The organism is Klenkia soli (assembly GCF_900103975.1).
Lineage (GTDB): Bacteria > Actinomycetota > Actinomycetes > Mycobacteriales > Geodermatophilaceae > Klenkia > Klenkia soli.
The window spans coordinates 1-57008 of sequence record NZ_FNIR01000012.1 but is presented as its reverse complement, the minus strand read 5'-3'; the positions used below and the strand labels follow the sequence as shown (position 1 = coordinate 57008).

Sequence of the window (57008 nt, the reverse complement as noted above, 5' to 3'; positions counted from 1 at the left end):
CGGTCGGCGCCGGCACCGACGCCGGGTCGAGGACGGGGGTGAGGGCAGAGGTGGGGACGGCGGTCGCCGGTCCCGGGGAGGGGGTCGCGGCGGACGACGGAGGTGGTGCGGCCGCGGGCTCCGCCGTCCCCGCGCAGGCCGACAGCGCCAGCACGGCCCCGACGGCCAGCACGAGGGGGCGGAACCCGCGGGTGGTCACTGCTGCTGCACCCGGCGGCGGAGGGCCACCGCGCCACCGGCGGCCAGCAGCGCCGTGCCGCCCAGCGCAGCCACGAGCGGCGTCGAGGTGCTCGACCCCGCCGCGGCGGTGCCACCGGCGCCGGTCTCGACGCCGCCGACCGGGATCTCGACCAGCTGCCCGCGCACGGCGCCGGCGGCGTAGGCCGAGGTGTGGGTGTCGGTGAAGAACGACGACGGGTCGGCCTCGATCTGGTCGAGGGTGAAGCCCTGCCCGGTGTCGGTGCCGTCGGGTGCGACCCCGGTGGTGAAGGGGCCCTGGAGGCAGCCGGAGCTCACCAGCCGACCGCTGCCGTCGTCCTCGGGGTTCGGGAACGCGATCCGCGGCGGGCCGGCCTGGCCGGCGTCGCCCTGGTGGATGTGCGTCGCGGTCTTCGCCGGCGACTGGTAGGGCGGGGTGACCCCGGTCAGGGAGATGTCGTAGCAGATCACCTCGGTGTCGGAGTTGATCCGGTAGGTGAAGGTGCCGCTGGCGCCCGGTTCGCCCGGCGTGGCCACCCCGTCGTTGTTGATCACCATGTCCGGGGTGGCCATCGCGGTGAACGCGCTGGTGAAGGTGGCCGGCTCGGCGACCTCGGTCTCGGCGGACGCGGGGCCGACGGCGGTGAGGGCCAGGGCGCCGGCCGCGCCGGTGACGACGGCGGTGCGGAGGAGTGCGGTGCGGGTGCGGGACATCGTCGGGCTCCAGTGCTCGGTGGTCGCTGTCCCCGGGGCATACGGCGCCCACCCGCTCCGCGTTCACCGCCTACAGCGACGAGCTGAGCACCACCGCGCCCGAGCTGTCCAGGACGGCGAAGGACGCCGCGTCCTCCCGCAGCACCGAGCTGTTCAGGTTGCACACCATCTCCGCCGGCCCGGTGCCGAGGAACTCACCGGCCGACACGACGCGGCCGTCGTCCTCGGTCACCTGGGCGCGGTACACCTCGCCCGCGGTGAAGCCTTCGCCGTGCAGCTGCACCTCCATGCCCCAGGTGTGCGGGACGACGTCGGCGGTGGCCTGCACCTGCGGCGCGGCGACCTGCACCGCGACCGGCTCCAGCGGCAACGGGTCGGGCACCGGGCGGACCAGCCACCCCACCCCGAAGGCGGCCGCCGCGATCCCCGCCGCGGCGGCCGCCGGCACCCGGCGACGCCGGTGCGGGCGGGTCGGGACGGCCACGCGTTCGGCGGCGATCCCGGCCAGCACCCGGTCACCCAGCCCGACCGGGGGGACGGGGAGCTCGTCGAGCCGATCGGGGTCGACCCCGGCCAGCCGGTCGCGGAGCGGGGCGATGGTCGCGAGCTCGGCCCGGCAGTCGGTGCACCCGTCGAGGTGCGCGCGCAGCGCGGCCCGCTCGGCCGGCTCGCCGTGCCCCAGGGCGTAGACGCCGAGCTGCTCGCGGAGCTCCCGGTGCGTGCTCACAGCTCGACCCCCATCTCGTCCATCGCCAACCGCAGTGCCTTCAACCCGTAGAACACCCGGCTGCGCAGTGTGCCCACCGGGATGCCGAGCTCGGCGGCCACCTCGGCGTGCGGCCGGCCGCGCAGGTGGGTCTGCACGATCGCCACCCGGTGGTCGACGCCCAGCCGGCCGAGCGCCTCCTCGACCACCCAGGTGTCGACGACCCGCTCGTCGAGCCCGCCGCCCACCGGCACGTCGGTGCCGACGTCGTCGGCGAGGTCCCGCTGCCAGGGGCGGACGGCGAACCGACGGGCCTCGTCCACCACCACGTTGCGGGCGATCGTGAACAGCCAGGTGCGCAGGCTCGCCAGCTGCGGGTCGTAGGAGCCGGCGGCCCGCCAGGCGCGCAGGAACACCTCCTGGACGACGTCCTGCGCAGCACCGTCGTCACCGAGCTGGCGCAGGGCGAAGCGGTACAGCTCGGGCCCGTGGGCGGCGTAGGCAGCCCGGGCGTCGAACACCTCGGCCGGTGCCGGGACCGACCTCAGGCGTCGCGTGCGCACCCCACCGACCATGCCGCACCCTCCCGTCCCCGTCGTCCGCGGGGTGTACGGCGGCCGGTGCGCCCGCGTTCACCGCCACCGGGTCACAGGGTGGTCACGATCTGGCTGTGCGCTACCGATAAGTCGGGCATGAGCGCTCACGCAGCCTCCGTCGGACACCCCGGGCGATGCCCGCACTGGTCCGACCCCGCGCACCAGGCCGCGATCACGGCGGCGTACGACTCCCTGTGCGAGGCCCTCACCGGGCCGGTCGCCACCCTCCGCCTCGTCGGTGCCCGGTCGGCGCTGACCAGCCCGGCGCACCGGGTCCGCGAGCTGGGCCGGCTGGCCAGGGCCAGTCAGCTGCCCGCCCGCGCGGCCCTGCTGCGCTGGGGCGCGCTGCCCCCGGCCGTGCGCCACGACCTCCTCGACACCTGGTACGGCCGCGCCGCCTGAAGGCCCCCTCGCAGGGCCCCGCGGCGTGCGTCGTGGGGGGCGAGGGGGTCCTTCCTCAGGCGTCGATGACGACGGGGATGATCATCGGGCTGCGTCGGCCGTTGCGGTGCGCCCAGGTCGCGACCGCCCGGGTGATGAGCTGCTCGAGCTGGAGCGCGCCGCCCACGCCCTCCTCGGCCGCCTTGGCCAGCGCCTTCTCGATCAGGGGCACGACGCCGTCGAAGGTGTCCTCGTCGTGCACGAACCCGCGGGCCAGGAAGTCGGGCGCCTCGGCCAGCAGGCCGGTGTCGGCGTCGACGATCGCGACCACGGTGATCACGCCCTCCTCGGCCAGGTTGCGCCGGTCCTTCAGCGAGGCCTCGGTCGCCCCGCCCACGGTGGCGCCGTCGACGTAGACGTTGCCGGCGCTGACCTTGCCGGTGATGCGGACCTTGCCGCCCACCAGGTCGACCACGTTGCCGTCCTCGGCGAGCACGACCCCGCGGGGGTGCACACCGGTCTTGATCGCCAGCTCGCCGTTGGCCTTGAGGTGGCGCCACTCGCCGTGCACCGGCATGACGTTGCGGGGCTTGACGATGTTGTAGCAGTAGACGAGCTCGCCGGCGCTGGCGTGGCCGGAGACGTGCACCTTCGCGTTGCCCTTGTGCACGACGTTCGCGCCCCAGCGGGTGAGCTCGTTGATGATGCGGTAGATCGCGTTCTCGTTGCCCGGGATCAGCGAGCTGGCCATCAGGACGGTGTCGCCCTCGGAGATGCGGATGACGTGGTCGCGGTTGGCCATGCGGGACAGCGCGGCCATCGGCTCGCCCTGCGACCCCGTGCAGACCACGCAGACCTGGTCGGCCGGCAGCTTGTCCATCTGCTTGAGGTCGACCACGAGGCCCTGCGGCACGTCGAGGTAGCCCAGCTCGCGGGCGATGCCCATGTTGCGGACCATCGACCGGCCGACGAAGGCCACCTTGCGCCCGTGCGCGTGCGCGGCGTTGAGCACCTGCTGGATGCGGTGCACGTGGCTGGCGAAGCTGGAGACGATGACCCGCTTGGGGGCGGTGCGGAACACGGTGTCGATGGCGGGGATGAGGTCGCCCTCGCTCATCGTGAAGCCGGGCACCTCGGCGTTGGTGGAGTCGGTGAGGAAGAGGTCGACGCCCTCCTCGCCCAGCCGGGCGAACCCGCGCAGGTCGGTGATGCGGCGGTCGAGCGGGAACTGGTCCATCTTGAAGTCGCCGGTGTGCAGCACCAGGCCGGCCGGCGTGCGGATGGCCACGGCCAGGGCATCGGGGATGGAGTGGTTGACCGCGAGGAACTCGGTCTCGAAGGGGCCCAGCTGCAGCGTCTCGCCCTCGCCGACCTGGCGGAGCACGGGCTTGATCTTGTGCTCCTCGAGCTTGGCCGAGATGAAGGCCAGCGTCAGCTTGGAGCCGACCAGCGGGATGTCGCGGCGCTCGCGGAGCAGGTAGGGCACGCCGCCGATGTGGTCCTCGTGGCCGTGGGTGAGGACGATCGCCTCGATGTCGTCCAGCCGGTCACGGATGGAGGTGAAGTCGGGCAGGATGACGTCGACCCCGGGCTGGTGCTCCTCGGGGAACAGCACGCCGCAGTCGACGACCAGCAGCTTGCCGGCGTACTCGAAGACCGTCATGTTGCGGCCGATCTCGCCCAGCCCACCCAGCGCGACGATCCGCAGGCCCCCCTCCGGGAGGGGCGGCGGGGTCTTCAGCTCGGGGTGCGTGCGGCTCATGGGTGTCACGCTACGGGCACCCACCGACAGGACCGGGCGACGGCCCCGGGGGGTCAGCTCCGGGCGCGGCCCGCGACGAGCAGCGACGCGCAGCGCCGCCACCGGGCGCGGCCGGCGGCGACCGCCTCGTCCGCGCCGGCCAGCAGCGCCATGGCCACGTCGGGGTTGCGCGCGGCCACCGGCCCCAGCAGCACGGTCACCACCTGCCACCCGGCGTCGTCCCAGGGAACCGTCCGGTCGGTGCGGGCAGCTGGCGCGGGTGGTCGGCGGACGAGGACGGGAACCGTGGCGGTCACGGGGAATGGTGTGACCGGCGGGGCCAGCGGCGGACCAGCACCGGGTGTGCGCACGGTGAAGAACGCACGACGATCCGTCGCCGGTGGGCGGGGCGCCTCACCCGTGCGGGGCAGGCCGGCCCCGGCCCGCGACCCGGGTCGCTACCGTTCCTCCCGATGACCAGCGGCCCCGACCCGGACACCCCGGGCGGCCCCGGCGCCGCACCCGCCCCCGGCCCGGTGGCGCGGTGGTGGCGCCCCGCCCTCGGGATCGTGCTGGCCGTGGGCACCGTGGTGCTCGTCGTCGTCTTCTGGCAGTCCGTCGTCGGGTGGTTCCGCACGCTGTCGGGCACCGACCTGCGCTGGGCGTTCGCCGCGGCCGCCGTCCAGCTGCTGTCGATGCAGTGCCTGGTGTGGCAGCAGCAGCTGCTGCTGCGCTCGGGCGGCGGCACCGCACCGCAGGGCAGCCTCACGGCCACGGTCTACGGCGGCAACGCGATCGCGGTCGGCCTGCCGCTGGCGGGGTCGGCGGCCAGCGTCGCCTACGCGTTCCGCCGCATGCGCGACCTCGGCAACAGCGCGGTGCTGGTCAGCTGGACCCTCGCCGTCTCCGGGGTGTGCTCGACGGTCGCCCTGGCCGGCGTCGTCGCGGTCAGCTCGGCGGCCACCGGCAGCACGGCCGGGGCGGTCGTGGCCTCCGTCGCGTCGGTCGCGGCCGTCGTCCCGGTCCTGACCCTGCTGGCGGTCACCCGCAGCCCCGAGGCCAAGCACCTGGTGGTCACGGTGCTGATGGCCGTGCTGGCGCCGCTGTCGCGGTGGTTCAAGGTGCTGCGCCCGGCGGTCGTCGGCCCGGCCGTCGAGGACGCGCTGACCTCGCTGGGTGCCATCCGCCCCGGTGTGCGCAACGCCTGCGCGGCGGGGGTGCTGGCGCTGATGAACTGGGTGCTGGACGCCGTCGCCCTGGGCCTCGCCGCGCTGGCCGTGGGCTCCGGGCTGCCGTGGCAGGGGGTGGTGCTGGCCTGGGCGGCCGGCGCGCTGGTGTCCTCCACGCGGTTGACCCCCGGGGGCATCGGCGTCGTCGAGGCGGCGCTGGCCTCCGCGCTGGTCGCCGCGGGCATGCCGGCCGCCCAGGCCGTGCCCACCGTGGTCGTCTACCGGTTGGTCAGCCTGTGGCTGCTGGCCGCGATCGGGGCGCTGTGCCTGGTGCTGGCGCCGCGACCGGTGCACCCTGCGGAGGGGTGATCGCGTCGGGTGGGACGCTGGTGCCGGACAGACGCAGGTTTCGCAGAGCAGTCGAGTGCAGGAGCAGGGCATGCCGCAGGGGTTCGTGAAGTGGTTCAACGCCGAGAAGGGGTTCGGTTTCATCGGGCCCGACGACGGCGGTGAGGACGTCTTCGTGCACTTCTCGGCCATCGAGGAGTCCGGTGGGTTCCGCAGCCTGGACGAGGGTGCGCGGGTCGAGTACGAGGCCAGCCCGGGCCAGCGCGGCCTGCAGGCCGACCGGGTGAGCCCCCTGGGTGGCCCGCCGGTGCAGGTCGACCGCTCGCAGTCGCGCGAGGTCCGCCGCGACGACCGGGCGCCCCGGCGTGAGGCGCCCCGTCGCGAGGCACCCCGGCGGGAGGCCCCGCGACGCGAGGAGCCGCGGTCGGCCGGTGGCGGCGCCGAGGGCACGGTGCGGTTCTTCAACGGCGAGAAGGGGTTCGGCTTCATCACCCCCGACGACGGCGGCGACGACGTCTTCGTGCACTTCTCGGCGATCGTGGACGACGGCGGCTACCGCTCGCTGGACGAGGGCCAGCGCGTGCTCTTCGAGGCAGCGCAGGGCGACCGCGGTCTGCAGGCGACCCACGTCGAGCCCCTCGCCGGCGGCGGTGGGTACGACTCCGGGTACGACGCCCCGGCCACCGGTTCGGGTCTGCCGCAGGCCACCGTGCGGTTCTTCAACGCCGAGAAGGGCTTCGGCTTCCTGCAGCCCGACGACGGCGGCGACGACGTCTTCGTGCACTTCTCCGCGATCGTGGACGACGGCGGCTACCGCTCGCTGGACGAGGGCCAGCGCGTGGAGTTCGAGGCAGCGCAGGGCGACCGCGGTCTGCAGGCCACCCACGTGCAGCCCCTGGGCTCCGCGGGCGGTGGGCGTGCGCCGGCCGGCGGCTACGGCGGCGGCTCGGGCCTGGCGCAGGGCACGGTGCGGTTCTTCAACGCCGACAAGGGCTTCGGGTTCGTCGAGCCCGACGACGGCTCGCGCGACGTCTTCGTGCACTTCTCGGCCATCGAGGACGACGGCGGCTACGGCGACCTCGAGGAGGGCCAGCGGGTGGAGTTCGCCGCCAGCCAGGGCGACCGCGGGCCGCAGGCCGACGTCGTCCGGCCGCTGGACTCCGCCGGCCCCCCGCCGCGCCGCGACCCGGCCCGCCGCGAGGCGCGCCGCGACCCCGGTCGGTCCACCCCGCGCGAGCGCTCCCGCAGTGCCGCCCGGTCGGTGCCGGTGCCCATCGAGGGTGGGCAGGAGGGCACCGTGAAGTGGTTCCACGGCGAGAAGGGCTTCGGCTTCATCGCCCCCGACGACGGCAGCGACGACGTCTTCGTGCACTTCTCGGCGATCGCCGACCGCGGCGGCTACCGCGACCTCGAGGAGGGCCAGCGGGTGCAGTTCACCGCCAGCCCCGGCCAGAAGGGCCCGCAGGCCGACGCCGTCGAGCCCCTCTGACGCCTGCACGACCAGCACCACCGACGCCCCCGGGACCCGGTCCCGGGGGCGTCGTGCGTCCTGCCGGGCCGGTCAGCCGAGCAGGGCGTCGTTCGAGGGACCGGCCACCGGGAACACGACGCCGCCGTCGGTCGCGGTGGCGAGGTCCTGGGCGGCGACGTAGGTGGCCCAGCCGAACCCGTCCACCAGCTCGGGGGTGATCGTGCTGCCGTCGGGGCCGGTCAGCACGACGGCGTGCCCGGGGACGGCGGTGACCAGCGCGGCCCGTTCGCCGGTGGCCGCGCTGGACGGCGTCGGGCAGGTGGCCGCCACGACCAGCGACGCCGGGTCGGTGCCGGCGGGGTAGCTGCTGCTGCCGCAGGTGGTCCAGGAGCTCCAGGTGCTGGTCGCGGTGGAGGAGGTGGCCCCCATGCCGGTGGTGGTCACCACGCCCCCGCCGGGCAGGACGACGGCGAGGCTCACGACGTCCTCCGCGCCCCCTCCGCGGTCGGGGGCCGGCCCCGCGCCGAGCACGACGACGTCCAGGTCCTCGGCGGTCCAGCCGGTCGCCGCGGTGATGTCGGCCAGGGCCCTCCCGTAGGCGTACGGGGAGGCGGTCGGGGTGCCGGAGCGGCTCGGTGGGCCCGGTCCGTCGTCGGGGGCGGGGAACCAGTCGGGCCCGATGACCAGGGGCGACCGGCCGTCGCCGAGCGCGCGGCCGGCGTCGACCCGGAGGCGGACACCCCGACCGCTCGGCCGGTCGAGGGTCAGGGCGACGACGCCGTCGGTCGCGGTGGCGGGTGCGTAGGAGCGTCCGGCGAGGCCGGTGACCGGGTCGACGTCGATGCCCGTGGACACGCTGACGTCGGTGCCCGCGTCGGTCACGACGACCAGGCGGGCCGGCCCTCCGGCGGGGTCCTCGACCCAGACGGCCACCGCGGTGTCGGCCGCGGGGAAGGAGCCGTCGAACCGGCTGACGTCGAGGTCGGCAGGGTCCGCGCCGGCGGGTCCGGTCAACCACGCGAGGTCGACCCGGGGGCCGACCGGGTCCATCATCAGCACCACCCGCACGCCCTCGACGTCGTCGCCGTAGAGGACCCGGTAGCCCTCGCCGGCCACCCCGTCGGCGGTGATCCGCCGCTGGAGCCCCGCCAGCAGCTCGTCGTCGTCGACCAGCGACCCGCGAGGGGGCAGGGCGAAGAGGCCGGTGAGGGGTGGGGTCACCGGTGTCCGCACGGCGGTGCTCGTGCCGGCGGCTCCGCCGCGGCCGGCCGTGGTGGGGACGGTCGGTGCCCACACGCCGAGGGCGACGACGGCCACCAGCGAGGCGGCGGCGAGCGCCGTGCGGCGGATGCGTCGGCCGGTGACCCGGCGGACGGCGGCGACGACCTCGTCGTCGTCCAGCCCGGCCGGGTCGGCGAGGGCGGCCAGGGCGTCGAGCCGGCGGGGGAGGTCGGCCGGGTCGACGGTGAGCCGGCGGACCACGGCGTCGGGGTCGACGTCGGGCAGCAGCGCGGCGACGCGGTCGGGTGGCCAGTCCTCGGACCACCGGAGGACGACGGCGGTGCGCTCGTCGCGGTCGAGGGCGGCCAGCTCGTCGGCCAGGCGGTGCGCGGCTGCGACGTCCTCCGGCGCGGCCCACCAGGGGGTCGGGGTGTCGCCCTGGATCGTCGTGCGGCCGGTGGTCCGCCAGCGGCTGCGGTGCGTGGCGACCAGCGCCGCGAGTGCGGCGTCCCGGTCGCCCGGGTCGGCCCGTCGGGTGCGGGCCAGGGTGCGGACGACGAGACCCCGCGCGGTGGCCTGGTCGCCGGTGAGGAGGTACGCGGTGGGCAGCAGGTCACGCCACTGCGCTCGTGCGACGTCCCCCGTGGTGACCATCGCCGCCAGTGAACTCGACCCCGCCCCGGTGGTCGAGACCCCCGCGACCCGGAACGCCCGTGTCGCGGCGGGGACGGCCCGTGCGCGAGGTCCTGAGCTCAGGGCGTGCGGTCGGTGAGGTCAGAAGGGCGGTGGGTCGTCGGCGGGGTCGTAGCGCGGTGGGGGTCCGGTCTCGAGGTCGAGGACCTCGCCCATGGCTGGTGGTCGGGTGGTGCGGGTGGTGCCGCCGGGTGTGGTGACGTGCAGGGTGCCGTCGGCGTCCACGGCGAACCGCCAGCCGCGGGCGTGGGTCTTCAGCCGGTGGTGCCGGCGGCAGAGCATGGCCAGGTTGCGGACGCAGGTGGGCCCGCCGGCAGCGGGGTTGTGGCGGTCGTAGCGGGTGACGTGGTCGGCGTCGCAGGCTCGGGCGACCTGGCGGCAGCCGGGGAACCGGCAATGCCGGTCGCGGGCGCGCAGGTACCGGTACTGGGCGGCTGTGGGGGTGTAGCCCGGTGCTGCTGGTGGTGGTCCGATCCCGCGGCCGGCGTTGGCGGCGGCGGCGAGTTCCTCGGGGGTGGCGACGGCGAGCAGCCGACCGCCGTGGCCGGTGATGGTGAAGGCGAGCTCTCCGCCGCCGTCGGGGTGGGTCAGGCCCAGGGCGTCGATCCAGGTCAGCAGGGACCGGACCGCGGCCGGGGTGACCGGCAGCCCATCCACGTGCCCCACCTGCGCACCCCTGCAGGCTCCTGGACCCGCGGCGAGCAGACTTGCCCGGTCACCGTGCGGACCTGCCGCTGGCAGACTCGTCCCTCCCGTGGACACACCGGTCCCGTCCGGTGGACCTGCACCGGGCACCGCGGTCCCGGCTCCGGACACACCGGTCCATGCGACGGGCACACCTGTCCCGTCATCGGGTTCATCGGGGTCGGTCGGCCGCGCGCCCCCGTCCCCGGTCGGGGCAGCGGCGGTCCCAGCCGTGGCTCCGGCGTCGTCTGCGGGCGCGGCGTAGGCCTCGACGTCGCCGTCGTCGACATCCCCACCGTCGGCATCGGCGGTTTCGTCGGGGTCGGCGGTCGGTCCGAAGCCAGGATGGACGTCGACGTCCGTGTCGCTGTCGCTGTCGGCGTCGCTCTCAGCGGCTCTGTCGGCGTCGGCGATGAGGTCGCTCAGGTCGGGGACCAGCAGGTCGGCCAGGTCGGCGTTGATGGTCAGGTGTGCGATCACCGGGTCCAGCTGCTCCCACGGCCGGGTCAGCAACGTGACCACCAGCTCGATCTCGATCTCCCCGGACGGGCGGGTGTCCCCATCGGCCTTCAGCTTGCGCACGAAGGCGCCCAGCTGCGCCTTCACCAACTTCGCGTCGGCGGCCTCCAGGTCCGTGGCCCGCAGATCGGCCAACCCGTCACCAGTGCCGGTCACCCGCACCCCGGCCTCCCGCTTGCGCAGCGCCTTCCGCCGATCCGCCGCCTCGGGATCAGCCGCGATCAACGCAGCGTCGATCCGCTCCCGCAACGTCGTCGGCGGGCACCCGGCCGCCGCCCACTCCACCCCGCGGGCGGCGATCGCATCGATCACCGTGTCGTCCACCGGCCCACCCCACGAGGCGGCCTGGTAGCGCAACGCCTTCACGATCACCCTCGCCCGGGCCTCGTCGATCCGGCCATCGGCCAACGCATGCCACACCACCGGCAGCTGCCGCACCAGCGCCAGGTCGTCGTCCACGAGGTACCGGGCCGAGGCGACCGACATGTTCAGCAGGACCGCGACCTCCTCGGGCAGGAAGTCATCGGCCGCCTGCAGGGACGGGTCATCGGCGTCGGGGCGGGTGTCGGTGCGGGCACCGGGCGCGAACGGCAACGGGTGCTGAGCCCCCTGGGTGGCCTTGCGCTCCACCAGACCGGCCTGGTACGCCGCCAGCGCCGACATCTGCCGGTGCACCGACGCCAACTCCGCATCCAGCTCGGCACCCTCCAGACCAGCCGCCGCAGCCAGCCCGGTCAACCGCGGCAGCACCACCGGGCCATCGGTGCGGACGGCAGCACGGCGCGGGGTGACCTCCACCCAGAACCGCTCCGCCGTCGCCGTCATGGACCCAGTCCACCAGAGGGGTAGGACAGTTCCGGGCCCCCCGAGCGCACCGCTGACCAGCACACTTCCTGCTGGAGCGGGGCTGCTCGCGGTGACGAGATGGTTGCATCTGTCCTCCCGCCCCGTGGTCCGTCCTCCCGCACCAGATCTGCCCGGGGAGGCGGGAGTTCCGTGCACCCCCCTGATCAACGCTGTACCGAGGCGGCGTCGATCAGCTCCCGTGCAGCCGGGCGTGCAGCTGGCGCACCCGGGCGGACAGCTCCTCGTCGGGTCCGTCGACCGGGATGCCGGGCGCCACGGCTCGCACCGGCAGGGTGGCCACCGGGCCGGGCGCCACCCCGAGCTCGGCCAACCAGCCGGCCAGCTGGGCGGACGAGCTGGCGTAGACGATGCGACCGAGCCCCACCCAGGCGTGCGCGGCCGAGCACATCGGGCAGTGCTCGCCGGAGGTGTAGACCGTCGCCGCCGGGCGTTCGGCCGCGGGCACGTTCTCGGCGGCCCAGCGGGCCAGCTCGAACTCTGGGTGCCGGGTGGCGTCGCCGCCGGCGACGCGGTTGCGGTCCTCGGCCAGCACGGTGCCGTCGGCGCCCACCAGCAGCGACCCGAACGGCTCGTCGCCGGCGTCGAGCGCCTCCTCGGCCAGCTCGACGCAGCGGGCCAGGTGCCGGCGGTCGACCTCGGTCAGGCTCACAGCGACACCACGCCGCCCTCGGTGGCGCTGCGCCGCGCGGCGTCCAGCACCCGGGCGGTCGCGACGGCGTCCCGCGGGTCGACCGGCACCGGGCCGGTGCCCCGGACCGCGGCGGCGAACGCGGGGTAGAAGGTGTCCCACCGCCCGCGCTCGCTGGGCACCACGGACGACGACGCCCCGCGCTGCAGCCGGCCCCACGCCGACTCCGGCTCGGTGCCCCAGTCCTCGACCGCGGGGGAGGTACCCGCGATCAGCGCGAACTCCTGGCCGTCCATCGCGCCCATGCCGTTCTCGAGCACGGCGTCGCCCACCACGTAGGACCCCGCCGTCCCCGTCACGCGGAACCGCGGGCCCGGTGCCCCCGAGCGCCAGCTGCCGCCCAGCACCGACCGCGCACCGCCCACGTGGTCCAGCACGACCAGGACGTCGTCGTCCAGGCCCGTCGAGCGCAGCGACCAGCGCGCGAACACCGTCGCCACCGGGCCGAGCAGAACCAGCGCCTGGTCGACCAGGTGGCTGCCGAAGTCGCGCAGCGTGCCACCGCCGGCGGCGCCGGGACCGTCGCCGTCCGAGTGCCGCTCGAACCGGGACTCGAACGTGCGCACCTCGCCCAGCGACCCGTCGGCCACCAGCCGGCGCAGGGTCAGGAAGTCGGAGTCCCAGCGGCGGTTCTGGTACGGCGACAGCGCCAGCCCGGCCGCCGCGGCGCGGTCGACCGACGCCTGCGCCGCACCGGCGTCCAGGGCGAACGGCTTGTCGCAGACGACTGCCAGCCCCAGGTCCAGCGCCTGGTCGGTCAGCGGGCTGTGGGTGTCGGCCGGGGTCGAGATCGCGACCGCCTCGGCACCGGCGTCCACCAGGGCCTGCAGCGAGTCGAAGCACGCCGCCGACGGGTGCTCGGCGGCCACCAGGGCGCGCCGCTCCGCCGACGTCGTCACCACGCCCAGGAAGTCCACCCCGGACGCCGCCGCCAGCAGGGGCGCGTGGAAGTACCGCCCGCCGAACCCGTAGCCCACCAAGCCGCACCGCACCGCACCGTCGTCCATGCCGGCAGTCTTGCTCAGCAGGGCAGGTCGTGGTCCAGCGGGCGGCCGTCGAGCTCGGTGACGAACTGGGCGAGCACGACCTCACCACCCCCGACGAGGGCGGGGAGCCCGCAGAGCTCGGCGGCACCGAGGGGGTCCAGGGCGCCGGCCAGCCAGCTGTCCAGCTCGTGCAGGGGCGAGCCCGGCGGCACCCAGCCGACGATCTCGCGCCACTGCTGGCCGGTCGAGTACAGGCCCACCTCCGCGCCGGAGGCGGTCAGGTGGTCGACCATGCCCTCGAGCGCGGCCCGGTTGTTCGCCTGGGCCCGGGCGGACCCGGTCTGCCAGGTGTTGGACGTCTCGACGTCCAGCCACCAGACGACGTCGGCGGCCACCACGGGGACGCCGGCCCGCGCGGCGGCGGGCAGCAGGAACCCCTGGACGTCGACGACGGCGCGGGCCTGCCCGTAGACCCAGGAGCACGCCGGTCCGGCGTCGCCGTGGCAGCTGCCGTAGGGGCTGTCGCCCGTGTCGGGCCAGGTGCCGGGCAGCGGATCAAGTCGACCGGGGTTGGCGGTGTTGACGTAGACCTGCAGCCCCGGCGACCCGGGCAGCCCCGCGGCCCAGGCCAGCTGCTCGGCCAGGCACGGGTTGCCGGTCGTGGCCACCCCGCCGTTGACGCCGACCACGCCGAAGGCCGCGACGGCCGGCAGCGGCTCGCCGCACTGGGGGTGGGAGACGTCGTAGCCCACCCCGGTGTCGGCCGTGGCCACGCCGGGCGCGCCGAGGGCACCCAGCACCAGCCCCGCCAGCACGGCGAGGACACCCCGTCGAGCCCCCATGGGCGCCGACGGTACCTGCGTCAGGCGGGTCGGGCGTCGGCCTCCAGCACGTCGTGCGCCGACACGACCACCAGCGGGTCGGGCGTGCCGACGACCGCCTCGTCCCGGTCGGTGTAGGGCATCACCGACAGCACGTGCCGCATGGCCTCCAGCCGGGCGCGCTTCTTGTCGTTGCTGCGGACGACGGTCCACGGCGCGTGGTCGGTGTCGGTGGCGGCGAACACCGCCTCCTTGGCCCGGGTGTAGTCCGCCCACCGGTCGAGCGAGGCCAGGTCGGTGGGGGAGAGCTTCCACTGCCGCACCGGGTCGATCTGCCGCACGACGAACCGGGTGCGCTGCTCGCCGCGGGAGACCGAGAACCACAGCTTGACCAGCCGGATGCCGCTGTCGACCAGCATCCGCTCGAACTCCGGCGCCTGCCGCTGGAAGAGCTGGTACTCGTCGTCGGTGCAGTAGCCCATGACCCGCTCGACGCCGCCGCGGTTGTACCAGGAGCGGTCGAGGAGCACGATCTCGCCGGCCGCGGGCAGGTGGGCCACGTAGCGCTGGAAGTACCACTGGCCGCGCTCGCGCTCGGTCGGCTTGTCCAGCGCCACGACCCGGGCGCCGCGGGGGTTCAGGTGCTCGGCGAAGCGCTTGATCGTGCCGCCCTTGCCGGCGGCGTCGCGGCCCTCGAACACGACCACCACCCGATGCCCGGTCTCCTTGACCCAGCCCTGCAGCTTGAGCAGCTCGATCTGCAGGCGGCGCTTCTCGATCTCGTACTCGCGGCGACCCAGGCGGGTGTCGTAGGGGTAGTCCTCGCGCCAGGTCTGCACCAGGGTGCCGTCGGGGGCCAGCAGCTCTCGGTCGTCGTCCCAGTCCTCGTCGGAGTTCTCGTCCGGGAGCGGGGCCAACCGCCAGCCGGCCAGGTCGTCCAGCTGCTCCTGCTGGTCGGGGTCGGCGACGTAGTGGGGAGCGGAGGGCACGTCCAGAGGGGGCACCGCCGCATGCTCCACGGAGCCGGCGTCCGCCAGCCGATCCCCGGGTGAACGGGGGATGAAGGGTGCCGTGGCCCGCCGGCCGGCCACGCGCTGTTCGCCGACCGGTCAGCGGCCGACCCCCACCCGTCGACCCGGGCCGTGCAGCGTCGCCTGTCGTGGAGCCCCGACCACCGAGGAGACGATCGTGCGCCGTGTCCTGGCCCCCCCGCCCCCGACCGGCCCCCGCGTGCTCGTCGTGTCCGCCGGTGTCGGCGCCGGCCACGACGCCGCTGCAGCCGAGCTGGCCCTACGGCTGCGGCTGGCCGGTGCCGCGGTGCAGGTGCAGGACCTGCTGACCGCGCTGCCCGGGCCGCTGCGCCGCGTGGTCGGCGATGCCTACGGCCCGTGCGTCAACCGCGTCCCCGCCGCGTTCGACCTGCTGGTCCGCGGCCTGGAACGCGACGGCCTGCTCCGCCGCGCGGCCCGCCGGACGGCGACCGCGGCCCGCCCGGCCGTCGAGGCGTGGGTGCGTGCGGCCGGACCCGACGTCGTCGTCTCCACCCACCCGCTGGCCTCGCAGACCCTCGGCGACCTGCGGGCCGCGGGCACGCTCGCCGTCCCCGTGCTGACCTACCTCACCGACCCGGCCGTGCACCGCACCTGGCTGCACCCGGCCGTGGACGACCACCTGACCGTCACCGCGGCGACCGCCCGGCACGGTCTGGTGCGCTACGGGGTGCCGATGACCGTGGCCGGTCCGCTGGTGCCGGCCCGCTTCGCCCGGCCGGTCCCGGCGACGACGAGGACCCGGTTGCGTGCCGGGCTGGGGCTGGGGCTGGGGCTGGCCGGCGGGCACCCGGTCGCGCTGGTCGTCGCCGGGTCCCTGGGCCTGGGCGACGTCGCGACCACGGTGGCCGACCTGTGCGCGGTCGGTGCCGCACCGGTCGTGCTGTGCGGGCGCAACGCGGCCCGGCGGGACCGGCTGGCCGCGCTGCCCGGCGTGGTCGCGCTCGGGTGGCGGGACGACGTGCCCGAGCTGATGGCCGCCGCCGACGTGCTGGTGCACAACGCCGGCGGGATGTCCTGCACCGAGGCGCTGGTCGCCGGGCTGCCGATGATCACCCACCGGCCGATCCCCGGGCACGGCCGGGCCAACGCCGCGGTCCTCGCCGACGCCGGCCTCGCCCCCTGGACGACCACCCGCGCCGAGCTGGCCGCCGCCGTGGTCGCGGCGGCCGCCCGTCCCCGGCCGCGCCGGCGGCACCCCGACCCGGCCACGCTGGTGATGGACCGGCTGACCGGGGCGCGGGTGCCGGCCGCGGCCTGAACCGGGCTCAGCGTCGGCGGGGTGCGGTCGCCGTCCCCGCGACGACGCCGAGCAGCAGGAGGCCGACGACGGGGGCGCCGGCCACCCACGGGGCGCGCTCGAGGTAGGGCAGGCCCTCGGCGAGCATCGCGCCCCACTCCGGGGAGTCGGTGGCCGCCCCCAGGCCCAGGAAGCTCAGCGACGCCAGGGCCAGCGACGCCGAGGGCACCCGGGCCAGCGCGTGCCGCACCAGGGGGCCGACGACGCCGGGCAGCACGTGCGACCGCAGCACCCGGCCCCGCCCGGCCCCGGCCAGCACCGCGGCCCGCACCGGCGCCCCGGCCAGGCCCAGCACCACCAGCGACCGGCCGTGCACCGCCAGCGGCACCCACGCCACGACCAGCACGCCCAGCGCCGCCGGCAGCAGGCCCGGCCCGGTGACGGCCGCCAGCACCACGCCGACCAGCACCCCGGGCAGCGCGTTGAGCACGTCGGGCACCCCCGGCCGAGTGTCCCGGGCGGTCGCCGCGACCAGCAGGGCCAGCACCGTGGCCAGCGCGGTGACCGCGACGCCGACCCCGACGGTCAGCAGCGCCCCCGCACCGAAGCGGGCCAGCACGTCCCGCCCGACGGCGTCGGCCCCCAGCGGGTGCGACCAGGAAGGCGGGGCCAACCGGTCGCCGAGCACCACCGCCCCGTCCCGCAGCACCCCCGCGGCGACCCCGACCAGCAGCACCCCGGCGGCGACCAGCGGGACGGCGGTGCCGCGCGCCGCCACCGGCACGGGCGCCACGAGGTCCCCGGCGCCCAGGGCCGGGCGCAGCAGCCACCGGTGGGCGGCACCGCCGGCGAGCCCGACGAGCAGGCCCAGCAGCACGAGCGCCAGCACGCAGCCCTGCAGCAGCGGCAGGTCCAGGGCGAGCACCGCCCGCAACGCCGTCCGGCCCGCGCCGGGCACCGCGAACAGCTGCTCGACGGCGACCGACGACCCGAGCACCCCCACCCCGACCAGCGCCAGCTGGGGTGCCGCGACGGCGACCGCCCGGCGCAGCACCGACCGGGCGACCGCGCTGGTGCCCGCGCCGTTGACCCGGGCGGTGCGCACCCAGGGCTCGGCCACCGCGGCGGCGACCGTGCTCCCCAGCACCCGGGCCAGCAACCCACCGCCGGGCAGCCCGAGCGCCAGCGCGGGGAGCACGACCTGGGCCGGGGTGCCCCACCCCGAGGTCGGGAACCAGCCCAGCCCGACCGCGGCCCCGGTCAGCAGCAGCACGCCGAGCACCACCTCGGGGACGGCGGCCAGCGCGGTGGGCGCCCACCCGCCCGGTGGCCGGCCTCGGCGCACCGCGCGCACCGTCGCCGGCACCAGCAGGAGCGCGGCGACGAGGACGGCGACCCCGACCGCGGCCCCGGCCAGCCCGGCGGAGACCCCGACCGCCCGCAGCACCTCGGGGGCCACCGGCTCGCGGTCCACCCAGCTCACGCCCAGGTCGCCGCGCAGGGCCCGGGACAGCCACTGCCACGCCCCCGACACCGGCCCGGCGGGCAGGTCGAGGTCGACCCGCAGCGCCTCGACGACGGCGGGGTCCCGGGTCCGCTCGGCGTAGAGGGCCCGGAAGACGGTGACCGCCGGGTCCTCCCCGCGCAGCCACGGCAGCGCCGCCAGGAGCAGGACGACGGCCAGTGCGGTGCCGACCACCGCCAGCCCGCTGCGCAGCCCCCTCATGCCGGCAACCGCAGCACCGCGTCGCGCAGCAGCCGGGTCTCGGCGGCGACCGGAGCGCGCAGGACGTCGACCGCGGGACCGTGCTCGACCACCCGGCCGGCCGCGAGGACGGCGACGTCGCCGGCCAGCGCGCCGGCCAGCGCGAGGTCGTGGGTGACCAGCAGCAGCTGGGTCCCGAGCCCCGTCAGCAGCGCCAGCAGGTGGCCGCGGAGGACGGCGTCCGCCCCCGAGAGCAGCTCGTCGGCGACCAGCAGCGTCGGGCGGTGGACCAGGGCCCGGGCCAGCGCGATCCGCTGCCGCTGCCCACCGGAGAACGCCGCGGGCCGCCGGTCGGCGGCGCCGGGGTCGACGTCGACCGCGGTCAGCACCTCGCGGACCCGAGCGGCGGGGTCACCGGGCAGGTCCAGCAGCCGCAGCGGCTCGGCGACGCTGCGGCCGACCGGCCAGCGCGGGTCCAGCGAGCTGCCGGCGTCCTGCGCGACCACCCCGACCGCCGCCCGCAGCCAGCGCAGCGACCGGGCCGACCCGGGGGCCACGGGCCGGCCGAGCACCCGCACCGTGCCGGCGTCGGCGGGCTCGAGGCCCAGCAGCACGCGCAGCAGGGTGCTCTTGCCGGCCCCCGAGCTGCCCACCAGCGCCAGGTCGCGCCCGGCGGGGAGCTCCAGGTCGACGCCGTCCAGCGCGGGCGCGCCGTGCCGGCGGTAGCGCCGGACCACCCCGTGGACCTCGATCACGACGGCCCGGCCCGGGCGGCGGCCACCAGCGCGCGGGTCACGGGGTGCTGCGGCGCGGCGAGCACGGCCGCGGTCGCCCCCTCCTCGACCACCCGGCCGTCGGACAGGACCAGCACGCGGGTGCAGCAGCGGGCGACCACGGCCAGGTCGTGGCTGACCAGCAGCAGGGCGGGGGCGAGCCGGTCGACCAGGTCCAGCACGGCGGCCTGGCTGACGGTGTCCAGCGCCGTCGTGGGCTCGTCGGCGACCAGCAGCCGGGGCCGCCCGGCCAGCGCCAGGGCCAGTGCCACGCGCTGCCGCTGACCACCGGACAGGGTCGCCGGCCACGCCCGGGCGACGTCCTCGGGGTCGGCGAACCCCAGCCGGGCCAGGTCCTCGCGCGCCTGCACGCGGGCCGCGGCGCGGGTCAGGGCGTGCAGGCGCCGGGCGGGGCCGGCCAGCTGCGCACCCACCCGGGCCAGCGGGTCCAGCGCGGTGGCGCTGTCCTGGAACAGCGCCCCGGCGACCCGGCCGCGCAGCGACGGGTCGCCGGCCGGACGACCGGCCACCCGGACCGCACCGCTCACCCGCAGGTCGGCGGGCACCTCGCCGAGCACCGCCGCCACGGTCAGCGACTTGCCCGACCCCGACGGTCCGACCAGGCCGACCCGCTCGCCCTCGGCCACCGCGAGGTCCAGCGGGCCGACCAGCCGACGGTCCCCGGCCGTGACGGCGAGCCCGGTGACCTCGACGAGCACGCGGCTCAGCCCACCGACGTGTCGGCGGTGATGATCGACCGCTCCCACGGGTCGGCGGCCAGCCCGGCCACCCGCTGGGACACCCCGAACCGGGTGCGGTCGTGCACGACGGGCACCACGGCGTCGGCGCCCAGCACGGTGCGCTCGACGGCGAGCGCGACCTGGTTGCGGGCGTCGACGTCGGCCAGCGGCGAGCCGGCGGCGAGCTGCGCGTCGACGGCGGGGTCGCAGTAGCGGGACAGGTCGTAGCCCCCGGCGCAGCCGAAGTCCGAGGACAGGTAGGACAGCGGGTCGGCGGTGTCCTGGCCGTAGGACCGGCTCATGAGGACGGCGTCGTACGTGCCGGCGAGGTAGTCGGCCTCCATGTCGGTGTAGAGCCCGACCCGCAGGTCGACGTCGAAGCCGGCGGTGCGCAGCGCGTCGGCGACCGCCGCGGCCACCTCGGGCAGCTCGGCCCGGTCGGAGAAGGTGGCCAGCGTGATCGCCTGCCCGCTCGGCGCGGTGGCGGTCGGGTGGTCGGGGGGCTGCCGGTCCGCGGCCCAGGTCGACGTCGGCCCGAACAGGCCCTCGGGGGCGTCGGCCTGGCCCTCGTACACGGTGCCGGCGATGTCCAACCCGGCGATCGCCTGCCGGGCGGCCTCGCGCAGGCCCGGGTCGGCGAACACCGGCGAGGTCTGGGTCAGGTGCACCGACACGGTGCGGGGGAGCGGCACCGACTGCAGCTCGTCGTCGGCGCCCAGCGTGCCGATCTGCGAGACCGGGACCGCTTGCGCGACGTCCACCTCGTCGGCGCGCAGGGCCGCCGTCCGGGAACCGCCCTCGGAGAGGAAGCGGACGTCGACCCCGGCGGCGGCCGGGGTGCCGCCCCAGTAACCGGCGTAGGCGTCGAGCTCGGCGCCGGTCGTGCCGTCGACCGAGACCAGCTCGTAGGGCCCGGTTCCGGTGCCGACCAGGTCCGGGGACGACGGGTCGGCGTAGGCGCCGGGGGAGAGCACCACCAGCTCCGGGGAGGTCAGCCGCTGGGGCAGCACCGGGTCCGGCGCGGCGGTGGTGAGGGTCAGGGTGTCCTCGTCGGCCACGGCGACCGAGAGGTCCACCCCGGACAGCGCCCGCGGGGTGGGGTCGGCGTCGACCGCGTGCTGCAGGCCCGCGGCCACCACGTCGGCGGTCATCGCCGTCCCGTCCTGGAAGGTGACGTCGTCGCGCAGGTCGAACCGCCAGGTCAACGGGTCGACCTGGGTCCAGGACTCGGCCAGCAGCGGCTGGGGGGCGCCGGCCGGGTCCAGCTTGACGAGCGTCTCGGTGGCCCCGATCCCGTAGCCGGTCACGGCGTCGTCGCTGTAGGGCGACAGCCCGGCGACCGGCACGAAGGCGTAGGCCAACCGGATGCGGTCGCTGCCCGCGGCGGTCGTGCCGCCCCCGCAGGCGGTCAGGGCCAGCAGGGCGGTGATGCCCAGGGCGGTGCGTCTCAACGGCTCTCTCCTCGCGAGCGGCAGGGGGTCTGCGGCACCGCGGGGGGAGACCGGGCAGGGGTGACCCGCCGTCGTCCGGACCCGCCCACGAGGTCGCCGACCGACCACGCGGAGGTCCCGCGCGGCCACGGCTGGCAGGTCTTCGGACTCGCGGGCACGGGCCCGGGGACCCACCTACTGGCCGTCGCTTCCCAGGTGCTGGTGCACCCAGTGCTTCGTTGACGGCGGTCGTTCCTGCTCACCGCTGCGGGGCAGTCCCGGACTCGCACCGGGTTCCCTCTTGCCCCGGCCACCTCGCGGCGGCCGGACCAGCTGCGCCACCCACCCTAGGGGTGACCCGCCGGTGAACTCCCGGCGACACCTGGTCGGGAGCCGCAACCGGGCCGGGCGGGCGACGTTGACCCGGGCATGGCCGACGCCCTCACCCGCCGCCGCTTCCTCCAGGTCACCGCCGCCGGCGGGGCGGGGGTGCTGCTGTCCACCGTCGCCGGGACGACCCCCGCCCGGGCCGGGGTCGGCGACCTCCGGGTGTACGTGCTGGTCGTCGACGGCATGCGCCCGGACGAGGTCACCCCGCTGAGCACGCCGACGCTGTGGTCGCTGCAGCAGGCCGGGACGACGTTCCCCCAGGCCCGCTCGCTGCCGGTGATGGAGACCATCCCCAACCACGTGATGATGATGACCGGGGTGCGGCCGGACCGGTCCGGCGTCCCGGCGAACTCCGTGTACGACCGGGCCGAGGGCGCCGTCCGCACCCTCGACCGGGCCACCGACCTGAAGGCGCCGACCCTGCTCGAGCGGCTGGCCGCGACCGGGCGGACGACGGGCAGCGTGCTCAGCAAGGACTACCTCTACGGCGTCTTCGGCACCCGGGCCACCCACCGCTGGGAGCCCTTCCCGCTGCTGCCGGTCACCGGGCACGCCCCCGACGTCGCCACCACGGACGCCGCGATCGCCGTGGTCGACGAGTTCGACCCCGCCCTGGTGTTCGTCAACCTGGGGGACGTCGACCGGGTGGGCCATTCCGACGTCACCGGGCCCTACGGCCTGCAGGCCGCCCGCCGGGCCGCGCTGCTGACCCAGGACACCCAGGTCGCCCGGTTCGTCACCCACCTGCAGACCACCGGCCGCTGGGCCAGCTCGGTGCTGGTGGTGCTGGCCGACCACTCCATGGACTGGTCGGTGCCGACGAACGTGATCTCCGTCGACCTGGTGCTGCAGGCCCGCCCCGACCTGCGGGGCAGCGTGCAGATCGGCCAGAACGGCGGCGCCGACCTCGTGTACTGGACCGGCCCCGCCGCCGGTCGGGCCGCCGGGCTGCGGCAGGTGGCCGACCTGGTGCGGGTCCACCCCGGCGTGCTCTCGGTGCAGCCGCCGGCGGAGCTGCGGCTGGGCCCGGAGGCCGGGGACCTGGTGGCGTACTGCCGGCCCGGGTGGCGGTTCAGCGACCCCACCGTGGTCAGCAACCCCATCCCGGGCAACCACGGCCACCCCGCGACCGAGCCGATCCCGTTCTTCGTGGCCGGCGGGCACCCCCGCGTGCGGCAGGGGATCTCCACCGCCCAGGCCCGCACCGTCGACGTCGCGCCCACGGTCGGGTCGCTGTTCGGCCTGCCCGCGCCCCGCGGCGGCTACGACGGCACGGCCCGCCGCGAGGCGTTCCGCCCCTAGGCCTTCCGCGGTCAGGCCCCGCGCGGCCGGTCGCTGCGCGGACCCAGCTGGGCCACCGGGCCGCTGATCCGGCGCGAGCCCCGCACCGACTGCCAGGCCGACTCGAACCCGACCGTCGCCTGCGGGTCCACCCGGGGGTCGACGGCCAGGCCCTTGTCCCCGCCCGAGCGGATGAACCAGAAGTCGGTCTGCACCCGGTCGGGGGTCACGTCGAGGACGGCGAAACCGTGCCCGATGCCCTCCAGGTACCGGATCCACGGGTTGGCCGCCTGGAACGCGGTGGTCGCCGCCACCGCCGCGGCCGCCGAGTTCCCCAGCGACTCCTTGAACCCGTTGCTGGTCACCGAGGGGCAGACGAACTCCACGCCCACCGAGGACGGCGCCGCGGTGTACCGGGCCACGTCGAAGGCGGGCGGGAGGTCGTTGGCCCACGAGGAGTGGATGTCGCCGGTGAGCACGACCGGGTCGGTGCCGCCCCGACCCATCGCGGCGATCAGCGTCGCCTGGTCGGCCTGGTAGCCGTCCCACTGGTCGGCGTTGTAGACCTGCCCGCCCAGCACCCCCACCCGGGGCACGGCGAACAGCCGGGTGAGCACCGTCTGGTTGCCGACCAGGTGCCAGGGCTTGCGGCTGCGCGTGATGCCGTCGGTCAGCCACCGCAGCTGCTCGGGCTCGGGCAGGTGCCGGCCGGGGTCGGCCAGCGCCGGGTTGACCTGCCCGCCCACCGTCGTCGGCACCTGCTGGCTGCGGTTCTGCCGGGTCTCGACGATCGACAGGTCGGCCAGGTCGCCGAAGGAGAACCGCCGGAAGAACTGGGTGCCCCGGTGGGGTGCGGGCTGCCAGCCGGGCTCGCGGATCGGCATCCACTCCAGGTACGCCTGGTAGGCCACCGCCCGGCGGGCCAGGAAATCGCCCTCGGCGCGCACCCCGGCCGGCTCGCCCGGGCCGGTGTAGGAGGTGTCCGGGTCGTCCTGGGCCTCGTGGTTCTCCGCGCCCGTGGCGTAGGCGTCGTTGGTGACCTCGTGGTCGTCGAAGATCGTGATCCACGGGTGCTGCTGGTGCGCCGCCTGCAGGTCGGGGTCGGTCTTGTAGAGCGCGTGCCGCAGCCGGTAGTCGGGCAGGGACACCATCTCGGTGGCCGGCTGGTGGTCCCGGGTGCCGGCCAGCTCGGCCGGCCCGTAGCGGTCCTCGGCGTTGCCGTACTCGTAGAGGTAGTCGCCCAGGTGCAGCACGGCGTCCAGGTCGTCGCGGGCGGCCAGCCCGCGGTAGGCGGTGAAGTAGCCGCCGGTGAAGTTCGAGCAGGAGACGAACGCCAGCCGCAGCGCGTGGGTGCGGCCCGGCTCGTCGGGGGAGGTCTGCGTGCGGCCCACCGGGGACGTCGCCCCGCGGCAGGTGAAGCGGTACCAGTACCGGGTGTAGGGGGTCAGCCGGGGGACGACGACCTTGACCGTGTGGTCGCGGGCCGCGTCGATGCGCACCGTGCCGCGCTGCACGACCCGGCGGAACGCGGGGTCGGCGGCCACCTCCCACCGGACCTGGCTGGCCGGCCCGAGCCCGCTGCCCGGCACCGCCTGCGGGGTCGGGGTGACCCGGGTCCACAGCAACACCTCGGTGGCGGTCGGGTCCCCGGACGCGACGCCGAACCCGAAGACCCCCGACCGGGCCTGGTCCGCCACCGCGGCCCGGGCCTGCTCGGTGCTCAGCGACCCCAGCGCGAGGACGGCGGCGCCGATCGCACCGCCCTGCAGGACGGCGCGGCGGGTCAGCGGTGCGGTCATGGTGGTCCCCCGTGGACAGGTGGCGTGCGGACCACCCGACCCTGCGCGACCCGGGTCACCGGCAGCTGACCTCCGGGTGAACAGCTGCCGCCGGTGGGCGAGACTGGCCCGGTGACCGACGTCCGCGGGCTGGTGGCCGGCCTGCGGGCCGCCGGGCTGGCCCAGGTCGAGGACGGCGTCCGGCGGCGCGCCGAGTACAGCTCCGACGCGTCCAACCACCGGGTGGTGCCCACCGCGGTGGCCTACCCGCGCGACGCCGACGAGGTGCTCGCCGCCCTGGCGGTCTGCCGGGACCTCGGCACGCCGCTGACGATGCGCGGCGGCGGCACCTCCATCGCCGGCAACGCGATCGGTCCGGGCCTGGTGCTGGACACCTCCCGCCACCTCACCCGGATCGTCGCGCTGGACCCGGTCGCCCGCACCGCCGTCGTCCAGCCCGGGGTCGTGCTGGACCGGGTCACCGACGCCGGCGCACCCCACGGGCTGGCCTACGGCCCCGACCCCTCCACCCACTCGCGGGCCACCATCGGCGGCACGATCGGCAACAACGCGTGCGGCGCGCACGCGATGAGCGCCGGCCGGGCCGCGGACACCGTGGTGTCGCTGCAGGTGGCCACCGCCGGGGGAGCGGTGTTCGACGCTGGCCCCCGCGATGCCGGCCCGGTCGACCTCTGGCCGGTGGTCGACGCGCACCTGGCGGCGATCCGCACCGGGTCGGGCCGGTTCCGCCGGCAGGTGTCGGGCTACTCGCTGGAGCACCTGCTGCCCGAGAACGGCCGCCACGTGGGCCGCTTCCTCGCCGGCTCCGAGGGCACGCTCGCCGTCCTGCTTCAGGCGACGGTCTCCCTGGCCGCGGTGCCCGCCGCCACCGCGCTCGTCGTCCTCGGCTACCCCGACATGCCGGCCGCGGCCGACGCCGTCCCCGCGCTGCTGCCGCACGCCCCCCGGGCCGTCGAGGGCATGGACGCCCGGTTGGTCGACGTCGTCCGCCGTCGGCGCGGTGCGGCAGCCGTCCCGGACCTGCCCCGCGGGGAGGGCTGGTTGTTCGTCGAGGTGGCGGGGGAGTCGGCCGCCGCGGCCCAGGACGCCGCCCGCCGGCTCGCCGCCGACGCCGGGGCGCTGGACTCCCTGGTGGTGACCGGCCCCGACGCGCTGAGGCTGTGGCGGATCCGCGAGGACGGCGCCGGGCTGGGCGGGCGCACCCCCGCCGGGGCGCCGGCCTGGCCCGGGTGGGAGGACGCCGCCGTCCCGCCCGAGCACCTGGGCGCCTACCTGCGCGACTTCCGCGGCCTGCTCGACGCGCACGGGCTGGACGCCCTGGTCTACGGCCACTTCGGCGACGGGTGCGTCCACGCCCGCATCGACTTCCCGCTGGCCGCCCGCCCGCAGGTGCTGCGCGGGTTCGTCGAGGCCGCCGCCGACGCGGTGGCCCGGTACGGCGGGTCGGTCTCGGGCGAGCACGGCGACGGCCGGGCCCGCAGCGAGCTGCTGCCGCGCATGTACGGCCCCGAGCTGCTGGGCGCGTTCGCCGCGGTCAAGCACGCCTTCGACCCGACCGGGCTGCTCAACCCCGGGGTGCTGGTCGAGCCCGAACCGCTGGACGCCACCCTCCGGCTGCCGGGTGCCCACCCGCTGCGCGCCCGGGCGTTCGCCCTGCCCGAGGACGGCGGCGACCTGTCCGTGGCCGCGCACCGCTGCACCGGGGTGGGCCGCTGCCGGGCCGACGCCACCGCCACCGGCGGGGTCATGTGCCCCTCGTTCCTGGCCACCGGCGACGAGCGCGACTCCACCCGCGGCCGGGCCCGGGTGCTGCAGGAGGCGGCCAACGGCACGCTTGTCGGCGGCCTGGGCGCCCCGGAGGTGCTGGAGTCCCTGGACCTCTGCCTGTCCTGCAAGGGCTGCGCGGTCGACTGCCCGACCGGGGTGGACATGGCCACCTACAAGGCCGAGGTGCTGCACGCCCGCTACCGCCGCTGGTGGCGTCCGCGCACGCACTGGTCGCTGGGCTGGCTGCCGCTCACCGCCCGGCTGGCCTCCCGCGCGCCGCGGCTGGTGAACGCCCTCCTGGGGACGGCGGCCGGTGGTGCGCTCGCCCGGGCGGCAGGCGGCATCGACCGCGACCGCGAGCTGCCCCGCTTCGCCCCCGAGACCTTCCGCGCCTGGTTCGCCGGGCAGCCGACGGGGGACGGCGACCCGGTGCTGCTGTTCGTCGACACCTTCACCGACCACTTCACCCCCGAGGTGGGCCGGGCCGCGGTGGCGGTGCTGGAGGACGCCGGGTTCGCGGTGCAGCTGTCCGCGCCGGTGTGCTGCGGGCTGACCTGGATCTCCACCGGGCAGCTCGACACCGCCCGCGGCCAGCTGGCCCGCACGGTGGCCGCCCTCGACCGGGGCCTGCCGGTCGTGGGGCTCGAGCCGTCCTGCACGGCGGTGCTCCGGGGTGACGCCGTCGAGCTGGTGCCGGGCCCCGCGGCCGAGCGGGTCGCCGCGGCGACGCACACGCTGGCCGAGCTGCTGGCCACCCGGCCGGGCTGGACGCCCCCGGACCTCACCGGCGTGCGCGGCGTGGCCCAGCCGCACTGCCACCAGCACGCCGTCCTGGGCTGGGACGCCGACCGGGCCCTCCTCGCCCGGGCCGGTGCCGACGTCACCGCGGTGGGCGGCTGCTGCGGGCTGGCGGGGAACTTCGGCGCCGAGGCCGGTCACCACGCGGTGTCGGTGGCGGTGGCCGAGACCGCGCTGCTGCCCGCCGTCCGGGCCGCGGGGGCCGGTGCCGCCGTGCTCGCCGACGGGTTCAGCTGCCGCACGCAGCTGGACCAGCTGGCCGACGTCCGCGCCCGGCACCTGGCCGAGGTCCTCGCGGAGGGAATGCACCGCGCGCAGGACGGTTGAGCGTTGAACTACCATGGACGGTGATCCTGAGGAGGACCCCATGCACATCGGCGTCGACAGCTTCGTGGCCGCGGTGACCGACCCCACCACCGGGGAGGCCGTGGGCCCGCAGCAGCGCATGGCCCACCTGCTCGAGGAGATCGCCCTGGCCGACCAGGTCGGGCTCTACTCGTTCGGGATCGGCGAGCACCACCGGCCCGAGTACTACGACTCGGCCCCGGCGATCATCCTGGCCGCCGCCGCGGCCCGCACCGAGCGCATCCGGCTGGGCAGCGCGGTCACCGTGCTCTCGGCCGCCGACCCGGTGCGGGTGTTCCAGCAGTTCGCCACCCTGGACCTGATCTCCGGCGGTCGCACCGACCTGGTGGTGGGCCGGGGCTCGTTCACCGAGGCCTTCCCGCTGTTCGGCCTCGAGCTGGCCGACTACGACTCGCTGTTCACCGAGAAGCTCGAGCTGCTGCTGCAGATCCGCGAGTCCGAGAAGGTCACCTGGTCGGGCCGGCACCGCCCCGCGCTGACCGGCCAGGGCGTCTACCCCCGACCCGCGCAGGAGCAGCTGCCGATCTGGGTCGGCGTCGGCGGCAGCCCCGAGTCCTTCGCCCGCGCCGGGCTGCTCGGCCTGCCGCTGATGGTCGCCATCATCGGCGGTGAGCCGCGCCAGTTCGCCCCGCTGATCGACCTGTACCGCCGGGCCGGTGCGCAGGCGGGGCACGCGCCGGAGAAGCTGCAGGTGGGCCTGCACGTGTTCGGCTACGTCGGCGAGAGCACCGAGGCCGCCTCGGACACCATCTACCCCGGCTGGCACGAGATGTTCACCAAGGTCAGCCGCGAGCGCGGGTTCCGGCAGCCCACCCGGGCCCAGTTCGACGCCACCTCCGGCCCCGACGGCGCGTTCTTCATGGGCTCGCCGCGGACCGTGGCCGAGAAGATCCGGCGGATCTCCGACCAGCTCGGCGGGGTCGACCGGCTGTCGATCCAGATGACCAACCCCCGGCTGGCGCACGCGGACCTGCTGCGCGGCATCGAGCTGCTGGGCACCGAGGTGGCCCCCGCGGTGGCCGACGCCTGACCCGACGTCCAGCGGTCACCACCCGGTGGGGTGAGGGCGTGGGCCGGGCCTCCAGGAGGGGCCCGCCCGCGCCGACAACCCCGGTGTGTGGACTCCAGCCAACTGGTCCGCCCGCCGGGGGGCGGGCAGGGGCGCTCCCCTGTGGGCGCTGCTCCTCGTGCTCGTCCTGCTCCCGCTGGGCAGCATGGGCGCCTTCGCCGTCGTCCTCGCCGGCCGCGCCGCCGACGCCGTGGCGTCCTCCACCGCCGCGGCCGAGCAGGTGCAGGCGTTCGGGGTGCTCTCCCAGGCAGCCAGCGCGGTGGACCAGGAGCTGGTCACCGTCGTCGTGCTGGCCTCGATGGACAACCCGCTGGCCGTGCAGCGACTGGGCATCACCCCGGCGTTCGCCGCTGCCGCCCAGGGCGTGCTCGCCGGCGCGGTGGCCGACGTGCGCACCGAGACCGACGCCCGCCTGGCCGCCGCGCGCGACCTCCCGGACTCCGCCGAGGTCGCGGCCCAGGTGCAGGACGAGGTGGCCGGCGTGCGCGCCTGGGTGGACGGCGACGGTGCCCTGGACCTCACCACCGTCCGCGACCGCTGGAGCGCGGTGGCCGACCGGCTGCACCGCGCCCAGGCCCGCATGGTGGTCTCGGCGGCCTCGCAGGCCGGCTCCACCGCGACCGTCTCGGCCATCCGCGACGTGCGGCTGCTGGCCGACCTGTCGGCGTCCATCACCCCCGACGTCGTGGACTTCCTCGGCTGGCAGCTCTACGAGGGCGGCGTGTTCGGCGGCCGGTACAGCTGGCAGTGGCTGCAGTCCCACGGGGCGGTCGAGACCGCCCGCGCCCAGCTCACGACCATCTCCGACCCCGCCGTCCGGCGGGCCGGTCTGGACCTCTCGAGGACCCCGGACGCGCTGGACGTGGCCGCCGTCTACGACCGCGCCATGGGCAGCACGCCCGTCTCGCCGTCCATCACCCAGCTGCAGAGCCTGATCGAGGGCGTCCTGAGCGTCACCGGCGAGACCTCCGACGTCCTCGACCGCGCCGTGGGGCTGGCCGCCGCTGCCGCGGCGACCGACGGCGAGCACGCCGACGGCACGCGCGACGCGACGATGGCCGCGGCCGCCGGGGCGGTGCTGCTGACCCTGGTCGTGCTCGGCGTCCTGGGCCGCCGGATGACCCGCTCGCTGGGCAGGGTGGCCGACGCCGCCGACGAGATCAGCCAGGGCCGGCTCGTGGACGTCGCCGAGCGCGGCCCCCGCGAGGTGCGGTCGGTGGGTCGGGCGCTGGGCGCCGCCGTCGGCAGCCTCCGTCGGATCCAGGACCAGGCCGGGGCCGTGGCCCGCGGTGACCTCGGCGACCCCGTGCTCGACGAGGCCGTCCCGGGTCCGCTGGGCGAGCTGCTGCACTCCTCGGTGGACCAGCTGGTCACCTCCATCCGGCAGCGCGAGCGGCTGCAGAGCGCGCTGGTGCACCAGGCCGCGCACGACCCGCTCACCGACCTGCCCAACCGCGCCCGGGCCCTCGACCTGACCACCGCCGCCCTGCACCGGGCGCAGCGGGCGGGTGCGGCGACCGGCCTGCTGTTCGTGGACCTCGACGGGTTCAAGGCCGTCAACGACCGCGCCGGGCACGCCGCGGGCGACGAGGTGCTGCGCACGGTCGCCACCCGCATGCGGGAGGAGGCGCGGGCCGGGGACACCGTCTGCCGGCTCGGGGGCGACGAGTTCGTGGTGCTGGTCGAGGCCGTCGCCGACGTCGGCGAGCTGGTCGCGCTGGGGGAGCGGCTGGTGGCCGCGATCTCGCAGTCCATGACGGTGACCTCGCCGACCGGTGCCCGTGCGGTGGCCGTCGGCGCCAGCATCGGGGTCGCCCTGGCCCAGGACGGCCAGGTCGACGGCGACCAGCTGCTGGCCCAGGCCGACGCCGCGGTCTACCGCGCCAAGCACGCCGGCCGCGGTCGGGTGGAGGTCTTCGACGACCAGCTGCGCAGCCACATCGAGGAGCGTCGGGACGTCGAGGTCGCCCTGCGCCGCGGGCTGGCCGACGGCGAGGTGCACGTGCTCTACCAACCGGTGGTGGAGGTGGCCGGCGGCGCGCTCGTGGGGTTCGAGGCCCTGCCCCGCTGGGAGCGGCCCGGTGTCGGGCTGCTGTCCCCCGAGGCGTTCGTCCCGGTCGCCGAGCAGAGCGACCTGGTGTGCGAGCTGGACCGGTGGGTGCTGCGCAGCGCGGTCGGCCAGCTGGCCGACTGGCGGGCTGCGCACGGGTTGGGCCGGGACGACGCCGGCCCGACCGTGTCGGTGAACGTCTCGGCCCGGTTCCTGGGTGACCCCCGGGTCACCGACACCGTGCTGGGGTGCCTGGTCGACGCCGGGCTGCCGTCGTCCTGCCTGGTGCTGGAGGTGGCCGAGCGGGCCGTCGTGGAGGCCCCGCTGCTGCTGGCGCACCTGGCGGCGCTGCGCGCCCTCGGGGTGCGGGTGGCGCTGGACGACTTCGGCACCGGCACCACGTCGATCGGCGCCCTGCGCCACCTGCCCGTGGACACCCTGAAGGTCGACGGCAGCTTCGTCTCTGCCGACCCCGCCGACCAGCGCCTGGTCGCCCTCATGGTGGCCACCGCGCACGCCAGCGGGTTGACCGTGGTGGCCGAGGGCGTCGAGCACGCGGCCGTGCTGGACCGGCTCGCCGCCGACGCCTGCGACGCCGCCCAGGGCTTCCACCTGTCGGTCCCGCTGCCGGCGGGGTCGGCCGGCGACCTGTTCCGCGCTGCGGTCTCGGGTGCCCCGGTCACCTGACGCACCTCGGGCCCGACCCCCGAGGAGGCCGGGCCCGGGACGCGCGGGTCAGGCGGTGGCCTTCTCCCCGGCGGCCGGTGCCGCCGCGGACGTGCCGCCCAGGGCCCGCTCCACGACGTCGCCGAGCACCTCGGAGACGTAGGCGAGCAGGGCGCCGCCGACCAGCGAGACCGCCGTGGCCCAGAACAGCCCGGCGTTGCCGAAGAAGCACGCCGCCCCGACGAAGGCACCGGGGATGAACGCCAGCGGCTTCACCCCGGCCTGCACGCACATCGCGAAGGCGCCGATCGCCACCATCAGCCCCAGCACGGCGGGGGAGCCCGCCGCGCTGATGCCGAGGGTGGCCCTCAGGATCAGCCACCCCCACACCAGGCCGCTGAGCGTGGAGCCCAGCGTCGAGACCAGCCCGGCGGTGCGGCCCCCGGCGGCGTAGAACACCGCCCAGGCCGCGAAGCCGACCCACACCACCAGCGGGGCGGTGAACGACCCGATCGCCGTGATGCTGCCGGCGACCCAGGTGAACAGCCCGGCGAGCACCCCGATGGAGATGCCCAGGGCGACGAGACGCCTCATCGCGTCCCTCCCTCTCAGGGAATGAGGATGGCGCGGCCGCGGACGCGGCCGTTGTCCAGGTCCTCGACGGCGCTCTGGAAGTCGTCCAGGCCGTACTTCTGGGTGTGCAGGGTGACCCGCCCCGCGGCGGCGAGCGCCATGAGCTCGACCAGGTCGTTGTAGGAGCCGACCAGGTTGCCGATGACGTTGACCTCGGTGGAGACCAGGTCGATGGTCGGGACGTCGACGTTCTCGCCGTAGCCGACCACCGAGTAGTCACCGGCCCGGCGGGTCATCGCCAGACCCTCCTTGGTGGAGCCGTTCTCGCCCACGAAGTCGACGACCACCTCGGCGCCGTGGCCGCCGGTGAGCTCCAGCACCTGCTCGACCTGGGTGCCGTCGGCGAGCACCCCGCGGTCGGCGCCGATCGACTCGGCCAGCTTGAGCGCGTCGGGGTTGCGGTCGATCACGATGAGCTCGGCCGGCGTGAGCGCCTTGGCGACCTGGATGCCGATGTGGCCCAGGCCGCCGGAGCCGATCATCACCAGCCGGTCGCCCGGGTGCAGGCGGCGGGCCGCCTTGGCCACCGCGTGGTAGGCGGTGAGGCCGGCGTCGGCCAGCGCGGCCACGTCGGCCGGTTCGAGCCCGTCGTCGATCTTCACGCAGCTGCGGGCCGAGGTCTTGAGGTACTCGGCGTAGCCCCCGTTGGTGTCGATGCCGGGGAAGGCCGAGTTCTCGCAGTGCACGTCGTCGCCGAAGCGGCAGGCGCGGCAGAGCCCGCAGGTGATCAGCGGGTGCAGGATCACCTTGTCGCCGACCGCCACGTTGGTGACCGCCGAGCCGACCGCGTCGACCCAGCCGGCGTTCTCGTGGCCGATCGTGTACGGCAGCTGCACCTGGCTCTTCTCGGCCCACTGGCCCTCGAGGATGTGCAGGTCGGTGCGGCACACCCCGGCGCCGCCGATCTTCACGACCACGTCGTGCGGACCGGTGACCTCGGGCTTGTCGATGTCGGTCAGCTCGAGCTTCTGGTGGTAGCCGGTGACGCGGACGGCCTTCACTTCAGGACCTCCAGGGGGAGTGCGTGGTCGATGGACGGGCGGAACACCTGGTCGGCGTCCGACCCGGGGTAGCGGGTGGTGAGCAGGCCCCGGCAGAAGTGCGCGTTGCCGTCGACCGAGACGCGCACCGACCGGGCCTTGCGGAAGGTCAGCGCGACCGCGTCCCTCGAGGGCGGCCTGCCGTCGGGGCCGAGCAGGACCGGCGAGGTCGGGGCCAGCGGGAGCCCGAGAGCGGCCCGCCGGTCGAGCAGGGCATCCCGCTCCCTCCCGGCCGGCAGGTCGCAGAGCCGGACGGCGGCGACGTCGTCCTCGGTGCGGTTCGGATCGGCCCGCACCCACGACGTGAGCGCGCGCTCCATCGCGGCCGTGTGCGCCTTGCGGTGGAACGTGGCCCGCAGGTCGTCGAGGGAGTGCTCGGCCTCGTGGCCGAAGGTGCCGCGGTAGTCGGCGTCCGCGGCCAGGCCGCGGTTGATCAGCTCGGAGTCGTGGTGGTCGTCGAGCTCGATGACCACCCGGCCCACGCCCGGGACGCCGCGGACGGCGTCCCGGGCGTCGCTGACCATCAGCCAGGCGAAGTTGGGCGCGCAGAACGAGGTGGGCAGCCGCAGGTGCACCTCGACGTCGCAGCCGTCCACCCCGTGGACGGACACCGAGCTGACGAAGCCGAGGTCGGTGATGGCCTCGTCCAGCTCGGGGTCGACGACGGCGTCCAGGGCGGTGCGGACGTCGGCCTCGGAGATGCGCGGCAGGACCGCCGTCATCAGGCCATCGCCAGGTTCTTGTCGGCGGCGTCGGGGTCGCGCGGACCGGTCGCCGTGGCGTCGGCCTCGGCCACCTGCAGCGCGGCCGGCACCGGGATGTCGTAGAGCTTGGCCGCGTTGAGACCGAGGATCTTCTTCTTCTGGTCGGTGCTCAGCGGGGCGTACTCGCCCAGCTCCGCCGGGATCTGGAAGTCCACGAACTTCTCGACCAGCCACTTCGGCGTCCAGATGGCGTAGTCGCTGGAGAACAGGATCCGGTCCTCGCCGATCCAGTACAGGAGCTCGCCGAGGATCTGGGCGAAGTACTTGGGTCGGGTGTGGATGAAGGGCATGGCCACGGCCAGGCCGCCGTAGACGTTGGGCTCCTGGGTGGCGATCCAGCAGAAGTCCTCGAGGCGGGGCAGGCCGACGTGCTCGACGATGAAGTTGAGGTCGGTGAAGTCGCTGGCCACGGCGTCGACGTCGGCGACGTCGAAGGCGTCGCGGTCCAGCGGGCGGATGGTGGGGCCCTTGTGCACGTGGATGTTCGTGATGCCGAGCTCGCGGCAGACCTCGAAGTACTTGTAGGCCATCGGGTCGTTGAGCTTCCAGCCGCGGCTCTCGCCGTGCCAGTCCGCGGTGTAGAGCTTGACGCCCTTGAGGTGCATCGTCTCGGCGTCCTCGCGGAGCCGGTCCAGGCCGTTCTCGCCGTCGCGGGGGTCGAAGTAGTGGTTGTAGGTCAGCTTGTCCGGGTGGGCCTGCGAGAGCTGGAAGGCCTCCTCGGTCTGCCCGAAGCCCTTCGAGTAGAACTCCTTGAGCCGGGCCGGCTGGAAGATCGCGTGGTCGACGATGCCGTCGGCGAAGACGTCGCGCATGAGCCGCTCGCCGCCCTGGTAGAGGTACTCGTCGTAGCCCCACACCTCCGACTCGGGGGAGAGGTTGCGGTGGTAGTCGTAGAAGCAGTCGATGAACTGCTTGCCGTGGATGTTCCGCTGGTTCTCCGGGCGGGCGTCCCACAGTGCGATGTGCGCGTCCACGACGAAGTAGTCGGTGCCGTCCTTGCTGTACACGGGGCCTCCTCTGGCCGGGCTCCGGTCACCGTCGGTGGGGGCCGGATCGCTCGTCGGTGACGCTAGGGCGGCATGCAGAGGTGCAGATGGGTCGACCTGTCTCACTTTGAGACGCGGGTCACGCCAGGTAGGTTGGGCGCGACGCAACGGGGCGTCGGTGGGGGTGGCCGTGGACCGCGAGCTGGACGTCGTGCCGCCCCGGGTGCGGGCCTCGTGGGTGCGCAGCGAGCGCTACGGCGTCTCGCCCGAGGCCGTGGAGCCGGTGTTCACCGGCTCGGTCGACACCGGGTCGCTGTTCTACCGGTGCGCCGCCGAGGTGCTCGGCGCGCTGCACGACACCCTGGGCACCGAGCCGGTCGGGCTGATGATGACCGACCACGAGGGCCTGGTGCTGGCCCGCTGGTCGGTCGACGCGGACATGAACAGGTCGTTGGACCGGGTGCACCTGGCGCCCGGCTTCTACTTCGGCGAACGCACCGCGGGCACCAACGGGCTGGCCCTCGCGCTGGCCGACCGGTCACCCTCGCTCGTGCGGTCGGGCGAGCACTTCGTCGCCCCGCTGCGGCGGTACACCTGCGCGGCCGTTCCGGTGCTCGACCCCCGCTCGGGCGACCTCACCGGCACGATCAACATGACCACCTGGTCCGAGGAGTCCTCCGACCTGCTGCTCGCCCTGGCGCAGTCCGCGGCCGGCAACACCGCGGCGCTCATGCACGCCCGCGCCGGCGGCCAGGTGGCGCGTCCGCTGCCGCGCGGCGAGGTCTTCCACGTGGTCGCCGACCGCCTGGCCGGCACCGAGGCGCTGGTCTCCCGGGTCTGGTCGCGCGCGGTCGAGGAGGCCCGGGCCGCCGTCCGGGCCGGTCGGCTGCTGACGGTGGTGGGTGAGCCCGGCACCGGCAAGACCGCGGTCGCCGCGCTGGCCCGGCAGGCCGTCGCCCGGCGCGAGCGGGTGCTGGTCGCCCGGCCGCCGGCCAGCGGTGAGGTCGAGGCGTGGCTCGCGCTGTGGACCCCCGAGCTCGCCGCCCCCGACACCTGCGTGGTGGTTGCGGGCGCCGACGCGCTGCCGGCCTGGGCGGCCGAGCAGCTGGCCGGTGCGGTGCCCCGCGGTGCCGCACCCCCGGTGGTGTTCACCGCGTCGTCCTTCGACGCGCTGCCCGAGCGGCTCGGGGCGGTGGTGGGCGCCGTCGTCGAGGTCCCGCCGCTGCGGCACCGGCCCGAGGACGTCGAGACCCTGGCCCGCTCGTTCGCCCGCGAGCACCGGCACCGCGACGTCCAGTTCACGCCCCGGGCGCTGCGCGCGCTGGCCGGCTACAGCTGGCCGGAGAACGTGCGCGAGCTGCGCTCGGTCGTGCGCGAGGCGGCCGGGCGGACCGACGTCGTCGACCTCGCGCACCTGCGTCCGGAGGTGCTGGCCGGGGGTAGCCGGTCGCTGACCCGGCTCGAGCAGCTCGAGCGCGACGAGATCCTGCGCTGCCTCACGGCGCCGGGTGCGACCGCGGTGCAGGCTGCGACCGAGCTCGGCATCTCCCGGGCCACGCTCTACCGCAAGATCCACCAGTACGACCTGCGCATCCCCGGCCGCTGAGGTCGCCCCTGCGCGTTGACCATGCACAACGGCAACGACGGCGCGCCGCGCTCCGGCGTGGCCTCGGTGCGGAACTGCACGATCAACGCCGGGGGAGGGCGAGGGCGGCGACCAGGCCGGCGGCGAGCACGGCGGCGGTGACGCCGAAGGCCAGCTGGTAGTCGACCGCGTCGGTCAGCGCACCGGCGGCCAGCGGGCCGAGGATCCCGCCGAGGTCCGAGGCCATCTGGAACACCGCGACCACGCGTCCGCCGCGGGCCGGGCTGACGTCGGCCACGAGCGCGGCCGGGGCGCTGGCCAGCAGCGAGGCGCCGAGGCCGAACACCGCCATGGACACCAGGAACACCGCGGTCGAGGGCGGACCGGCCAGCAGGGCGACCGAACCGGTGGCCAGGGCGGTGCCCAGCACCAGCGAGGGCCGCCGTCCCCAGCCGTCGACGAGGCGGCCCGACCGCAGCAGGCCGACGGCCTGGGCGACCGACCCGACCAGCAGGCCGGCGCCGGCCCAGGCGACGGTGCGGCCGAGGTCCTCGGTCACGTAGAGCGGCACGAGGGAGTTGCGGACGCCGAACAGCATCCAGCCCACCCCGAAGTTGACCACCAGCGCGGCCACGTAGGCGCGGTTGCGGACGGCCGCGGCGAGGGGGAGCGGGGGCGCGGCCTGCGGGGTGTCGGGGGCGGCGGCCTTCCCACCGGGCGCGCTGCTCCCGGGCGTGCGCAGCTGGGCCATCGCGACGGCCCCGGCCACGAGCAGGAACCCGGCGTAGAGCAAGAACGGCAACCGGGGCGACAGCGCCGCGAGGAGCCCACCGGCGGCCGGGCCGGCGATGCCGCCGAGGATGAACCCTCCCTGGAACGTCGCCGCCGACCGCCCGCGGTGCTCGGGCGGGGCCACCCGCAGCAGCAGCGACAGCGCCGCGACGGTGAACATCGCGCTGCTCACGCCGCCGGCCGAGCGCAGGACCAGGAACAGCGGGAAGTTGCCGACCAACCCGGCCGCGCCGGTGGTGAGCGCGACGACGACGAGACCCGCGGTGAGCACCACCCGCTCGCCGAACCGCTCGACCAGCGCGCCGCCGCCGAACGCCGAGACGAAGCGGAAGAACGCGAACGAGCTGACCGCCAGGCCGACCGCCGTGGTGCCGACGCCGAACGAGCGGACGTAGACCGGGATGGCCGGCGCGACGATGCCGAACCCGAGGGCGACGACGAAGGCCACGACGGCCAGCACCCGGACCTCGCGGGGCAGCGGTGCCCTGCCCCGGTCGGCCACCCCGGGATGCTCGCACGGTCAGGCCGTGGGAGAGGGCTCCGAAGGGGCGAAGCAGCAGAACTCGTTGCCCTCGGGGTCGGCCAGCACGTCCCACTCGATGCCGCCGGTCTCGGGGTCGACGTCGTCGCCGTCCTTGCCGCGCACGACGGTCGCGCCGAGGGTGACCAACGCTGCGGTGTCCCCGACGACGTCGAGGTGCATGCGGTTCTTCACGACCTTCGGGTCGCTGACCGGCACCACCCAGATCAGCGGTGCCCGGCCGGCGGGGTCGGTGATGGGGACCGGCCAGTCGCGGGGGCGGACCCAGCCGTCGTCGGCGGGCTCCAGGTCGTCGCGGCGGACGTAGCCCATCGCCGCGCACCACCAGTCGGCCAGGGCCTGGTGGTCGCGGGCGTCGATGCAGAGGTCCTTGAACCGTGCGGGTGAGGTCATGCGCGCACTGTGGCCGAGCTGCGACAGCGCTGCCACGGCATTCCTGGACTGCTGGTCAGAACGGTGGGGGATCGTCCACCCGCTCCACCCGGTCCGGGTCGTCGGCGGGGTCGTCGCACTGCGCGGCGGCGTCCGGGGCGGGCAGCGTGCGCTGGTCAGAGCCGGGGTCGTCGCGGGTGAGCAGACCCGCGACGATCAGGTGGTCGATGCCGTGACCCATGCCTGGTGGGCGGGTGACGCGGGTGACCCCGGACGGGGTGGTCACCGACAGCACACCGTCGGGGGTCATCTCGAACCGCCACCCGGGGGCCAGCGTCTTGAGCCGGTGGTGCCGGCGGCACAGGGTGCACAGGTTGCCGCAGTCGGTCTCACCGCCGTGGTGGTGGGCGACGACGTGGTCGGCATCGGTCCAGATCGCCGGCCGGGGACATGCAGGGTGGCGGCACCCGCGGTCGCGAGCGGCGATGAACCGCCGCTGGGCAGCGGTCGGTCGGTAGGCCGTCGTGGCCGGTGGCACATCGAGCGCCGGGCAGGCGCAGGCAGTGTGCTCCGGCGATGACATCGCGGACCGGCACGTGGCGGTCGGGCGAGGGTGCCGCGGGCAGCCTCGGGTGGCGGCCCGACGGAGCTCGGGCTCGGTGACGACGGCGCGCAGCCGACCGGTGCCGGGGTCGGTGAGTGCGATGTCCAGCGAGCCGCCGTCGGGGGCGTGCAGTTCGTCGAGGCCGGCATCGGACCAGTTCCGGAGCAACTCGCGCAGGTGCGCGGCCGTGACGCACAGCCCGCCCACCGTGCCGTGAGGCTCGGGCTCACCCGATTCCGCGGCGTCGTCGGGGTTGGGGCCCGCCTCCGGGACGTCGTCGGGGCCGGTGCCCGGCCCCGGGATGTCGGTCGTGGGCCGTGGTGGGAACAGGGATGGCAGCGGCGCGTGGATGGTGATGTGCGCGGTCGCCGGTGGTCGGGTGGTGTCCCACGCCCGCAGCAGCAGGTCAGCGGCCACCAGAGTGCGCAGTTGGCCGATCGGCCGGTCGTCGCCGTCGGCCTTGTACATCCGGGCGTAGCGGTCGGTGGCGTCGCGGCAGGCGGCGGCCGTGGCGGGATCGAGGGTGACGACGAGGTCGGCCAGCCCGTCGCGGCGACCGCGGACCTGGACGTCGGCGTCGCGTTCGGCCTGCTTGCGGGCGCGGTCGGCGGCTGCTGCGTCGTGCTCGAGCAGCAGGGCGGCGGTGCGGTCCTGCAGCCGGTAGGGGCCCTCACCCGAGATCGCCCAGGCCAGCGCCTCGGCCTCGACAGCGGCGATGACGTCGGCGTCGACCTCGGGTTGCTGCCGGCCGAGCACGGCCACCAGCGCCCGGGCGCGCGGTAGGTCGATGCGGCCGTCGGCCAGGGCGTGCCAGGTGGCGGGAAGCTGGTGGACGAGCACCAGGGCGGTGTTGGCGATCGTGTGCGCCCGGGTGCGGGAGACACCCAGCACGGCGGCCACTTCGTCGACGAAGAACTCGCTGACCCCGGGGAACTCACGGGCGGGTGACCAGCCGTCGACGGGACCACCGGGGTGGTCGCCGTGCTCCCAGAGGTCGGGACGGAGGTCGGCCAATCGCGCGACCACGCCGACCTCGTAGGCGTCGAGGCGTGCCCGCAGGTCGGTGATGCGCTGCAGCTCGCCGGCGCAGGCGGCGTCGTCCAGCATGCGCGGGGCGAGCACCTCGCAGAGGCGCTGCGGGCGGTCGAGGACCTCGGTCGGGGAGGGAGGCGGGGGGCTGACGACGGCGATCTGCAAGGCCACCCCCAGTCGCGCCCGCGTCTCCATGACCGGCACGCTAGGGGAGGGGTACGACAAATTCGGGGCTGAGCTGCAGGGGCTGGATGTCCCCCCGCGTCGGGGCTCGAGGTCCGGGCGCTCACCCGGACGACGGCGTGGGCGCTGCCCTGCACCGTGGCGGGTCTCGTGCTGGTCTCCGCCCCCGACGTCCTCGGTCAGCTCCTCGTGCTCGGTGCGCCGCGGTGGGTCAGCGGCGCCAGTAGAGGTGGTGCACCGCGCGGCCGGTCGGGCTGGCGACCTGCTCGTGGTGGTAGCGGTCGTCGAGCTCGTCGGGCGAGGTCCACAACCGCGACCCGCCGCCGATCGTCACCGGCGCGACCGCGACGTGCAGCGTGTCGACCAGGCCGGCGTCGAGGAACGCCCGCACCGTCGTGGCGCCACCGCCCAGCCGGACGTCGAGGCCCCCAGCCGCCTCGGTGGCCCTGGCGAGGACCTCGGCCGGCGGCCCGTCGACGAAGCGGAAGGTGGTGTCGCCGAGGGTGAACGAGGGCCGCAGGTGGTGGGTCCAGACGAACACGGGGGTGCGGAACGGCGGCTCGTCGCCCCACCAGCCCTGCCACTCGTGGTCGGTCCACGGGCCCCGGTGCGGCGAGAACTTGTTCGCGCCCATGATCTCGGCGCCGATGCCGACGGCGTAGTCGCGGGTGAACAGGTCGTCGACGCCGCGGGTGTCCTCGCCGTTCGACGGGCCGGGGAACGAGGCGGTCGAGAAGGCCCAGGCCATCAGCTCGCCCGGGTTCGCCGTCCCGAAGGGTCGTTCGAGGCTCTGGCCCTCGCCCGCGCCGTAGCCGTCGGCGGACACCGTGAAGTTCTGCACCTTCAGCACGGCACCATCCAACCCGTGAACCAGCCCTTCCGCACCGTCCTGCTTCCCGGACGGCACCACGTGCTGACCCGCTTCCAGGCCGACTACCTACGCGCGCTCCTGGCCGGCGAGGTCACCGACACCGAGGGCGAGCCGGTCGCGATGGCGCCCGACGCCGCCGTCGTCTGGGCGGTCACCTCGGCGAACCACCGCGGCACCCGCCGCAACCCGGTGCCCGCGGCCCGGCGCGAGGCCGCGATCGAGCGGTTCGCGCTCACCGAGGGCATCGAGAGCATCGTGGTCGGCGTCGTGGACGTCGCCCCCACCGACCGGTTCGCCGAGCTCACCGTGAAGACCGTCGCGCACGAGACCGGGGGACGGCGCACCCCCACCCCGGCCGACACCGTGGTGGCCTGCTCCACCGCGGCGGTCACCGCGATGTACCGCGACCTCGGGTTCCGCGTCGTCCCGGTCGAGGCCGGGCACCCCGACGACCCGGCCCGGCCCTGGGACGTGCTCGGCATGCTGGTGGCCGGGGACGAGCGCTGGCGGGACCTCGCCCACCCGGCCACGCTGTCGGTGTTCGACCGCTACGGCCTGGCCGAGGCGACCCGGCTGATCTGCACCGACCCCGTGGTGGGCGACGAGGGCGGGCTGACCGCCACGCGCGAGTACCGCTCGTACATCGCGGCGTTCGAGGCCGCGGCGCAGCGCAAGTGGGACCAGGCCCGGCCGTGGGTGCGCCCGGGCCGCATCGTGGACGTCGGCTGCGCCACCGGGGCGATGCTCGAGCTGGCCGCGGCCGAGCCGACCCTGCACGAGTCCGACCTCTTCGGCGTGGAGGTGGCCCGGCACCTCTACGACGAGTGCGAGCACCGCAAGGCCCAGGGTGCGTTCGCGGCCAACCCGAACACCTTCTTCGTGCAGGCGAACGTGCTCAACGGGTCGGTCTTCCCCGACGGCACCGTGGACACCACCACCACGTTCGCCCTCACCCACGAGATCCTCAGCTACGGCGGCGGGGTGGCCGCCGTCCGCGACCTGGCCCGGTCCGTCGCCGCGCACACCGCCCCCGGCGGGGTGTGGATCAACTCCGACGTCTGCGGCCCGGCCGACGGCGACCGGCCGGTGCGCCTCCGCCTGCGCACGGACGACGGCGCCCGGCCGGAGGGTCCCGTGGACCTGGCCGCCCTGCCGGACCCGAAGGCCCACCTGGACCGGTTGTCCACCCGCGCCCGGTTCGACCAGTTCGCCGTGGACTTCCGGCGCGGCGCCGGCGTCCCGTTCCCGTTCACCACCGACGGCGGCGACGTCCTGCTCTCGCTGGCCGACGCCATGGAGTTCCTGTCCAAGCGCAGCTACACCGACAACTGGCTCAGCGAGACCCACGAGCAGTTCTGCGCGCTGGACGGCGCCGCCTGGACCCGGCTGGTCACCGACGCCGGGTTCCAGGTCGACCCGCGGGTCGGGGCCTGGCGCAACGACTGGCTGGTCGAGCACGTCTTCGCCCCGGTCGCCCAGCTGCTCGACCCGGTCACGGGCGAGCAGCTGGACTGGCCCGTCACCCACGTCCTGCTGGTCGCCCGCATGCCGGAGGGCCCCGCCGTCGCGGGGTAGTTCAGGGCACCAGGACGACCTTGCCGCGCAGGCCGCCGTCGTCCGAGCGGGCGTGCACACCGGCCAGCTCGGCGAGCGGGAGCCGCTGCGCGACGTCGACGTGCAGCTCACCCCGGTCGACCATCTCGACCAGACGGCGCAGCGCGGCCCGGTCGGGACGCACGAACAGGCCCACCACCCGCGGGTCGTCGGGCACCGGCACCCCGGGCACGGTGTTGACCAGGACGCCGTCGGGGCGCAGCAGGTCCAGCAGGCCGCGCGCGGCGTCCGCGTCGACCCGGCCGAGGTTGAGGACGGCGTCGAACGGCCCGAGCTCGCCGAGGTCCTGCCCGTGCTGGACGACGTGCTGCGCGCCCTCGGCCCGGACGTGCTCGGCCCCGGCCGCGCCGGTGGCGGCGGTGACCTCGATGCCGGCGGCCGCCGCGAGCTGCACGGCGAAGCTGCCGACCGCGCCCCCGGCGCCGTTGACGAACAGGCGCTGGCCGGCCGTGAGCCCGGCGTCGGCGACGACCGCCTGCCACGCGGTCGTCGCGGGCGAGGGGAGTGCTGCTGCGTCGACCAGCGGGACGGACGTCGGTGCAGCCACCCAGGCCTGCTCCGGGGCGACGACCAGCTCGGCGGCCGCGCCGTCGGCCACCATCGGGAGGAACCCGACGACCCGGTCGCCCACGGCGAGGTCGGTGACGTCGGGGCCCAGCTGGTCGACCACGCCCGAGGCGTCGTAGCCGGGCACGTGCGGGAAAGCGATGGGGAAGGCCTCCCGGACCCAGCCGCCGCGGATGCCGGCGTCGACCGGGTTGAAGGCCACCCCGGCGACCCGGACCCGCACCTCCCCGGGGCCGGGGACCGGGTCGGGGGCGTCCTCGAGGCGCAGGACGTCGGCGGAGCCGTACTCGTGGAACCGGACTGCCTTCATGGCGGGACCTCTCTGCGACGAATGTGCTTCGAAGCTGAAGCACCTGGCGACCGTAGCATGCTTCGAACCCGAAGCAAGTACGCTGCGGGCATGTCCGGTGGAGCCCGTCGTCCCGACCCCGTCCAGCTGGGCGCGTACTTCGACCTCGTCGAGGTGGTCGGCCTGCTGCGGCACGCGGTGGAGGCGCAGCTGCGCGAGGCCGGCGGCCTGAGCTACGTGCAGTTCCAGCTCCTCGCCCGGTTGGGCGATGCCCCTGGGGGCACGCAGCGCATGACCGAGCTGGCCGACGGTGTGGTGTACAGCCGCAGCGGCCTCACCTACCAGGCCGACCAGCTGGAGAAGGCCGGCCTGGTCACCCGGGCGGCGGCTGCCGACGACGACCGCGGGGTGGCCGTCAGCCTCACCGACGACGGGAAGGCGCTGCTGGACCGCGTGCTGCCCGGTCACGTCGAGGTCGTCGGCGAGCTGTTCTTCGACCGCCTGGACCCGGCCGACACCGCGACGCTGGCCCGGCTGCTGGGCTCGCTCAAGGAGCACATGCGGTCGGTCCCGCCGCGGTCGGCCAGGCCGCGACGCCCCCGGTCGGCCGCCGCGCCGGACACCCCCTAGGCGCTCAGGCCAGCGCCAGCGTCAGCTCCAGGACGGTGCGCGGGTCCTCGAGGCGGTCGCCGTACAGCTCGCGCAGCTGGCCCATGCGGTAGCGCACGGTCTGCGGGTGCACGAACAGCTCGGCGGCGACGGCGTCGCGGCGGCCGTGGTGCAGCAGCCAGGCCCGCAGCGTCTCGGTGAGCTTCTCGCGGGCACCCTCGGAGAGCTCGTCCAGCGGGGCGAGGGCGGCCGCGCGCAGGTCGGCGAGGGCGTCCTCGTCGGCACGCAGCACCAGCTCGCACAGCCGCTGCTGGGTGTCCACCGGCACGGCACCGGGCGCGGTCGGGTCCAGCTCCAGCACGCGGACCGCCCGCCGGTGCGAGGCCGCGGCGTCGATCCACGGCCGGGGTGGCCCGACCACGGCCTCCTTGCCCTCGAGCGCGCGCAGCAGTGCCGCCCGCGCGGACCCCTCGGCATCTGGGACCAGCAGCACCGAGACGTCCTCGTCGCCGGGCTGCAGCGTGCGGGGGTCCAGGAGGGCGAGCGCCCCGCGCACCCGGCCGGCCGGCAGCAGGACGGCGGTCAGCGTGCGCGGGGGCGCCCAGTCGGCCCGCTCGGCGGCGGCCAGCAGCTCGTCCTGGGGTGCGGCGGAGAGCAACCGGAGGCCGAGCTTCTCCAGCAGCCGGCTGCGCACCCGGCCGCTGGCCTGCCGCTCGTCGCTGTGCCCGGCCACGCTCGCGGCGGTCAGCGCGTCGATGTAGGCGAAGACCAGCTCGGCGAAGCGGGCCAGCTGCGCCGCCGACAAGCCGGCGGCCACCGCGCGGTCGGCCAGCCCGCGGAAGGCCACCCGCGCGCCCACCCGGAACGCCGCGAGCAGCGCGTCCATCGACCGGCCGCCCCGGGCCTCGCCCCGACCCAGGGCGTAGGAGGCGTCCAGCGCCGGCTGGATGGGGGTGTCGGCGGCGGCCGCGCCACGGGTCGTCGCCAGCTCGAGGAACCCGCCCAGGGCCAGCTGCACCGCGTTCTCGATGGTCGCGCTCATGCCGTCGGCGTACGCGCCGGCATAGGCGGGCACCTCGGCGACGATGGTGGCCACGGTGGCCTCGGCGACCTGGGGCAGCTCGCGGCGGATGGCCCGGGCCACGGTCGGCGACAGCGTGCGGGTCTCGGGCACCGTGATCTCCTCGCTGACCGGGGAGTTCCCCGGATCGTTGTTCGCCGGGTGTGAAAACTACTCCCCGATTCACGTCCAGGGCACAGGTATTCACCCCTGGTGCAGGACATGATCGATGCATGACGACGACCGGACCCGGCCTCCGCGAGCGTGCGATGCGCTTCGTCGAGGCGGCCACCACGCCGTTGCTGCCCCGCGACTACCTCGACGTCTTCGCGCCGCTGCTCAGCGGCGCCGACCTGCGCGCCAAGGTCGTCGACGTCCGGTCCGAGACCGCCGACGCGGCCACCGTCGTGCTGCGTCCCGGTCGCGGCTGGCGCGAGCACGTCCCCGGCCAGTACGTCCGCATCGGCGTCGACGTCGACGGCGTCCGCCAGTGGCGGGCCTACTCGGTCACCTCCGACCGCGCGGCCGCCGACGGCACCATCAGCATCTGCGTCAAGGCCATCCCGGGCGGCAAGGTCAGCAACCACGTCGTCCGCGAGCTCCGGCCGGGCACCGTCGTCCAGCTCGACCAGGCGACCGGCGAGTTCACCCTCCCCGAGCAGCGGCCGGTCAAGGCGCTGTTCGTCACCGCCGGCTCCGGCATCACCCCGGTCATGGGCATGCTCCGCAACCACCTCGACGAGCTGCCCGACGCCGTCCTGGTGCACTCCGCGCCCACCGCCGACGACGTCGTCTTCGGCGCCGAGCTGCGCGCCATGGCCGCCTCCGGCCGACTCCGGCTCGTCGAGCGGCACACCGAGGTCGACGGCTTCCTCAAGCCCGCCGAGCTCGAGGAGCTCGTGCCCGACCTGGCCGAGCGCACCACCTGGGCCTGCGGCCCGGCCGGCCTGCTCGAGGCGCTCGAGGAGCACTGGGCCGCCGAGGAGATCTCCGACCAGCTGCTCATCGAGCAGTTCCGCCCGCGGGTGCTCGTCACCGGCGAGGGCGGCTCGGTCACCTACAACCAGACCGGGACGACGGTGCCGTCGGACGGCGCCACCCCGATCCTGGACGCCGCCGAGGAGGCCGGGCTGATCATGCCCAGCGGCTGCCGCATGGGCATCTGCTACGGCTGCGTCCTCCCGCTGCGCGAGGGCGCCGTCCGCGACCTGCGCAACGGCGAGCTCACCGTGGCCGCCCCCGGTGACGGCGTGCTGGTGCAGACCTGCGTCAGCGCCGCGGCCGGCGACTGCGACATCGACCACTGACCACCTGTTCCCCCGAGCCACCTCCCACGAGCTGAGGAGAACCACCGTGACCGCACTGCAGAGCAAGCCCACCAGCCCGATCGACCACCTGTCCGCCGACGACGTCGAGGAGATCGGCCGCCGCCTGGACGCGATCCGCAAGGAGATCGCCGACAGCCGCGGGGCCGACGACGCGGCCTACATCCGCAAGGTCATCGACGTCCAGCGCAAGCTCGAGCTGGCCAGCCGCGCGGTGCTGCTGCTCTCGAAGTTCCCCCCGGCCTGGATCCTCGGCACAGCGGGCCTGTCGGTCGCCAAGATCCTCGAGAACATGGAGATCGGGCACAACATCCTGCACGGCCAGTGGGACTGGATGCGCGACCCGAAGATCCACTCCACGACGTGGGAGTGGGACATGGCCAGCCCGGCCGCGCAGTGGAAGCACTCGCACAACGAGCTGCACCACACCTACACGAACGTGATCGGCAAGGACAACGACCTCGGCTACGGGATCATGCGGGTCGACGAGGACCAGAAGTGGATCCCGCTGTACCTGGCGCAGCCGCTGTGGAACTTCGTCAACGCGTGCTTCTTCGAGTACGGCATCGCCGCCTACGACCTCGAGCTGGGCAAGAACCTGGCCACCCCCGAGCGTCGCAAGGACCCGAAGTTCAAGGCCGCCGCCAAGCAGGTGCTGGGCAAGATCCGCAAGCAGGCGACCAAGGACTACCTGGTGCACCCCGCGCTGTCGGGCCCGAGCTTCGTGCCCACCCTGGCCGCCAACTTCGTGGCCAACCTGGTGCGCAACCTGTGGTCGCACTCGGTGATCATGTGCGGGCACTTCCCCGAGGGTGTCGAGACCTACGAGAAGACCTCCATCGAGGGCGAGTCCCGCGGTGAGTGGTACCTGCGCCAGATGCTGGGCTCGGCGAACATCTCGGGCTCGAAGGCCATGCACATCATGACCGGCAACCTGTCGCACCAGGTCGAGCACCACCTGTTCCCCGACCTGCCGAGCAACCGCTACGCCGAGATCGCCCCGAAGGTCAAGGCGATCTTCGACGAGTACGGCCTGCGGTACCACACCGCGTCGCTGCCCAAGCAGGTCGCGAGCGCGTGGCACAAGGTCTTCCGGCTGTCGCTGCCCAACGGCTGGATGGCCGCGACCACCCCGAAGAACGCCCCGCAGCAGGTGGCCCAGCTGTACAAGCTGACCACCGGTGGGCCCAAGGTCCGCCGCGCCTACGACCGGGCGCAGCGCGCCGCCTGAGTCGCCGGGCGGGGGTCACCCCTTCCCGCGGACCGAGCGGTAGGTGTTGCCCGCCGCCCGGCTCGCGGCCCGGACCTGGCCGAGCCAGTAGCCGATCCAGCCCCCGCCGAGCGCCCCCAGGGCCATCCCGACCAGCAGCACCTCACCCATCGCGCACCCCCCGGTACCCACCCCCGAGGGTGGAGGGGGAGTGTGCACCGGGACCGGGCGGTCTCGCCACCCCGGACGCGACGGAGCCCCGTACCGCAGCTGCGGTACGGGGCTCCGTCGTGCGTGGCTCTACAGGTGCAGCAGCGAGCCCTGCTCGTCGTGGGCGTGGGCCTGCGGGTCGTCCAGCCACACGCCGCCGTCGGCCAGGTAGCGGAAGCGGACCTGCTCGCCGACCGGCAGCTTGACGACGACGCTGCGGGTGCCGTTGCTGCGCTTCTTCAGGGTGTGGGTGCCGGGGGTCCAGCCGTTGAAGTCGCCGACGACGGAGACCGGGCCGGGGGCGGCCTGCTCGTCGAGGGCGAAGGTGACGGCGACGTCGGCGGGGGACTTCTTGAGACGGATCACGGTGTACTCCGGGGGTGACGATGGGCTCGGGGTGCGTCGGTCCGGGCGTCGGCGGCCGGTCCTGCGGTGGCGTGCCTGCGAACCTAGGGACGACGGAGGGACCGGTCCGCTCGCCACACCGGCGACCCCGCCGATCTGGGACCCGTGGGACGGGTGGGGTGCGCGGGTTACCGTCTCACCGCGTGACCCTCGTCGTCGAACCCGCGCAGCCCGCCGACTTCCCGACCATCGCCGACCTCACCCTGCAGACCTACGTCTCGCAGGGGTGGGCGCCGCCGGAGTACCAGGAGAAGCTGGCCGACGTCGCGGGCCGGGCCGCGCAGGCCGAGCTGCTGGTGGCCCGGTTGGACGGGGCGCTCGTGGGCAGCGTCGCGCTGGTGCTCGACGGCGAGTTCGGCGAGGTGACCGCGGGTCCGCACGAGGCGGCCTTCCGCATGCTCGTCGTCGACACCACGGTGCGCGGGCAGGGCATCGGCGAGGCCCTGGTGCGGGCCTGCCTGCAGCGGGCCGCCGATGCCGGGCGCACGGCGATGGTGCTCTCGACCGACCCGCGCATGCACGCCGCGCACCGGCTCTACGCGCGGCTGGGCTTCACCCGCCTGCCCGAGCGGGACTGGTCGCCGCTCCCCGGCACGGACCTCCTGGTGTACGGCCGGGCGCTGTCCCGGACCACCTGACGCCGGAACGGCTCCGTCCGCTCCAGGTGTGAGACCGCTAACATCCCGCCCCGGGTGCACGGTGCAACCGGTGGGGGTGGGATGACGGCGCTCGTCGTGTGCGAGTCACTGGTGCGCGTCCACCGGACCGGGTCGGTCGAGGTGCAGGCGCTGCAGGGCCTCGACCTGCAGGTCGACGCGGGCGAGGTGGTCGCCGTGGTCGGCGCGTCGGGGTCGGGCAAGTCCACGCTGCTGGCCGTGCTCGCCGGCACGGACGCCCCGACGGCGGGCCGGGTCACGGTCGGCCGGTGGGACCTCACCGCGCTGTCCCGGGCCGACCGGGTCGCCTACCGGCGCTCGATGGTCGGCGTCGTGGCGCAGCAGACCGCCCGCAACCTGGTGCCCTACCTGACCGCCGCGGAGAACGTCGTCCTGCCGCTGGCGCTGGCCGGCACCCCGCGCCGCACCCGGGCCGCCCGGGCGGCCGAGCTGCTCGACCTGGTCGGCGTCCGGGACGTCGCCGACCGGCGTCCGGCGGCCTGCTCGGGCGGCGAGCAGCAACGGGTGGCGATCGCCGTCGGGCTGGCCAACGCCCCGGAGCTGCTGCTGGCCGACGAACCCACCGGCGAGCTGGACACCACCAGCTCGCAGCAGGTCTACGAGGCGCTGCGCACGGTCAACCGCGACCTGGGGACGACGGTCGTGGTGGTCACCCACGACCCCACGGTGTCCGAGCAGGTCGAGCGGACCGTCGCGATCCGGGACGGCCGCACCGCCAGCGAGGTGCTGCGCCGGGCCACCGACGACGGCGCCCCGGTGGTCGCCGAGGAGTTCGCCGTGCTGGACCGGGCCGGGCGGCTGCAGCTGCCCGCCGAGTACCGCACGGCGCTGGACCTCACCCGTCGGGTGCGGCTGACGCTGGAGGCCGACCACGTCGCCGTGCACCGCGACGCGGGCGCCCCGTGAGCCCGCTCGTCGAGGTGCGCGACGTGCACCGCTCCTTCGGGTCCGGGCCGACCGCGGTGCACGCCCTGCGCGGGGTGTCCCTGGACATCGCCCCCGGCGAGCTGGTCGCCCTCGTCGGCCGCTCCGGGTCGGGCAAGACCACGCTGCTGAACCTGGTCGGCGGGCTGGACCGACCCGACGCCGGCACCGTGCACGTGGCCGGCACGGACGTCGGGGCGCTGGACGACGACGGTCTGGTCGCCCTGCGCCGCGACGTCGTCTCCTCGGTGTTCCAGACCTTCGGGCTGGTGCCGGTGCTCAGCGCGGCGGAGAACGTCGGCGTCCCGCTGCGGCTGCGCCGGCTGCCCGCCGACGAGCGGGAGCAGCGGGTGGCCCGGTTGCTCGACCTGGTCGGCCTGACGCCGCACGCGACCCAGCGCCCCGACGAGCTCTCCGGCGGGCAGCAGCAGCGGGTCGCCCTGGCCCGGGCGCTGGCCGCCTCGCCGCGGCTGCTGGTCGCCGACGAGCCCACCGGCCAGCTGGACCGCGAGACCGGCCTGGCCGTGATGGCGCTGGTCCGCGGCATCGTCGAGGCCGAGGGGGTCACCGCGCTGGTCTCGACGCACGACCCGGTGATGATCGCGCTGGCCGACCGGGCGGTGCGGGTGGTCGACGGCCGGCTGGTCGACGGCCCGGCGGGGGCGTGAGCGCCGGCGCCCGGAGCCGGGTGCAGCTGCGGTTGCTCGGCGTCGTCCTGGTGGTCCTGGTCGCGGGGCTGACGGTGCTCGCCGGCTGCGTCCTGCTGCTCACGACCGGCGCCGACCGGGCCCGGCAGGCCGCCCTCGGCCAGGCCGCCGTCGACGACACCACCGTGCAGGTGGTGCTCACCGACCTCGGCGACGACCCGGGCCCGGCGGTCGAGGCCGCGGGCGGTGCCCTCACGGCGGCGCTGGCCCCGGTAGCGCCGGGGACGTCGACCTGGCTGACCTCGACCGTCCGCGACGTGCCGCCCGGGGCGGACGGCGGACGGCGGCTGGGCTGGTTGGCCGGCATCGACGACCTCACCGCCCGGGCCGACCTGGTCGCGGGGACCTGGCCCGGGGTGCCGGAGCCGGGCGCACCGTGGCCGGCCGCCCTGCCGGTGGCCGCCGCGGACGCGCTGGGTCTGGCCCCGGGCGACACCGTCGTGCTGGACCCCACCACCGGACTGGCCGACGCCGCGGCGACCGCGCCGGTGACCGTGCAGCTGGTCGGGCTGGTGCAGCCGCGGGCCGGGGCGTGGGCGCAGGACCGGTTGGCCGGTGCGGGCGCGGTGCCCGACCTGGAGTTCGGGGTGTTCGGCGGCACCCGGTTGCCCGCGGCCGGACCGTTCCTGGTCGACCCGGCGACGCTGCTGGCCGCCGGGCCCGGCCTCGAGCAGGTCGCGCTGGTCGCCGCCCCCGACGTCGCCGCGGCGTCCCCGGCGGCGGTGGACCGGATCACCGACGAGCTCGGCACGCTGACCCGCGACGTGCGGGCCGCGGTCTCGGGTGGACCAGCCACCAGCCGGGTCGTGAACCCGCTGGCCGCGACCCTGGCCGCTGCCGACGCCCGGTTGGCCACCGGCCGCACCGCGGTGCTCGCCGCCGGTCTGCTGGCCGTGCTGCTGACCGTCGTGGCGCTGGGCACCGCTGCCCGGGTGCTCGGCGACCGCCGGCTGGCCGAGACCGCGCTGCTGCGGGCCCGCGGGGCCACCGGACCCCAGCTGGCCCGGCGGGCGCTCCCCGAGGCCGCGCTGCTGGTCGGGTCGGCCGCCGTCCTGGCCGTGCCGCTGGCGGTGGTGGCCACCCGGGCCGCGCTGGCCGACCGGTTGCCGGGGTCCGACCCCGGTCCGCTGCTGCCGGCCGGGCTGCTGGGCGCGGTGGCCGCCGGTGTCGTGGTGCTGGTCGCGCTGCTGGCGGTGGGCGCCACGCGTGCGGCGACGCCGGGGCGCACCACCGGTCGCGGGGCGGTGGCCCGGTCGGGCGCGGACCTGCTGCTGGTCGGCCTGGCCGTCGTGGCCGTGCTCAGCCTGGGTGGGACGGTCGGCACCGACCCGCTGCTGGTCGTCGCCCCCGCGCTGGTGCTGCTGGCCGGGTGCGCGCTGTCGCTGCGGCTGCCGCCGCGGCTCGCCCACCTCGCCGACCGGCGTGCGGCCCGCGGTCGCGCGCTGGCCCCGGTGCTGGTCGCCGGCGACCTGGCCCGCCGGTCGCTGGCCGGCGGGGCGACCGCGCTGCTGGTGCTGGCCACCGCGGCGGCGGTCGCCGCCGGCGGCATCGGGGCCACCTGGTCGGTGTCGCAGGCCGACCAGGCCGACCTCCGGGTGGGCGCCGACCTCGCCGTCCCCGCGGTCGGCGGGATCCCCGGCCCGGTCGTCGCGGCCGCGGGCGGGGGAGCCGTCTCCCCGGTGGTGGCGCGGCCGGTCGCGCTGGGGTCGCTGCTGCGCGACGAGGACGGCGACGCCACCCGGCTGGTCGCCGTCGACACCACCGCCGGCGTCCTGCGCGGCCGGCTGCCCGGCACCGACTGGGCCGGCGCGACCGCCGGGCTGCCGGCCGGCGACCCCGAGCAGGGGGTGCCGCTGTCCGGTGGATCCGTGGTGGTCACCGGCACGGCGGCGGGGACCGGGTTGACCGCCGTCCTGACCCTGGTGCTCGCCGACCCGACCGGCGCGCGGACGACCACGGCGCTGCCCGCGGTCCCGTTGGACGGCCTGCCCCGCTCGGTCGTGGTCGACGGGGACGGCACGGTGGTCGCCGTCGCGGTGGACCTGGCGCCCGGGCCGGACGACGACCCCGACCGGGTCGCGCGGGTGGACCTGGCCGTCACCCTGCCCGGCTCGGTCCCGGGCTGGGTCGCGACCCTGCCGCGCGGGCAGCAGGGCGCCGACCAGCTGCTGAGCGGGCTGGAGGCGGTGGACGGCGGGATCGGGTTCCGCGGTCGTCTCGTGCTCGGCGCCCTGCCGCCGACCGGCCAGCGGGTGCTGCTCACGCCCTCCCGGGCACCGGACGCCGTCCCCGTCCTGCTGTCCGCCGGGTTGGCCGACGACCTGGGCGCGGACGTCGGGGACGACCTGTCGATGGCCGTGGGGGACACCGGGGTGCCGGTGGAGGTGGCCGGGGTCGTGCCCGACGTCCCCTCGGTGCCGGGCGGGCCGGCCGTGCTGGCCGACGCCGCCACCCTGGCCCGGGTGCTGGTCGCCGCCGGCGACCTGGACGTCGCCCCGCAGGCCTGGTGGGTGGCCGCCCCGGATCCGGGCGCGGTCGGTGCGCTGGCCGCCGCCGGGCTCCCCGACGCCGTCACCCGCGCCGGGCTCACGGCGGACCTCCGCGGCGGGCCGCTGGCCGTGGGTCTGCCGCTGGGCCTCGCGCTGCTCGGGGCGGGCGCGGTGCTGCTGGCGGTCACCGGCTCGGTGCTGCAGGCCGGTGCCGTGCGCAGCGGCCGCCGGGCCGAGGTGGCCCGGCTGCTGGGCCTCGGTGTGCCGCGGGCGACCGTGCGCGCGGTGCTGCTGCTCCAGCACGGGATCGGCACCGTGGTCGGCGTGCTGCTGGGCGCGGTCGTCGGGGTTGTCGGCACCGTGCTGGTCGGCCCCGCCCTCACCGGGTCGCCGGTGCCGTCCGCCGAGGCGCAGTTCCCGTGGTCGTCGTGGACCGCGCTGGTGGTCGGCCTGGCCGTGCTCGGCACGGCCGTCGTGCTGCCGGTGGTGCGGGGGCTGCTGCGGGTCGACGTCGCGGGTGCCCTGCGGGAGGGCGGCTCGTGAGGTGGGGGGTGCCGCTGGCCGGCACGCGGGCCCGGGTGGCGGATGCCCCGGGGGCGTGGCTGCTGTCGGTGCTGGTCGTGGCGCTGGCGACGGTGCTGGCGGTCGTCGTCCCGGCGGGGGTGGCGGTCACCGCGGACGACGCCGTGCGGGCCGCCGTCCGTGTGGCCGGGGACGGCGCGGACACCGTGGTGACGGCACCGTTCGCCGAGGACGTCGTCGACCCGGGACGGCGACCGACCTCCACCGCCGCCGACACCGTGGCCCTCGCCGAGGACCTGCCCGGCTCGCTGGCGCCCGACCTCGCCGCCGTGCTGGCCCCGCCGGTCGCCGTCGTCGAGACCCGTGCGGTCGTGCTGAGCCTGCCCACCGCGACCGCCGTGCAGCTGGGCCCGACCTCGCTGCGGTTCGACTGGGTGCACCGGGCCGACGGCGCCGCCGTCACCTGGACCGCCGGCAGCGCGCCGGCCGCGGCCACCGGCGGGGAGGTGCAGGCAGGGGTGTCCGGCGCGGTGGCCGCCGCCCTCGGGGTGGCCCCCGGCGACCGGTTGACCGGCGCCGCCGCCACCGGCGTGGGCGTCGACGTGCTGGTCACGGGGGTGTTCGCGGTTGCCGACGAGGCCGATCCGGCGTGGACCGGGGTGCCGGACCTGCTGGCGCCCAGCACCCGCGGTGCGGGGGCCGACCGGCGGACCACGGTCGCCGTCCTGGTGTCCGACGCGTCGGTGCCCGACGCCCGGCTCGCTGCCGAGGCCACCCGCACGATCACCCTGGCCGCCCGGCCCGAGGCGTTCACCGCGGCCGGCGCCGAGGCGGTGGCCGAGGCCGTCGCCGCGCTGCGGGCGTCCCCGGTGACGCTGCGGATCAGCCCGCTGCCCACCGTCGACAGCCGGCTGGGTGCGGTGCTGCTGTCCGCCGCCGACCAGCTCGCCGCCGCCCGCGCGCAGGCCGCGGTGCTGGTGACCGCCGGGGTGCTGGCCACCGGCCTGGTGCTGCTGCTCGGCGCCGCCGTGCTGGTCGACCGGCGGCGGACCGTGCTCGCCGCGATCCGGGCCCGCGGCGGGTCGCTGCCCGGGCTCGGGGTGTCGCTGCTGGCGGAGTCCGCCGTCCTCACCGCGGTCGGGGTCGGGGTCGGGCTCGGGGTCGGTCTGCTGCTCGCGCCGGGTTACGTGTCGGGTTCCTTGCCGGGGGATGCCGTCGTCGCCGGGGTGGTGCCGACCGCGCTGGCCGGGCTGCTCGCGCTGCCGGTGCTGGGCGTCCGGGCCGCGGACCGGGCCACCGGCGGGGACTGGGTGCCGCTGGACCGGCGGGCCCGGCTGCGCGCTGCCCGGGACCGCTCGGTGCGCCGGTGGACCGCGGACGGCGCGCTGGTGCTGCTGGCCGTCGGTGCGGTCGTTGCGCTGGCCGCGCGGGGGCTGGACGGTCCGCTCGTGGTGGCCGCACCCGCGCTGGCGGTGCTGGCCGGGGCGGTGCTGGTCGCCCGGGTGCAGCCGGCGGTGTCGGCGGGGCTGCTGCGGTGGGCGCTGCGCGCCCGGGGTGCGGTGCCGCTGCTGGCGGCGGCCGGGGTCCGCTCCCGCGCCGTGCTCGGCCCCGTGGCGCTGACCGCGATCACCGCGCTGGCCACGCTGTCCCTCGCGCTGGGCGCCACCACGACCGCCGGCCAGGTCGAGGCCTCCTGGACCGCGGTCGGCGCCGACGCCACCGTCACCGTGGACCCGTTGCCCGCGGACCTCCCCACCGGCGGCGACCTCGCGGTGCCGGCGCGGGTGACCGACGGCGTGCAGCTGTCCACCCCGTCCGGCGGCGACCGCACCCGGGTCGTCGTCGTGGACCCGACCGCCTACGCGCGCCTGGTCGAGGCCACCCCGCTGCCCGACGTCGACGGGCTGGACGACCTCGGTTACGACGGCGACCGGGTGCGTGCGCTGGTCACCCCGGACGTCGTCGGCTCCGTCGGGTCGCTGCTGCTGGACGGCGTCCAGGTGCCGATCGCTGTCGTCGGCACGCTGCCGGCCGGCCCCACCACGGTGCTGCTGGCTGCGTCCGCCGTTCCCGCCGACCTCGCCGTCCCGGACACCCTGTGGCTGACCGGTCCCGGCGCCGCGGCGGCCGCTGCATCCGTGCCCGGCGGGGACGTCGAGATGCGGTCCTCGCGGCTCGCGGTGGTGCAGGACGCCCCGCTCACCCGCGGGTTGGTCGGCCTGGTCGGCGGCACCGCGGTGCTGCTCGGGGTGCTGGCCGTGCTCGCGGTGGTGCTCGCCGGCAGCGCCGGGGTGCGCCGTCGACGGTCGACGTCCGGCGTGCTGCGGACGCTGGGGCTGGGGGAGCGCCAGGCCCGTGCGGTGGCGCTGCTCGAGCTGCTGCCGGGGGTGCTCTCCACCGTGCTGCCGGGGATCGCGATCGGTGCGCTGGTGGCGGCGCTGGTGGCCGGTCCGCTCGGGTTGGCCCAGCTGACCGGGCAGGACACCGATCCGGGGCTCGTCGTCCCGTGGTCGGTCCTCGGGCTGGTGGTGCCGCCGGTGGTCGCCGTCGTCGTCCTCGTGGTGGGGGAGGCCCGCGCCCGCCGCCGGGTGCCGTTGGCGCAGGTGCTCCGCGAGGGCTGACCGCGATGTGCCGGCGCCGCGCGGGCCGGGGCTCTGATGTGCCGCCGCCGCGCGGGCCGGAGTGGCCGGCCCGCGCGTGCGGGTCAGCGGCCTTCGTCGCCGCCGGTGCCGATGCGGTCGTCGGCCGCGTCGCGGCCCTTCTGGATCTGGTCGGCATGGCCGCCGGCCTTGCCCTCCGCGAACTGGGCGGCCTTGTCGAGGGCCGAGTCGCTCGCCTTCTCGCCCTTGTCGCTGTTCAGGAAGTCCTTCGCCTTGTCGCCGAGTCCGGCCATGGTGCTGCCTCCTCACCGGTCACCGTCGTGACCGCGGGCGGGCCACGCCTGGTGGCGTGGCTCCGGGTGGTCCGTGCCCGGTGAGCCGGGGGTCAATCCCCGGCCAGGCGGTGCACAGCTCCGCGCGCGTGTCGTCCTCACGGGTGGGACACGGGTGACCCGCTGTCCTCCGGTGTCGGGAACGGGATCGAGCACCGTGTCGAGGACCGGCGCTCATCTGTGGACAGACTCCTGAGCTGTGCATTCACCTCGCCACCGGCGCCGACATGCGGTAGTGTTCGTACATACGTTCGACGTGCGCAAGGGGTAATGTGCGGTGGGCCCGGTGGTGGTCGGTACCCGGTTCGGGTTGTCGTTGGGCATTGCGCAGGTGGAGGTGTTCGCCTCGGCTGCGGCGAAGGCGGTGGTGCTGGAGGCCGAGCGGGCCGCGCAGGTCGCCGCTGGTGTGCCGGTTGATCTGGTGCACCGGCCGATGCGGTTGTCCGAGCTGCTGGTCACCTCTGCCACGACCCGGGCCGGGGTGCAGGCGGTGCTGGCCGACGTGGCCGAGGCCCAGGCCGAGTTGCACGCCCTGCAGGCCGCGGCGATCTCTCGGTTGGCCGAGTTGCAGCCGGCGCAGACCGTGCTGCCCGGTGCGCGTGCCGACGACGCGTCTGACCCGGACCGTCCCGATGACTGGGTGGCCGACGAGGTCGCGGTGGTGCTGGGCATCAGCGTGGGGTCGGCGTCGGTGTTGGTGGCCAAGCAGCGGGCACTGTTCGAGCAGCTGCCCGGGGTGTGGGTGGCGTTGGCCGACGGGCGGATCGATGTCCGCCGCGCCCAGGTGCTCGTGGATGGGTTGGCCGACCGCAAGCAGTCCTTCGGTGGTGGGCTGCCCGATGACGTGGTGGACACCATCGCCGCCCAGGGCCTGGGCTGGATCGGCGAGGGCGTCGGCCCAACCCCGCTGGCCGACCGGATCGCCGGCGCGGTGATCGCTGCCGACCCGGCCGAGGCCGACCGGCGGGCCGAGCGCCGCAAGCGCCGCCAGAACGTCACCAGCCTCGGCCAGGGCGATGGACTGGCCTCGCTGCGCACCGACCTGGCCGACGCCGCTGATGTCGCCGCTGAGCTGGAGGTCATCGATGCCCTGGCCGCGAGCATGCGCAAGGGCGGTGACAAGCGGCCGATGGGTCAGC

The 57008-nt window shown here is 75.9% G+C and carries 49 protein-coding genes and 1 riboswitch (1 of these 50 running past the window's edge); of the genes, 19 read left to right on the top strand and 30 right to left on the bottom strand.

What is annotated here, in order from left to right:
• The 4 genes from BLS67_RS18120 to BLS67_RS18105 all read right to left on the bottom strand — a co-directional run.
• Window positions 1–199, bottom strand: partial view of a class F sortase gene (locus tag BLS67_RS18120; protein WP_207500713.1) — the start only. The gene continues 428 nt to the left of window position 1, outside the view; the window shows 199 of its 627 coding nt (coding positions 1–199); it begins with the start codon at window positions 197–199; its stop codon lies off the left edge, out of view.
• On the bottom strand, window positions 196–912 hold the full coding sequence (locus BLS67_RS18115; RefSeq protein WP_091247796.1) for a CHRD domain-containing protein: 717 nt from the start codon (window positions 910–912) through the stop codon (window positions 196–198). Before BLS67_RS18115 ends, BLS67_RS18120 begins: the two co-directional genes overlap by 4 nt.
• Before the next feature lie 70 nt (window positions 913–982).
• Window positions 983–1639 (bottom strand): anti-sigma factor family protein, encoded by a 657-nt coding sequence (locus tag BLS67_RS18110; RefSeq protein ID WP_091247794.1) that lies wholly within the window; start codon window positions 1637–1639, stop codon window positions 983–985.
• Complete coding sequence (locus BLS67_RS18105) at window positions 1636–2181, bottom strand: sigma-70 family RNA polymerase sigma factor (protein ID WP_242654176.1); 546 nt, start codon at window positions 2179–2181, stop codon at window positions 1636–1638. Before BLS67_RS18105 ends, BLS67_RS18110 begins: the two co-directional genes overlap by 4 nt.
• A 129-nt stretch (window positions 2182–2310) precedes the next feature.
• Here BLS67_RS18105 and BLS67_RS18100 point away from each other — a divergent pair, with 129 nt between their 5' ends.
• Window positions 2311–2616, top strand: a complete 306-nt coding sequence (locus BLS67_RS18100) for a hypothetical protein (protein WP_091247790.1) — start codon at window positions 2311–2313, stop codon at window positions 2614–2616.
• Window positions 2617–2671: 55 nt separating this feature from the next.
• Here BLS67_RS18100 and BLS67_RS18095 read toward each other — a convergent pair whose 3' ends face one another.
• Together BLS67_RS18095 and BLS67_RS23515 are read right to left on the bottom strand one after the other, a co-directional pair.
• The gene (locus BLS67_RS18095) at window positions 2672–4357 is read right to left on the bottom strand and encodes a ribonuclease J (RefSeq protein ID WP_091247788.1); all 1686 of its coding nucleotides are present in this window, start codon (window positions 4355–4357) and stop codon (window positions 2672–2674) included.
• Between the two features lie 53 nt (window positions 4358–4410).
• Window positions 4411–4653 carry a hypothetical protein gene (locus tag BLS67_RS23515; protein ID WP_131801784.1) on the bottom strand — a complete coding sequence of 81 codons (243 nt, stop codon included), beginning with the start codon at window positions 4651–4653 and terminating at the stop codon, window positions 4411–4413.
• 156 nt (window positions 4654–4809) lie between these two features.
• On the opposite strand from BLS67_RS23515, the gene BLS67_RS18090 reads away from it, so the two are divergent.
• Together BLS67_RS18090 and BLS67_RS25080 are read left to right on the top strand one after the other, a co-directional pair.
• Window positions 4810–5874 (top strand): lysylphosphatidylglycerol synthase transmembrane domain-containing protein, encoded by a 1065-nt coding sequence (locus tag BLS67_RS18090; RefSeq protein ID WP_091247786.1) that lies wholly within the window; start codon window positions 4810–4812, stop codon window positions 5872–5874.
• A gap of 70 nt (window positions 5875–5944) precedes the next feature.
• Window positions 5945–7342: a cold-shock protein gene (locus BLS67_RS25080; protein WP_131801783.1), complete on the top strand. Its 1398-nt coding sequence runs from the start codon at window positions 5945–5947 to the stop codon at window positions 7340–7342.
• A gap of 72 nt (window positions 7343–7414) precedes the next feature.
• Here BLS67_RS25080 and BLS67_RS18080 read toward each other — a convergent pair whose 3' ends face one another.
• The 6 genes from BLS67_RS18080 to ppk2 all read right to left on the bottom strand — a co-directional run bounded on the left by BLS67_RS18080 (window position 7415) and on the right by ppk2 (window position 14792).
• A complete protein-coding gene (locus BLS67_RS18080) occupies window positions 7415–9199 on the bottom strand; it encodes an RNA polymerase sigma factor (protein WP_091247782.1) in 1785 nt (594 codons plus the stop codon).
• Window positions 9200–9319: 120 nt separating this feature from the next.
• Entirely contained in the window at window positions 9320–11266 is a 1947-nt protein-coding gene (locus tag BLS67_RS18075; RefSeq protein WP_091247780.1) for an HNH endonuclease signature motif containing protein, read from the bottom strand.
• 211 nt (window positions 11267–11477) lie between these two features.
• Complete coding sequence (locus BLS67_RS18070; RefSeq protein WP_091247777.1) at window positions 11478–11957, bottom strand: nucleoside deaminase; 480 nt, start codon at window positions 11955–11957, stop codon at window positions 11478–11480.
• Window positions 11954–13003: a Gfo/Idh/MocA family protein gene (locus BLS67_RS18065; protein WP_091247775.1), complete on the bottom strand. Its 1050-nt coding sequence runs from the start codon at window positions 13001–13003 to the stop codon at window positions 11954–11956. Before BLS67_RS18065 ends, BLS67_RS18070 begins: the two co-directional genes overlap by 4 nt.
• Window positions 13004–13017: 14 nt before the next feature.
• Window positions 13018–13824, bottom strand: a complete 807-nt coding sequence (locus BLS67_RS18060; RefSeq protein WP_091247773.1) for a hypothetical protein — start codon at window positions 13822–13824, stop codon at window positions 13018–13020.
• Window positions 13825–13844: 20 nt separating this feature from the next.
• Window positions 13845–14792 carry a polyphosphate kinase 2 gene (gene ppk2, locus BLS67_RS18055; protein WP_165617661.1) on the bottom strand — a complete coding sequence of 316 codons (948 nt, stop codon included), beginning with the start codon at window positions 14790–14792 and terminating at the stop codon, window positions 13845–13847.
• A gap of 199 nt (window positions 14793–14991) precedes the next feature.
• Here ppk2 and BLS67_RS18050 point away from each other — a divergent pair, with 199 nt between their 5' ends.
• On the top strand, window positions 14992–16113 hold the full coding sequence (locus BLS67_RS18050) for an MGDG synthase family glycosyltransferase (protein WP_165617650.1): 1122 nt from the start codon (window positions 14992–14994) through the stop codon (window positions 16111–16113).
• Window positions 16114–16120: 7 nt separating this feature from the next.
• On the opposite strand, the gene BLS67_RS18045 is transcribed toward BLS67_RS18050, so the two are convergent.
• The 4 genes from BLS67_RS18045 to BLS67_RS18030 are packed head-to-tail and all read right to left on the bottom strand — an operon-like array spanning window position 16121 to window position 20761.
• Window positions 16121–17818, bottom strand: coding sequence for an ABC transporter permease subunit (locus tag BLS67_RS18045; RefSeq protein ID WP_091247769.1), 1698 nt, complete (start codon window positions 17816–17818; stop codon window positions 16121–16123).
• Window positions 17815–18552, bottom strand: a complete 738-nt coding sequence (locus BLS67_RS18040; protein WP_207500711.1) for an ATP-binding cassette domain-containing protein — start codon at window positions 18550–18552, stop codon at window positions 17815–17817. Before BLS67_RS18040 ends, BLS67_RS18045 begins: the two co-directional genes overlap by 4 nt.
• Complete coding sequence (locus tag BLS67_RS18035; protein WP_091247768.1) at window positions 18549–19289, bottom strand: ATP-binding cassette domain-containing protein; 741 nt, start codon at window positions 19287–19289, stop codon at window positions 18549–18551. Before BLS67_RS18035 ends, BLS67_RS18040 begins: the two co-directional genes overlap by 4 nt.
• 5 nt (window positions 19290–19294) lie before the next feature.
• The gene (locus BLS67_RS18030) at window positions 19295–20761 is read right to left on the bottom strand and encodes an ABC transporter substrate-binding protein (RefSeq protein ID WP_131801782.1); all 1467 of its coding nucleotides are present in this window, start codon (window positions 20759–20761) and stop codon (window positions 19295–19297) included.
• A 127-nt stretch (window positions 20762–20888) separates the two neighbouring features.
• Window positions 20889–21076, bottom strand: a riboswitch (cobalamin riboswitch).
• Window positions 21077–21169: 93 nt separating this feature from the next.
• Between BLS67_RS18030 and BLS67_RS18025 the strand changes: the two genes are divergently transcribed.
• The gene (locus BLS67_RS18025) at window positions 21170–22432 is read left to right on the top strand and encodes an alkaline phosphatase family protein (RefSeq protein WP_091247766.1); all 1263 of its coding nucleotides are present in this window, start codon (window positions 21170–21172) and stop codon (window positions 22430–22432) included.
• Window positions 22433–22443: 11 nt separating this feature from the next.
• On the opposite strand, the gene BLS67_RS18020 is transcribed toward BLS67_RS18025, so the two are convergent.
• Window positions 22444–24210, bottom strand: a complete 1767-nt coding sequence (locus tag BLS67_RS18020; protein ID WP_091247764.1) for an alkaline phosphatase D family protein — start codon at window positions 24208–24210, stop codon at window positions 22444–22446.
• A 111-nt stretch (window positions 24211–24321) separates the two neighbouring features.
• On the opposite strand from BLS67_RS18020, the gene BLS67_RS18015 reads away from it, so the two are divergent.
• The 3 genes from BLS67_RS18015 (at window position 24322) to BLS67_RS18005 (ending at window position 30947) form a co-directional block, all read left to right on the top strand.
• The gene (locus tag BLS67_RS18015) at window positions 24322–27102 is read left to right on the top strand and encodes an FAD-binding and (Fe-S)-binding domain-containing protein (RefSeq protein WP_091247762.1); all 2781 of its coding nucleotides are present in this window, start codon (window positions 24322–24324) and stop codon (window positions 27100–27102) included.
• Between the two features lie 40 nt (window positions 27103–27142).
• Window positions 27143–28171, top strand: a complete 1029-nt coding sequence (locus BLS67_RS18010; protein ID WP_091247761.1) for an Atu2307/SP_0267 family LLM class monooxygenase — start codon at window positions 27143–27145, stop codon at window positions 28169–28171.
• Between the two features lie 157 nt (window positions 28172–28328).
• Window positions 28329–30947 (top strand): putative bifunctional diguanylate cyclase/phosphodiesterase, encoded by a 2619-nt coding sequence (locus BLS67_RS18005; protein ID WP_091247759.1) that lies wholly within the window; start codon window positions 28329–28331, stop codon window positions 30945–30947.
• Window positions 30948–30995: 48 nt separating this feature from the next.
• Here the strand turns inward: BLS67_RS18005 and BLS67_RS18000 are convergent, their stop codons facing one another.
• Genes BLS67_RS18000 through BLS67_RS17985 form a run of 4 tightly spaced genes read right to left on the bottom strand, consistent with a single transcriptional unit; the run spans window position 30996 to window position 34370 of the window.
• Window positions 30996–31520, bottom strand: a complete 525-nt coding sequence (locus tag BLS67_RS18000; RefSeq protein WP_091247757.1) for a DUF1097 domain-containing protein — start codon at window positions 31518–31520, stop codon at window positions 30996–30998.
• A gap of 14 nt (window positions 31521–31534) precedes the next feature.
• Window positions 31535–32560 (bottom strand): NAD(P)-dependent alcohol dehydrogenase, encoded by a 1026-nt coding sequence (locus tag BLS67_RS17995; RefSeq protein WP_091247756.1) that lies wholly within the window; start codon window positions 32558–32560, stop codon window positions 31535–31537.
• Complete coding sequence (locus tag BLS67_RS17990) at window positions 32557–33321, bottom strand: metal-sulfur cluster assembly factor (protein WP_091247754.1); 765 nt, start codon at window positions 33319–33321, stop codon at window positions 32557–32559. The genes BLS67_RS17995 and BLS67_RS17990 overlap by 4 nt, the downstream gene beginning before the upstream one ends.
• Complete coding sequence (locus BLS67_RS17985) at window positions 33321–34370, bottom strand: amidohydrolase family protein (protein WP_091247752.1); 1050 nt, start codon at window positions 34368–34370, stop codon at window positions 33321–33323. Before BLS67_RS17985 ends, BLS67_RS17990 begins: the two co-directional genes overlap by 1 nt.
• Window positions 34371–34539: 169 nt before the next feature.
• Here BLS67_RS17985 and BLS67_RS17980 point away from each other — a divergent pair, with 169 nt between their 5' ends.
• Window positions 34540–35955 carry an AAA-type ATPase lid domain-containing protein gene (locus BLS67_RS17980; RefSeq protein WP_091248073.1) on the top strand — a complete coding sequence of 472 codons (1416 nt, stop codon included), beginning with the start codon at window positions 34540–34542 and terminating at the stop codon, window positions 35953–35955.
• Between the two features lie 82 nt (window positions 35956–36037).
• On the opposite strand, the gene BLS67_RS17975 is transcribed toward BLS67_RS17980, so the two are convergent.
• The 4 genes from BLS67_RS17975 to BLS67_RS17960 all read right to left on the bottom strand — a co-directional run bounded on the left by BLS67_RS17975 (window position 36038) and on the right by BLS67_RS17960 (window position 40308).
• Window positions 36038–37228, bottom strand: coding sequence for an MFS transporter (locus tag BLS67_RS17975; RefSeq protein ID WP_091247750.1), 1191 nt, complete (start codon window positions 37226–37228; stop codon window positions 36038–36040).
• 18 nt (window positions 37229–37246) lie between these two features.
• Window positions 37247–37660: a VOC family protein gene (locus tag BLS67_RS17970; protein WP_091248067.1), complete on the bottom strand. Its 414-nt coding sequence runs from the start codon at window positions 37658–37660 to the stop codon at window positions 37247–37249.
• 55 nt (window positions 37661–37715) lie between these two features.
• The gene (locus BLS67_RS17965; protein WP_131801781.1) at window positions 37716–39470 is read right to left on the bottom strand and encodes an HNH endonuclease signature motif containing protein; all 1755 of its coding nucleotides are present in this window, start codon (window positions 39468–39470) and stop codon (window positions 37716–37718) included.
• A 199-nt stretch (window positions 39471–39669) separates the two neighbouring features.
• Entirely contained in the window at window positions 39670–40308 is a 639-nt protein-coding gene (locus BLS67_RS17960) for a dihydrofolate reductase family protein (protein ID WP_242654175.1), read from the bottom strand.
• 15 nt (window positions 40309–40323) lie between these two features.
• Between BLS67_RS17960 and BLS67_RS17955 the strand changes: the two genes are divergently transcribed.
• A complete protein-coding gene (locus tag BLS67_RS17955; RefSeq protein ID WP_091247745.1) occupies window positions 40324–41904 on the top strand; it encodes a class I SAM-dependent methyltransferase in 1581 nt (526 codons plus the stop codon).
• A 1-nt stretch (window position 41905) separates the two neighbouring features.
• Here BLS67_RS17955 and BLS67_RS17950 read toward each other — a convergent pair whose 3' ends face one another.
• A complete protein-coding gene (locus tag BLS67_RS17950) occupies window positions 41906–42820 on the bottom strand; it encodes an NADP-dependent oxidoreductase (RefSeq protein WP_091247744.1) in 915 nt (304 codons plus the stop codon).
• A 90-nt stretch (window positions 42821–42910) separates the two neighbouring features.
• Between BLS67_RS17950 and BLS67_RS17945 the strand changes: the two genes are divergently transcribed.
• The gene (locus BLS67_RS17945; RefSeq protein ID WP_091247742.1) at window positions 42911–43429 is read left to right on the top strand and encodes a MarR family winged helix-turn-helix transcriptional regulator; all 519 of its coding nucleotides are present in this window, start codon (window positions 42911–42913) and stop codon (window positions 43427–43429) included.
• Between the two features lie 4 nt (window positions 43430–43433).
• Here BLS67_RS17945 and BLS67_RS17940 read toward each other — a convergent pair whose 3' ends face one another.
• Window positions 43434–44582 carry a helix-turn-helix domain-containing protein gene (locus tag BLS67_RS17940; protein ID WP_207500709.1) on the bottom strand — a complete coding sequence of 383 codons (1149 nt, stop codon included), beginning with the start codon at window positions 44580–44582 and terminating at the stop codon, window positions 43434–43436.
• A gap of 119 nt (window positions 44583–44701) precedes the next feature.
• On the opposite strand from BLS67_RS17940, the gene BLS67_RS17935 reads away from it, so the two are divergent.
• Window positions 44702–45775 (top strand): ferredoxin reductase, encoded by a 1074-nt coding sequence (locus BLS67_RS17935; protein WP_091247739.1) that lies wholly within the window; start codon window positions 44702–44704, stop codon window positions 45773–45775.
• 46 nt (window positions 45776–45821) lie between these two features.
• A complete protein-coding gene (locus BLS67_RS17930) occupies window positions 45822–47024 on the top strand; it encodes a fatty acid desaturase family protein (RefSeq protein ID WP_091247737.1) in 1203 nt (400 codons plus the stop codon).
• A gap of 15 nt (window positions 47025–47039) precedes the next feature.
• Here BLS67_RS17930 and BLS67_RS24805 read toward each other — a convergent pair whose 3' ends face one another.
• Together BLS67_RS24805 and BLS67_RS17925 are read right to left on the bottom strand one after the other, a co-directional pair.
• Window positions 47040–47174 (bottom strand): hypothetical protein, encoded by a 135-nt coding sequence (locus tag BLS67_RS24805; protein ID WP_278247147.1) that lies wholly within the window; start codon window positions 47172–47174, stop codon window positions 47040–47042.
• Between the two features lie 129 nt (window positions 47175–47303).
• Entirely contained in the window at window positions 47304–47579 is a 276-nt protein-coding gene (locus tag BLS67_RS17925; RefSeq protein ID WP_091247736.1) for an isoamylase early set domain-containing protein, read from the bottom strand.
• 182 nt (window positions 47580–47761) lie between these two features.
• On the opposite strand from BLS67_RS17925, the gene BLS67_RS17920 reads away from it, so the two are divergent.
• From BLS67_RS17920 to BLS67_RS24180, 5 genes are all read left to right on the top strand, one after another.
• A complete protein-coding gene (locus BLS67_RS17920; protein ID WP_091247734.1) occupies window positions 47762–48256 on the top strand; it encodes a GNAT family N-acetyltransferase in 495 nt (164 codons plus the stop codon).
• A 111-nt stretch (window positions 48257–48367) separates the two neighbouring features.
• Window positions 48368–49201, top strand: coding sequence for an ABC transporter ATP-binding protein (locus BLS67_RS17915; protein ID WP_242654174.1), 834 nt, complete (start codon window positions 48368–48370; stop codon window positions 49199–49201).
• Entirely contained in the window at window positions 49198–49887 is a 690-nt protein-coding gene (locus BLS67_RS17910) for an ABC transporter ATP-binding protein (protein WP_091247731.1), read from the top strand. The genes BLS67_RS17915 and BLS67_RS17910 overlap by 4 nt, the downstream gene beginning before the upstream one ends.
• Window positions 49884–52958: an FtsX-like permease family protein gene (locus BLS67_RS17905; RefSeq protein ID WP_091247729.1), complete on the top strand. Its 3075-nt coding sequence runs from the start codon at window positions 49884–49886 to the stop codon at window positions 52956–52958. Before BLS67_RS17910 ends, BLS67_RS17905 begins: the two co-directional genes overlap by 4 nt.
• Window positions 52955–55558: an FtsX-like permease family protein gene (locus BLS67_RS24180; RefSeq protein ID WP_131801780.1), complete on the top strand. Its 2604-nt coding sequence runs from the start codon at window positions 52955–52957 to the stop codon at window positions 55556–55558. The genes BLS67_RS17905 and BLS67_RS24180 overlap by 4 nt, the downstream gene beginning before the upstream one ends.
• Before the next feature lie 83 nt (window positions 55559–55641).
• On the opposite strand, the gene BLS67_RS17895 is transcribed toward BLS67_RS24180, so the two are convergent.
• Window positions 55642–55830 carry an Rv0909 family putative TA system antitoxin gene (locus BLS67_RS17895; protein ID WP_091247725.1) on the bottom strand — a complete coding sequence of 63 codons (189 nt, stop codon included), beginning with the start codon at window positions 55828–55830 and terminating at the stop codon, window positions 55642–55644.
• Window positions 55831–56155: 325 nt separating this feature from the next.
• Between BLS67_RS17895 and BLS67_RS17890 the strand changes: the two genes are divergently transcribed.
• Window positions 56156–57008, top strand: an 853-nt coding sequence (locus tag BLS67_RS17890) for a DUF222 domain-containing protein (protein WP_131801779.1), incomplete at its 3' end; no start/stop codon positions are given.

Excerpts from the sequence above, each read along its gene's own strand:
- BLS67_RS18115 (WP_091247796.1), bottom strand. The coding sequence starts at position 912 with ATGTCCCGCACCCGCACCGCACTCCTCCGCACCGCCGTCGTCACCGGC.
- BLS67_RS17950 (WP_091247744.1), bottom strand. The coding sequence starts at position 42,820 with ATGAAGGCAGTCCGGTTCCACGAGTACGGCTCCGCCGACGTCCTGCGC.
- BLS67_RS17990 (WP_091247754.1), bottom strand. The coding sequence starts at position 33,321 with ATGACGGCGGTCCTGCCGCGCATCTCCGAGGCCGACGTCCGCACCGCC.
- BLS67_RS18065 (WP_091247775.1), bottom strand. The coding sequence starts at position 13,003 with ATGGACGACGGTGCGGTGCGGTGCGGCTTGGTGGGCTACGGGTTCGGC.
- BLS67_RS17945 (WP_091247742.1), top strand. The coding sequence starts at position 42,911 with ATGTCCGGTGGAGCCCGTCGTCCCGACCCCGTCCAGCTGGGCGCGTAC.
- BLS67_RS18020 (WP_091247764.1), bottom strand. The coding sequence starts at position 24,210 with ATGACCGCACCGCTGACCCGCCGCGCCGTCCTGCAGGGCGGTGCGATC.
- BLS67_RS18000 (WP_091247757.1), bottom strand. The coding sequence starts at position 31,520 with ATGAGGCGTCTCGTCGCCCTGGGCATCTCCATCGGGGTGCTCGCCGGG.
- BLS67_RS17970 (WP_091248067.1), bottom strand. The coding sequence starts at position 37,660 with ATGACCTCACCCGCACGGTTCAAGGACCTCTGCATCGACGCCCGCGAC.
- BLS67_RS18075 (WP_091247780.1), bottom strand. The coding sequence starts at position 11,266 with ATGACGGCGACGGCGGAGCGGTTCTGGGTGGAGGTCACCCCGCGCCGT.
- BLS67_RS18095 (WP_091247788.1), bottom strand. The coding sequence starts at position 4,357 with ATGAGCCGCACGCACCCCGAGCTGAAGACCCCGCCGCCCCTCCCGGAG.
- BLS67_RS17935 (WP_091247739.1), top strand. The coding sequence starts at position 44,702 with ATGACGACGACCGGACCCGGCCTCCGCGAGCGTGCGATGCGCTTCGTC.
- BLS67_RS18025 (WP_091247766.1), top strand. The coding sequence starts at position 21,170 with ATGGCCGACGCCCTCACCCGCCGCCGCTTCCTCCAGGTCACCGCCGCC.
- BLS67_RS18010 (WP_091247761.1), top strand. The coding sequence starts at position 27,143 with ATGCACATCGGCGTCGACAGCTTCGTGGCCGCGGTGACCGACCCCACC.
- BLS67_RS25080 (WP_131801783.1), top strand. The coding sequence starts at position 5,945 with ATGCCGCAGGGGTTCGTGAAGTGGTTCAACGCCGAGAAGGGGTTCGGT.
- BLS67_RS24805 (WP_278247147.1), bottom strand. The coding sequence starts at position 47,174 with ATGGGTGAGGTGCTGCTGGTCGGGATGGCCCTGGGGGCGCTCGGCGGG.
- BLS67_RS18090 (WP_091247786.1), top strand. The coding sequence starts at position 4,810 with ATGACCAGCGGCCCCGACCCGGACACCCCGGGCGGCCCCGGCGCCGCA.
- BLS67_RS18080 (WP_091247782.1), bottom strand. The coding sequence starts at position 9,199 with ATGGTCACCACGGGGGACGTCGCACGAGCGCAGTGGCGTGACCTGCTG.
- BLS67_RS17895 (WP_091247725.1), bottom strand. The coding sequence starts at position 55,830 with ATGGCCGGACTCGGCGACAAGGCGAAGGACTTCCTGAACAGCGACAAG.
- BLS67_RS17965 (WP_131801781.1), bottom strand. The coding sequence starts at position 39,470 with ATGGAGACGCGGGCGCGACTGGGGGTGGCCTTGCAGATCGCCGTCGTC.
- BLS67_RS18060 (WP_091247773.1), bottom strand. The coding sequence starts at position 13,824 with ATGGGGGCTCGACGGGGTGTCCTCGCCGTGCTGGCGGGGCTGGTGCTG.
- BLS67_RS18045 (WP_091247769.1), bottom strand. The coding sequence starts at position 17,818 with ATGAGGGGGCTGCGCAGCGGGCTGGCGGTGGTCGGCACCGCACTGGCC.
- BLS67_RS18100 (WP_091247790.1), top strand. The coding sequence starts at position 2,311 with ATGAGCGCTCACGCAGCCTCCGTCGGACACCCCGGGCGATGCCCGCAC.